Raw genomic sequence first — 54,056 nt, forward strand, 5'->3', positions numbered from 1 at the left:
GGACGACATCGCCAAGGCCGCGGGCGTGGGCCGCGGCACCCTCTACCGCCGCTACCCCGACCGCAACGCGATCGCCGTCGCCCTCCTCGACGAGCACGAACGCGCCCTCCAGGAACAGCTCCTGCGCGGCGCACCCCCGCTCGGCCCCGGCGCGCCCCCGGCCGATCGCCTGGCCGCCTTCTACGCGGCGATGGTCGAATTGCTCGCCGCCCACGCCCATCTGGTGCTCGGCGCGGAGACCGGCGGCGCCCGCTTCGCCACCGGCGCCTACGGGTTCTGGTCGGCGCACGTACGGTCGCTGCTGGTCGAAGCCGCTGTGCCACAGCCGGATTCGCTGGTCGATACGGTCCTCGCGCCACTCGCCGCCGAGGTCTACCTCCAGCAACGCGAACGCGGCTTGTCGCCCGAGCAGATCACCGCAGGTCTGTCCGCCCTCGCCCAGCGTCTCCTGCGTGCCTGACCGATGACCTCGAACCCCGCTCCGTGTCGGACCCGAGCAGTACCGTCCGGCAGGTGACGAGCACCCCCGAAGACATCGCCCGATTCTGGAATCTGATCGCGTCGGCCTGGACGGCCACCGGTACCGATCCGTCCACGGCCCTGCGGACGGCAGCAGGCGACCTCGACAGCCGACTCGACGCCTTTCTCGCCCAGTTGAACACCCTGTCAACAGATTTCAGCAGCGCGGAACTGACCGCGCTCGACCGCGTCGCCGAACGCGCGCTCTACGACATCGACCGCGCCGACCTCCAGGCGATCACCGACGGCTCCGACGACGGCTTCCTCTATGCCCGCGGATTCATCGTGGCCATGGGCCGCGACTACTACGACGCCGTCAGCTCCGACCCCGAGGCCGCGACCACCGACGCCGAATGCGAGCAGATGTGCTATTTCTTCGCCCACCTGCACAACGAGCGCTTCGGCGCCTTCCCCGACACGGGCTCGGGCATCTCCCGCGAAACGGCGTCCAACCCGGCCGGCTGGTCCTGACCTGACGCGCAGGTAGCGGCCGTCCGTGTCGGACTGCCGCTACCTGGTGCCGGGTTCGATGATCGCAGCGCGTCAGGTGAGATCGCGGCGGGTCATCAACCAGATGGTGCCACCGGCGAAAACCATCACATACCCGGCCAGCAGAGCGAAAGATTCACCGCGGGTGAGGATGTCGAGAACGCCGGGGTTGGCCGGCCCCTCCACGGTGCGCATCGCCCCGGCCAGCGAGCCCGCGGCCGTACCGGGGAGCACGTTGGTGACGGCTTCGATCGGGCCGAAGATCCCCGCCACACCGCGAAGCAGGTTCTCCACCACCAGGACCCAGACCAGGCCGAGGCCGACTGCGAGGGCGGGACCACGAGCGATGGCGCCGATGAGCGCTCCCGCGAGCATCCACATGCCGAGAATCGTGGTACCGGTGACGATTCCGATCAGTGAGTCGTCGAGCGACGGCATCGTCACCGGCTGGGATTCGCCGACTGCGATCACGGAGGCGATGCCGACATCGACGGCGAAGGCCACCAGGACAAGCGCGAGGACCACTACCAGCAGCGTCGACAGCAGTCCCCCCACGGCCGCGGGTCGGCTCGGGCCCTGGGTGAACACGGTTTTCCACGTGCCCCAGCCATATCCGCTGCCCACCGCGAGAGCGCCGAGGATCAGCACCAACGCGCCGCCGAACATCGACATGCCCTGTGTGAACACCTCGGGCACAGCGGCGGGCATGAGTTGGCCGAGCAGGACATCGCGAGGCAGGCCGTCCGACATCGCACCGCTCTCGCCCGAGGTGTAGGCGAGGTAGTTGAAGAGGTAGGCGAAGGTCAGGTTGAGCAGGATCCAGGTACCGAGGACGATCCAGAAGGCGGGCCAGCGGCCCAGCCGTAGCGCCTCCGCACGGATACTCGCGGTGAGATCCCTTGTCATGGCGTTCATTTCGCTACCTCCACAGCCGTCATCTCGAAGAACACTTCTTCCAGCGATTTCTCGTCCACCCGCAGTTCGAGCAGGTCCGCGCCTGCTGTCACGACGGCTCGCGCCACCTCAGGGGCCAGCGCGGCGCTCGTGTCGACCCTGATGCCGTCCGCGCCCGCTCGAGCGGGGGCATCGGTGACGGCGCGGACGGCGTCCAGAGCCACGTCCACGGGCTCGGCACGCACCAGCAGTGTCGCGGTGCCGCGCAATTCGGCCACGGTAGATTCCGCCAGCAGGCGACCACCGGAGATCACCCCGACGCGGTGGCAGATCTCCTGCACCTCGGCGAGCTGGTGGCTCGACAGCAGCACAGTGTGTCCGTCGGCCGCGAGATCGGTGATGAGCGTGCGCATTTCGGCCAGGCCCGCCGGGTCGAGGCCGTTGGTGGGTTCATCGAGGATGAGCAGGTCCGGGTCGCCGAGCATGGCCGCGCCGACGCCGAGACGCTGTTTCATTCCGAGCGAATAGGTCCGGAAGCGGTCTCCTGCCCGATCGGCCAGGCCGACGCGTTCCAATGCCTTCTCGACCTCGGCATTGCCGTGGCCGCGATAGCGGGCCAATACTCGCAGGTTGTCGCGGCCGGAGAGGTACGGGTAGAAGCCGGGGCCCTCGATGAGGACGCCGATTCGGCGCAGCACCGCCGGATCGCCCGGCGACAGGCCCTGCACGGTCGCGGTGCCCGCGCTGGGCCGGATGAGACCGGCCAGCATGCGCAACGTGGTGGTTTTGCCCGCGCCGTTGGGCCCCAGGAATCCGTAGATCTCCCCGGCCGCGACCCGCATGCTCACCGCGTCCACCGCGAGGTGCTCGCCATAGCGTTTGGTCAACTCGGTGGTGACCACGATCGATTCGTTCATGGGAATCAGAATCCGCGCTCGAGGGGTGCCCCGACATCCGTCGCGCGGCGTGCACGGCGCTACGCCGCGCGGCCTACGCGGCTTCCCGCGGGAAATACGTGCGCAGGCCGACGCGGTGGGTGGGCGCACACAATAGGGTTGGGCACGTGGGAGCGTCTGCGAAGTGGGAGCGTGGCTCAGTCGTTCAGGACTGGGGCCTGGCAGTGGTGGTCGCGGTGATCCAGCTGGCCGGTAGTTCCGGTGCGAATTCGCATCAAACCGGGGTGCGGTCGCTGGACGCGTTCGCGTATCTGCTGCTGCTCGCCGGGCCGGTGGCGCTCGGTTTCCGGCGGGCAGTGCCCGAAGCGGTGCTGGCGGTGGCGCTGATCGCCACGGTGACCTATGTCCTGCGCGACTACGGGTACGGGCCGATCTTCCTGTCGCTGGTGATCGCCTTCCTCTCGGCCGCCGTCACCGGATCGCGATGGCGCACCTACCCGGTGGTCGCGATCGGGTATCTGACGATGGTGTGGCCGCTACCCGCCCTGCTCGGGCGGCACTCCGACGCGTGGCAGATATTCGGCCTGCTGGCCTGGATGGGCGTGCTGGTCGCGATCGCGGAGGGCGTGCGGCAGCGGCGCGCGGTGGTGCTGGCGCGCGAGCAGCGGGCCGAGGCGGCACAACGCGACGAGCAAGCGCAGCAGGCCAGGGCGGCCTCCGAGGAGCGATTGGCGATCGCGCGGGAACTGCACGATGTACTGGCACACAGTCTTTCGCTGATCAACGTGCAGTCGTCGGTGGCGCTGGAGTTGTTCGATCGCAAGCCGCAGCAGGCGGCCGCGGCGCTGGCGACCATCAAGACGACCTCGAAAGAGGCACTGACCGAGGTACACACGCTGCTGCACGCGATTCGCAGTGGCGCGGCGGTGGTGCCGGAGTACCCGGAACATGCTCCCGTCGTGGATGATTCACCCCCTCCGCCGCGTCCCGCGCCGCGTGCGCCCGCACCGACCCTCGACGACCTCGACACCCTGCTCGAGCGCACCCGCGCGACCGGGCTCGACGTCGATACCAAGATCATCGGTACGCCGAAGAAGCTGCCGAGCGTGATCGATGTGGCCGCGGCCAGAATCGTGCAGGAATCGCTGACCAACGTGGTGCGCCACGCGCCCGGCGCGACAGCTCTGATCACCCTGCGATACACCCCGGAATCGGTCGACATCACCGTCGACAACTCCCGGCCGACCGGAACCGCTGTCCGAACCGGCATCGGCGGCAACGGGATCATCGGGATGCGCGAGCGGGCGCACGCGCTCGGCGGGGCGCTCACCGCGGGGCCGCGACCGTCCGGCGGGTTCCGGGTGGCGGCCCGATTGCCCGCTCGACCAGCGACTTCGACCGCGTCCGCGCGATCGTCGGATTCACCGGGCAGGCAGGCGGGCGCATGACCGAACTGCCGCCGACCGGTGCGGGGCCCACCAAGATCCGGCTTCTCGTCGCCGACGATCAAGCGCTGGTGCGCGGCGGTTTCGTCGCGCTGCTGGACGCCCAGGACGACATCGAAGTCATCGGCGAGGCCGAAAACGGCGAGCAAGCCGTTCGGATGACCCGAGCCCTCGTCCCCGACGTGGTGCTGATGGACATCCGCATGCCGATCCTCGACGGCCTCGCCGCCACCCGCATGATCGCCGACGACCCCCAGCTCGCGGCGGTCCGCGTCGTCGTCCTCACTACCTTCGAACTCGACGAATACGTCTTCGAGGCGATCCGCGCGGGCGCCGCGGGCTTCCTGGTCAAACACACCGAGCCCGCCGACCTGCTCCGCGCTGTCCGCGTCGTCGCCGCGGGCGACGCGCTCCTGTCCCCCGGCGTCACCCGCCGCCTCCTCGCCGAATTCTCCACCCACGCCAAGCAACCACCCCCCGCCGCCTTCGCCGAACTCACCGACCGCGAACGCGAGGTGATGACCCTGGTGGCCGAAGGCCTCACCAACGCCGAAATCGGCGCCCGCCTCTACATGTCCCCCGCCACCGCCCGCACCCACGTCAGCCGAATCCTCACCAAACTAGCCGCCCGAGACCGCACCCAACTCGTAGTCCTCGCCTACGAATCAGGCCTGGTCCGCCCAGGCTGGCAATAGCGCCCGATGGCTGCGCTCACTGACTACACGCGAGTACGGCCAGGTAGACGTGTATGTGGGCATGCTTGCCGAGCGTGCGACCACCCTGACCGAACCGTGGTCGCGCAATCTTGGCGATGGGGTACGTGAACTCCGCTTTCACCTTCACCCGCGAGAAATGCGAATCACCTACTGGCTCGCTCCGGGGCGTCGCATCGTGCTGCTGACAGTTTTCCGCAAGACTCGCATGCGGGAGACCGACGAGGTGGCGCGAGCCAAGGCACTACGCAAGGTATGCGAATCGGAACATGGTTGTGCCCACACAGATTTCGACAGGAGGTAACCGATCATGACTGAGCACCCATCGATGGACGACCTGCGCCGTGAACGGATGAGCAGCCCCGGGTTCGACGCGGGCGAGTACGAGGCCGGGCGGGCCGAGGCGATTCTGGCGATCGAGCTGGCCGAAGCCATTCGCGAACGGCGGCTCGAACTCGGGCTGACACAGACACAGCTGGCCGAACGGGCCGGGCTGCGTCAGCCCGAGGTCTCACGGATCGAATCCGGGGGCGGGACACCGACAATCGGCATGCTCGAACGTTTGGCGTATGCGCTCGAGGTTCGGTTCGTCGCTCGGTTCGAGAAGGTCGACGCGGCGTAGGACTACTCGCCCTGGTCGGCTTGTCGGCGTTCGGAGTCGGAGAAGCGGGCGCGGCGGGCGGCGCCCGCGGGGGCGGCTTGGGCTCGGGCGGAGTAGGCGGAGAGGGCGTCGAAGGCGCCTCGGACGCCGCCGGCGACCGGGGCGTAGGTGATGGCCGAGCCGGGGTCGAAGCCGAGGTTGGAGCCTACTTCGACGGCGTCCATGTTGGCGCCGAGGAAGACGAAGGTCCAGTTGTACACGTCTTGCTGCTGGGTGATGAGGGACTTCACGGCGGCGTGGGTCCATTCGCGGCTGGAATTCTCGTGGCCGTCGGTGAGAACGACGACGATCACGGTACCGGGACGCTCGTGTTCGGGGCGCTCGGCCAGCTCACTGCCCACGCTGGTGACGAGCTTGCCGAGCGCGTCGTAGAGCGCGGTTCCGCCACGCGGCTGCAAGCTCGGCGCAGGCACCTGAGCCAGCGGCACATTCGCGTAGACCACGTCATAGGTGGTGTCGAACTGCGCGAGCGTGACCTCGATCGTCTTCGGCACACTGCGCTGCTGTTCGAAATAGGCGGCCAACCCACCTTCGGTATCGGCCTTGATCGTCTGCATCGACCCCGAACGGTCGAGCAGAACGGCGATCAGCGTGCGGTCGGAATCAGTCATGTGTGCGAACACCCCCGTGTCGGTCGGATAAGCAATTCCCACCGTACGCCGCGAAACAGGACCGTCTGACCGGCGAAAAGAAGACCCCAAGGTATCGCCAAGGCGCGATTCCTACCTTCACCACGGTCCGACTACTCCGCCTGAAAGGCGCCTCCTTTCCGTGAGCATCATTTTCGTCTTCACCCGTATCACTCCCTCCGATGCCATCCGGGTCACTGCCGAGCCGGACGCCGCGTGGGACCTCATCGAAACGCCTCGATCCGCGGACGAACCGTCCGGCGACCTCGACCAGGCCTGGGACGGCCTGCGCTGCCTGTTCTCCGCCGCAGCAGTCGATTTCGACCTACTCGGCGGCGATGAGCCGAGCACCCGCCAGGACTGCCTGCGTGTGTGGTCGGCAACCGAGGTGTCCGCGGCGGCACGGGTCCTCTCCGCCACTCCCTTCGACCGACTGGCCGAGCATTTCTCCCCGGAGTTGATGGACGAAGAGGGCGCGGGCCCGGACATCTGGGACGGCGACGAAGCACTCGACTACCTGCGCGAGGCCTACGAGGATCTCCAGGCGTTCTTCACGCACGCGGCCGCGACGAATTCCGCGGCGATGGGCCAATTCGCGTAGCCTGCCCGAGGTCATTGCCCAGATCCGCCGATCACGCGGCCGATCCGGTGGCGCAGCAGCAGCGCAACGTTGGCGTTCAGGTCGATCGCCGTGGCGTTTGGGTCGCGTGACGGGGATATTCCGGCTGTTGCATCAGGCATGATCAAGACATTGACGACGAGCCCTGCGGCATCGGAAGTTTCGCGCCGCGCCACGTGGCCCGCCCTGCTCACCATGTTCCTCGGCAGCTTCACGCTGGTGACCGCGGAGTTCCTGCCGCCGGGCGTGCTCACCGCACTCGCGAATGATCTCGGAGTGCCCGAAGGGGTTGTCGGACTGTCGGTGAGCGCGACGGCGCTGACCGCGCTGGTGGCCGCGCTCGGATCGGGCGCGCTGTTTCCCCGCCTGGATCGGCGCACCCTGCTGATCTGGCTGACCGTCGGCGCGGCGGTGTCGAACGTGGTGGTCGCCCTCGCGCCGAACATCGTGCTGTTGCTGATCGCGCGCCTGCTGCTCGGCCTGGCTGTCGGCGGCTACTGGTCGATGGCGCTGGTGATCGCCGCGAAGCTCGTCCCGGCCGAACGGCTCGGCAAGGCGATGATGATCGTGAACGCGGGAACCACGGTCGCGACGGTGGCCGGAGTGCCGCTCGGCGTGCTGCTGAGCACCTACGCCGGGTGGCGGACGACCTTCCTGATCGTGGCCGCGCTGACCGCCGCCACCGCCGTCGCGGTGCGGCTGATGCTGCCGCCGATCGCGCCGAGCACGGGCATCGGGTTCGCCGCACTCGGCAACGCCCTTCGGTCCCCGGGCGTGACGCTCGGGCTGGTCAGCATGGTCGCCGTCGTCGGCGGGCACTTCGCCGGATACACCTATATCCGCCCGGCCCTGGCCGAACTGCTCGGTGCGGGCCCGGCGGTGATCCCGGTGCTGCTCGCCCTGTTCGGCGTCGGTGGTCTGCTCGGCAACTTCGTCCTCGGCACACTCGCCGACCGCCACCTCGGCGCCCTGCTGGTGGCGGTGCCGGCAGCCGTCGGCCTGTCACTGCTCGCGATCATCGCCTCCGCGGCGTTCGCCCCACTCGCCTACCTGGCCGTGGTGGTGTGGGGCGCCGCGTTCGGCGGCATTCTCAATCTCGTGCAGGTGTGGGTATCGCGGGTGCTGCCCGATCGCATGGAAGCGGGCAGCGGACTGATCGTCGCCGGTTTCCAGCTGGCGATCATCCTCGGCTCGGCGATCGGCGGCCGCGGCGTGGACAGCATCGGCCTGGCCCCGACCTACGCGCTCGGTGCCGTCGCCGCGGTCCTCGGCGGGGTCCTGATCCGGCACTCACTCACCCGAGCGGCGCACTGACCTCAGTCGATGCCCGGGCCGCCCGCCGCCACTGCGACGGCGTGCGGCCCGTCTGCCGCCGGAACGCCCGCCCGAACGCCGTCTCCGAGCGATAGCCGAGCCTGCGGGCCACCGTGCCGACCGGCACAGCGTGGTCGACCAACAGCAGTTGCGCCCGCTCGATCCGCAGTTTCGTCAGGTACCGGCCCGGCGTGAGGCCGGTCGCCGCCTGAAACCGGGCGGCGAACCCGGACCGCGAGGCCAGCGCGATCTTTGCCAGCCCTTCAACTGTCCACTCCTGCCCCGGGTCGGCATGCATCGCGGCCACGGCCTGCGCCACCCCGGGCTCGTTCACCTTCAGCAGCCACCGTGGTGGCGCGCAACCACGGGCATGCCAGGACTCGATCGCCATCGAAGTGAGCAAGGTGGCCACCCGGTCGCCCTGGACGCCGAACGGGTCAGGGCACTGTTGGACCAGGTGGCGAAACATGGTCGCGGCCAAAGGCGTGTGGTCGACGAAACCGGTCAGCAGCAGCCGTTGTGGCAGCGCGGTCATGGCACTGCCGGTCCCGACGGGTTCCAGACGCACCCGGAGCACCCGGCCCTCCGACAGCGCGTTGATCGCGAATCGTTCGGTGCCGGGCACGAACAGAAAATCCCCGCTCGCCAGGTCTTCTGCCGTGCTGAGCCCTTCGACCCGGACCAGCCCGTCCAGCACCACCAGCGCGCTCGGCTCGGTCATGAACTCCCACTGGCCCGCCGTGAGTGCGAACTCGTCGCGCCCGGCGAAGCGCCACTGCACACCGGCCAGCACATCGTCGAGGCTGTGCGCACCATCGGTCTGCGTCACGTGCACCCCTCCTGATGTAACTCCGATGCACTGCACGGTACCGGTCGACGGGTTGTACGCGCGGTGACGTACGCCGGATCGGGTCTCGCGGCCGATGTCGTCGGTCGTTCGGGCGAGCAGGGTTGAGACATGAACATTGTCGACAGCGCGACGACGCTGACCCTGCTGGCCGACCACTACGACGGAGGGTGGCATCCATGGCCGTTCTTCTGGATTTTCCCGGTGATCTTCTGGATCACCGTGATCGCACTGGTGTTCTTCGCCCGCCGACGGTGCGCGGGACGCGGTGGCGCGGTGGGCGCGCTGCGCGAAGGTTTCGCTCGCGGCGAGATCACCGAGGCCGAATACCGCGGCAGGCTCGCGGTATTGAGCGAACCGCGCGGGAAGAAGTAGCGATGCGATTCGGAATCGTGCTCATGCCGCGGTCCGGGGCGGAGTGGACACAGGCGGTGACCGGGGCGCAGGCACAGGGGTACCGCACGCTGATGCTGCCGGACACGCTGTACACGCCGTCCCCGCTCATCGCCCTGGCAGCAGCCGCCGCCGTGACGGAGAACCTGCGATTGCGGCCCAATGTCCTGGCCGCGCCCTTCCGCTCCGCCGCTACGACTGTTCGGGAAACGGCGGCACTGCAACTGCTTTCGGACGGCCGATTCGAACTCGGGATCGGCACCGGCCGACCGGACGCGCGAACGGAGGCCGAAAGACTCGGCATGCCATGGGGTTCGGCGGGTGAACGACGAAACCAGCTGATCGACACCATCACCTCGGTGCGCGCCCAGGTGGACCCGTCACCACCGGTGGTCATCGCGGCGAGCGGGCCTCGAATGCTCACCACCGCGGCGCGATACGCCGACCGCATTCTGCTGGCGGCGGCACCGGACGCGACCGAAGACGACCTCGCCGAGATGGTCGGCGTCGTCACCGCCCACACCGACCGCGAGATCCGATTCACCCTCCAACTGGTCGGCATCGGCGACCGGCTCCCCAGCTGGCTGAGCACCCGTCTCGGCCACACCCCCGAAAAACTCCGCGCCGCGGGGGCCGCCGGACTTCTCCCCAGCGATCCACAGGCCGCGGTGAAAATCCTCGAGTCCCGCAGCGAGCGTTACGGAATCGACGAGCTGATCGTCCCGGGCGAGCTGGCCACCGCCTTCGCCCCGGTTCTCGAACGCGCACGTCAGTAGACGATGCGCTGCTGATCCGCGACGCGAAAAGCCCGCCCTCTGGATACAGAGGGCGGGCCTTCGGTTCAGCTGGTTACTACTCGCCGGAGGCGGCGGCCTCGGGCGCGGTGCCCTCGGCTGCGCCGGTGAGAACCACCTCGGGCTTGTCGTCGGTCGCGGAGCCCTTGGTCAGCTTCGTCTTGCCTTCGAAGGTGAACTTGGCGTCCTCGCCGAGACCCTCGCCGTTCCAGCCTTCGACGTCGACCAGAATGGTCTGGCCCGCGCCGATCTCGCCGAAGAGGATCTTCTCCGAGAGCTGGTCCTCGATCTCGCGCTGGATCGTGCGACGCAGCGGACGAGCGCCGAGGACCGGATCGAAGCCGCGCTTGGCGAGCAGGCTCTTGGCCTGTTCGGTCAGCTCCATCGCCATGTCCTTGTTCTTCAGCTGCACCGAGACGCGGGCGATCATCAGGTCCACCATCTGCACGATCTGTTCGCTCGTGAGCTGGTGGAAGACGATCACGTCGTCGATGCGGTTGAGGAACTCGGGGCGGAAGTGCTTCTTCAGCTCGTCGTTGACCTTGAGCTTCATCCGCTCGTAGTTCGAGCCCTCGGCGTTGGACTGGGTGAAGCCGAGGCCGACAGCCTTGGAGATGTCGGAGGTGCCCAGGTTCGAGGTGAAGATCAGCACGGTGTTCTTGAAGTCGACCGTACGACCCTGACCGTCGGTGAGACGGCCGTCCTCGAGCACCTGCAGGAGCGTGTTGTAGATCTCCTGGTGCGCCTTCTCGATCTCGTCGAACAGCACCACCGAGAACGGCTTGCGACGCACCTTCTCGGTGAGCTGGCCGCCCTCCTCGTAGCCCACGTACCCGGGAGGGGCACCGAACAGACGAGAAGCGGTGAAGCGGTCGTGGAACTCGCCCATGTCGATCTGGATGAGCGCGTCGTCGTCGCCGAACAGGAAGTTCGCCAGCGACTTGGCGAGCTCGGTCTTACCGACACCCGAGGGGCCGGCGAAGATGAACGAGCCCGACGGACGCTTGGGGTCCTTCAGACCGGCGCGAGTGCGGCGGATCGCCTTGGAGACGGCCTTGACGGCATCCTCCTGGCCGATGATCCGCTTGTGCAGCTCGTCTTCCATCCGGAGCAGACGGGTGGTCTCCTCCTCGGTGAGCTTGAAGACGGGGATGCCGGTCCAGTTGGCCAGCACCTCCGCGATCTGCTCGTCGTCGACCTCGGCCACGACGTCCAGATCACCGGAACGCCACTGCTTCTCGCGCTCGGCACGCTTGGCGACGAGCTGCTTCTCCTTGTCGCGCAGACGCGCGGCCTTCTCGAAGTCCTGCGCGTCGATAGCGCTTTCCTTCTCCCGGCGCGCATCGGCGATCTTGTCGTCGAAGTCGCGCAGGTCCGGCGGAGCGGTCATCCGGCGGATGCGCATGCGCGCGCCCGCTTCGTCGATCAGGTCGATCGCCTTGTCCGGCAGGAACCGGTCGTTGATGTAGCGGTCGGCCAGGGTGGCGGCGGCGACGAGCGCGCTGTCGGTGATGGAGACCCGGTGGTGCGCCTCGTAGCGGTCGCGCAGACCCTTGAGGATGTTGATGGTGTGCTCGACGGTCGGCTCGCCCACCTGCACCGGCTGGAAACGGCGTTCCAGCGCGGCGTCCTTCTCGATGTACTTGCGGTACTCGTCGAGGGTGGTGGCACCGATGGTCTGCAGCTCGCCACGGGCCAGCTTCGGCTTCAGGATCGAGGCCGCGTCGATGGCGCCTTCGGCAGCACCCGCGCCGACGAGCGTGTGCAGCTCGTCGATGAACAGGATGATGTCGCCGCGGGTGTTGATCTCCTTGAGCACCTTCTTGAGGCGCTCTTCGAAGTCACCGCGGTAGCGGCTGCCCGCGACCAGGGAGCCCAGGTCGAGGGTGTAGAGCTGCTTGTCCTTGAGGGTCTCGGGGACCTCGCCGTTGACGATGGCCTGTGCCAGGCCCTCGACGACCGCGGTCTTACCGACACCGGGCTCGCCGATCAGCACCGGGTTGTTCTTGGTGCGGCGCGAGAGCACCTGCATCACGCGCTCGATTTCCTTCGAGCGCCCGATGACGGGATCGAGCTTGCCTTCCAGGGCCGCCTGAGTGAGGTTGCGACCGAACTGGTCGAGCACCAGCGACGTGGACGGGGTGCCCGCCTCGCCGCGCGGACCGGCGCCCTCGACGGGCTCCTTGCCCTGGTACCCGGACAGCAGCTGGATGACCTGCTGACGGACACGGTTGAGGTCGGCGCCGAGCTTGACCAGCACCTGGGCCGCGACGCCCTCGCCCTCGCGGATGAGGCCGAGCAGGATGTGCTCGGTACCGATGTAGTTGTGGCCGAGCTGCAGCGCTTCGCGCAGGCTCAGCTCCAGCACCTTCTTGGCACGCGGGGTGAAGGGGATGTGACCGGACGGCGCCTGCTGGCCCTGCCCGATGATCTCCTCGACCTGGCTGCGCACACCCTCCAGCGAGATGCCAAGGGACTCCAGCGACTTCGCCGCCACGCCCTCGCCCTCGTGGATCAACCCAAGCAGGATGTGCTCGGTGCCGATGTAGTTGTGGTTGAGCATCCGGGCCTCTTCTTGGGCCAGGACAACGACACGCCTCGCGCGGTCGGTGAACCTCTCGAACATCGCTCCCTCACTCTCCTGCTCCGACATTCTGGCAACAGACGCCGCAGTATGCTCGATACAACCTAGGGCGTCGGACCGACAACTTTCGCCGTCAGCCTGCCATGAAGCCCGGGGGTTGCGGCCCCCGCCATCCACTCTAGTTGGCAGGGGATTCCGCCGCCGCCGGTCCACCCTAATGGGGACCGGCGACAACATGGTCACTCACTGACAACGCGCACGTCGCAGCATTCGTTTCCACCTCAGTTTTGCCTACAGCGAAATCGCGCCGCGCGGCTCAACCGGTGAAGGGTGGGACGAATTCGCACGCGACCGGGGCCTGCCGGGCGGGATCGAGGGCGTTGAGGACATGGCCTGCCGCGCGCGGGCTGCCCGCGATGGCCAGGTGTTCGGAGTAGTCCTGCGCGCACCCGTCCTGCACCACGATCGAGGTGGCGTTCGGGCCGGGGACCAGGCCCGATGTATGCGGAACGACCAGTTCGTCGAAGGCGGAGACGATATTGGTGTAGGTGACCCGTGCGTCGTACACACCGTCGGCGTTGAGCGCGGTCATGAAGGGCGAGCCGGTGAACATCTGCCCGCAGGCCTGGCACAGCGACGAGCTGACCGCGTCGAAGGCCGGACCAGCGCCGAGCGCCCGGCTGAAGCGGGCGATGTCGGCCGCGCCGAACGCATTGGTACCGAGCCACGGCGGCGCGATCCCGACCAGCTTGCCGACCTTGTCTGCGCCGCCCAACCGCTTGAGGTAGTAGTTGCCGACGATATTGCCCTGCGAATGGGCGATCAGGTCGACGCGCTCGGCGCCGGTGCGGGCCAGCACGCTGTCGACGAAGGCCGAGACCTCGGCGGCGCTCTGCTCGATCGGACGCATGCCGCCGATCGCCGAGACGGGCCAGGGAAGGGCGTAGGCGCCGTAGGTGAGGGAAAAGACGCAGTAGCCCTCGTTGGCCAGCAGGGGGGCATATACACCCCAGTTCGTCTGCCCTCCGCCGCCGGTGCCGTGCAGCAGGACCACCGGGTCGGGATGCTCGGGCGAGGGGACGCAGCCCGGATCGTTCGCGCCGGGTAGCGAGCCGCCCGGGTTGGTGAGCTCCGGCGCAATGCCCGCGAAGAAGTTGTAGTCGACCGGAAGGGGCTGGGCCGACGCGGTGGCGGGCAGGCAGGCGAACAGGGCCGCGGCCAGCACCAGAAGCGAACAACGTCGCATGAACGACTCCTCACTAGAACGTGTTCCACTCATCATGGAACACGTTCTAGTGATCGCGTGGCACTACCGGCCGTAAACCATCGGCACCGGTGCCGCGGCCACGTCGGTGGCCGAACTGGACTTACCCTGCTGCACGCCCGCGGCGAACAGCGCGCCGCACAGCACCAGGAACGCGGCACTGTGCAGCACCGCGCGGACGATATTCCAGCGAACCCAGGTCGCCTCGAAATCCGCACGGACGGCGGCGGTGTCGGCGATCGACGCCGGATCACCCGCCGCGGCGAGCGCGTCGTTGAGCGGCACGTTCAAGCCGGCGGTGACCGCGAACGCGATCACGTTGAGCGCCAACGCGATTCCGATCCAGATCAGTGTCGAACGCTGTTCCCTACCGAGGTGCAGCGCGGCCGCCAGCGCCGTGAAACCGACCGTGCCCATGAAGCCGAACATGAACCAGGGGTTGATGATCACGACGTTGATCTTCTGCATCACGTCGATCAGCGTGCGGTCATCGGTGCGGGCCAGCGCCGGCATCACCGAGATCGCGTAAGCGTAGAACACGCCGGCGATGAGTCCGGTACTGAGCAGGGCCAGCACCATGGTGGCCATCCGAACTGCGAACATGTGATGTCTCCTGACTCGTGGTCCGGAGCTTCGATCTCGCGCTCCGGTGATACGAGTAAGTCAACCGCCCAGACCGGATCCGCGACATAGTTCAGACGCTCACCGACCTACGCGACCGTCGCACTCACAGATCGTGGTCGGAGATCAGGCCGCTCTGCATCGCCAGCGCGGCCAATCGGGTGCGCTTCTGGTTCTGCGGCAGATTTTCCACCCCGAACTTCGCGAACAAGGCGCGCAGGTGGGTTTTGATGGCATCGATCGAGAGGAACAATTCCTCGGCGATCTGCTGGTTCGAGGCGGGCGTCGCGAATCCGGTGCCGTGTTTGTACGGACGGCACAGCGCGACCAGCACCGCGCGCTGGGTCTCGGTCAGTGAGCGCATCGTGGGGATGGACCCGGACGCGGTATGCGTCGCGTCATCCACCACACCGCCGAAATCGAAGAAATGCACGAGCGTGGTCCCGACCCGAATCCGGTCGCCGGGACTCAGCCGGCGCCGCCCGACCAGCCGCTCGCCATTGACGAAGGTGCCGTTGCGCGACAGACCGTCGTCGATGATGGTCCAGTGCGCACCGAGATGTTCGACCGCGGCGTGCAGCCGGGAAACCTCGGCGTCCCACGCGAGCACCAGGTCGGCCTGCACATTGCGCCCGATGGTGACACGCTGCTGCCCGGCCTCCAGCGCCAGTTCATGCTGCTTACCGGTGTCGTCGGTATACCGCAGGAAGGAACTCACTGCGCGACACCGCCGGATACTCGAAACACCTTGTGCACGGCCATCAGTCTACGTCCCGAGACCCCACACCCGGGACAACCCGGGCCCCTTGTTCCCCGCACCCGGCACAACCCGGGCCCTTCGTTCCCTCGTTTTCCCCGCCAACGCAACCCCGCACGCCCCGACCTCGAGGAGGGGCAGGCAGGCGCAGCCTGCCGTTCGCGGCCGTCCCGCTGTTGAGGTGCCGTTGCGTACGCGACGAAGGAGCAAGCAACGGTGCCTCAACAGCGGGACCGGCGGGGCCACGAACCACGCGGCACCCGCGCCGCCGATATCTCAGCTCTTGCCGACCTCTTTGTTGTATGCCTCGGTGATTTCCGCCGAGATACGACCGCGGGCGGAGACCTTGTGACCCTTACGGCGTGCCCATTCGCGAATTGCGGCGCTCTGTTCGCGGTCCATGGAAACACGGCTCTTGCCCTGCGGCGCGGGTGCACCGGCAGCCTTCACCCGACGACGGCCACTCACACGGCGGGCGTTGGCGACCCACTCGTCCAGGCCTTCGCGCAGGCGCGCCGCATTTGCGTCCGACAGATCGATCTCGTACGACACCCCATCGATAGCGAACTCGATGGTCTCGTCCGCGATGGACTCACCGTCGACATCGTCGATCAGGCTAACGGTGACCTTCTTTGCCATGAGATGAACGTCCTCTCGAAATCGTCAAGCCTGCCTCCAGGCCGAATACCCGAGGCAAGAATACCCCGAAATGCGAAATTTCCAACACGGGGTCTTCACCCCGTGAATTCACTGGTCAGCGACTAGTGGGTCGCACAATCGGGAACAGGATCGTTTCCCGGATTCCCGAACCCGTGAGTGCCATCAACAACCGGTCGATTCCCATACCGGTTCCGGTGGTCGGCGGCATACCGTGTTCCATCGCGGCGAGGAAGTCTTCATCGAGCACCATGGCCTCGTCATCGCCCGCCGCGGCCAACCTGGCCTGGTCGACGAAGCGTTCCCGCTGGATCACCGGGTCTACCAGTTCCGAATAGCCCGTTGCCAACTCGAAGCCGCGAACATAGAGGTCCCACTTCTCGGTGACGCCGGGCTTGCTGCGATGCTGACGGGTCAGCGGTGAAGTCTCGACCGGGAAGTCGCGAACGAAAGTCGGCGCGTAGAGCTTGTCGCCATACGCGTGTTCCCATAGTTCTTCGACCAGTTTCCCGTGACCGTAGCCCTTGTCCGAAGGAATTTCCAGACCTACCCGATCGGCGAGCGCGAGCAATTCCTCGACAGTGGTTTCCGGAGTGACCTCGACACCGATCGACTCAGACAGCGAGGGATACATCTCGACGGTGGTCCACTCGCCTCCGAGATCATATTCAGTGCCGTCGGCAAGCGTCACCAGAAGGGTGCCGAATGCCTCGCGCGCGACTTCCTGGATCAATTCCCGGGTCATCGTCGCCGAGTCGTCATAGGTGCCGTAGGCCTCGTAGGTTTCGAGCATCGCGAACTCGGGCGAATGGGTGGAGTCGGCGCCTTCGTTGCGGAAGTTCCGGTTGATCTCGAAGACCTTCTCCAGCCCGCCGACCACGCACCGCTTGAGGAACAGCTCCGGCGCGATGCGCAGGAAGAGATCCATGTCCAGCGCATTGGAATGGGTGACGAAGGGGCGCGCTGCGGCGCCACCGTGGATGGTCTGCAGCATCGGGGTCTCGACCTCGAGGAAGCCGCGGCGCTCGAGCGCGTTGCGCAGCGCACGGACCACGTTCACGCGGGTACGGGCCATTTCCCTGGCCTCCGGGCGCACGATCAGGTCGACATAGCGCTGACGGACGCGCGACTCCTCGTTCATCTCCTTGTGCGCCACCGGCAGCGGGCGCAGCGACTTGGCCGCCATCGACCAGGAATCGGCCATCACGCTCAATTCGCCGGTACGCGAGGAGATGACCTCGCCGTGCACGAACACGAAGTCACCGAGGTCGACATCGGCCTTCCACGCCGCCAGCGCGTCGGCGCCGACACCGTTGAGGCTGATCATCGCCTGCAGCTTGGTGCCGTCGCCTTCCTGCAGCGTGGCGAAGCACAGCTTGCCGGTATTACGAACGAAAATGACGCGACCCGCGATACCGGCCTGCAGACCGGTCTGAGTGTCGGCTTCCAGATCCGGGTAGGCGGCACGGATTTCGGCCAGGGTGTGGGTGCGTGGCACCACCACCGGATAGGCCTCACCACCCTCGGTGAGCAGCCGTTCGCGCTTGTCCCGGCGAATCCGCATCTGCTCGGGAACATCGATGTCCACAGCGGAAGTGGCGGCGCGGCCGGGTGCGGCGGGGTTAGGAGTGCTCACGTTCGACAACATTAGCGGCACCCCGAAATGGATTTACTCCCGCCCACAAAGAACGAGAGGCACACCCCGGCCCACACCGACCATTCCCCCGCGAGATGCAATCAACGTCACATAACTGAAACACACACCGCCCGTGACGACCTCTGATTCGCCTCGTGGACAACCGAACTCGCGGACGTCGACCCCCTACAGCGAAGCCAGCGCGTCGACCTCACGGGCGAAATGCGGGACGCCGACGCCCACGGTCAACAACCCCGCCGACTTCAACGCCTGGTATCCACCGATCACATCGGTGGCCCGGTGCAACCCCAGCTCCTGCAACGCGGCCGCCGCCAAACTCGACGTGTACCCCTCCGAGCAGAAGACGACCCATTCCACGTCGTGATCAACGGCGAGGGACAACCGAGCCGACGAGGTCGGATCCAACCGCCATTCCAGGACATTTCGCTCGATCACCAGCGCGCCGGGCAGCGAACCTTCGCGCACCCGCTGGGCGGCCGGCCGGATGTCGACCAGAATCGCGCCACGCTCGAGCGCGGCGGCCACGTCGTACACATACACCCGGTGCAATCGCGCGCGAGCGTTCTCGAGCATCTGATCAATCGTCAAACGGCTCATCACAGATCACCTTCGGGCTGGTCGGTGAGGACGGTTTTGGTTCGGCGCAACGTTCCGTGGCCGGTCACTTCGTAATACGACATCGCCGACAGCGGCGGGGAATAGGCATGCACGCTCAAGGTGGGATCGAGCGGACCGACGGATTCGGCGGCGGCGGGCGCGCGCACCACGTCGTGCACCCAGCCGATCGGGAACGACGCCTGATCACCCGCGGCGAGCGTGCGCCTGCGTAACTCCGTGCCATTCCAGCGGTATTCCGAAAGGGCGCCACTCAGCACGGTCAGGGCGCCGAGCGAACCAGCGTGATCGTGCAAATCGGTGAATTTGCCCGGCGTCCAGCTGATCAGCCAGACATCGACCTCGTCGTCGTGCGAGAGGCGGGTCGCCCAGCGCTCGTCGGCCGGCCAGATACCGTCGGCGGGCAGGAGGTGGTCGTAGCGACCGGAGAGGACGTCTTCGGCGCCTTCGTCGGTGAGTCGCAGCAGGTCAGCGGGCCGCAACCGGGTCGGCAACGCCGAGGCGATCGCCCGGTCGAGCGGGGGCGTCGCGGAGTACTCGTCGCGTGCGGACGGAAGGGAAAGGACAGAAGAACGCATGAGCGCATCTCCAGGAGGTGAGAAAACGGTCGAGGGAAAACGTCAGCCTCGAACGGTCGAGGCAGATTAGCCTCGACAACACTCCTGGGTGCTCACACGGAAGATCACGAGCGCTAGTTTAGCAGACACTACTTTTTGTTGCGCTCGTAGACATGGCGCAGGCCGGTGAGCGTGAGATGCGGGACGTGCTGGTCGATGGTTTCCGACTCCGGCACGATCAGCGGTGCGCCCGCCCCCGTCGCGACGACGGTGACATCGGTGCCCGCGAACGCGTCGAATTCGTCGCGGATGCGGTCGACCAGCCCGTCGACCAGCCCGGCGAACCCGAAGATCGCGCCGGACTGAATGCATTCCATGCTGTTCTTGCCCACCACCGAACGCGGCCGTGCCAGCTCGACGCGCCGCATCGCACTGCGTTCCACCAGCGCCTCGGCCGAGATCTCCACCCCGGGCGCGATCACGCCGCCGAGGAATTCCCCCTTGGCCGAGACCAGGTCGACGCAGATCGCAGTGCCGAAATCGACGACGATCGCGGGCCCGCCGAAACTACGGAACGCGGCAAGGCAGTTGACGATGCGGTCGGCGCCGACTTCCTTCGGATTGTCGACCAGCAACGGAATGCCTGTTCGCACACCGGGTTCCACCAGCACATGCGGCACATGGGACCAATAGCGCGCCAGCATGGCGCGCAGTTCGCGCAGCACCGGCGGCACGGTCGACAACGCCGAGACACCGGCGATCTGATCGAGATCGTCGCCGACCAGACCGCGCACCTGCATGGCGAACTCGTCCGCGGTGATCAGCGGATTGGTGTGAATCCGCCAGTGCCGCACCAGTGTCGCGTGGTCGCCACTACCGGAGAACAGGCCGAGCTCGATTCCGGTGTTGCGGACGTCGATCGTCAGCAGCATGGTCCTGGGTCCCCCGCCCGGCTCAGACGAACGACAGCGAGCGCGGCGAGGTGAGGCCGGAGCCCTCCGGTGCGTGCGCGGGATCGCTGCCCAGCTCCACCGGACGGTTGTGGTCGTCGACGAAGACCACCTTCGGGTCGTACTCGCGGACCTCGGCCTCGTCCATCTGGCCGTAGGCGATGAGGATCACCAGGTCACCGGGGTGCACGAGGTGGGCGGCGGCACCGTTGATGCCGATCACGCCCGAACCGCGCTCGCCGGCGATCACATAGGTCTCGAGGCGGGCGCCGTTGTCGATGTCGACGATGCAGACCTGCTCACCCTCGAGCAGATCGGCGGCGTCGAGCAGATCCTGGTCGACGGTCACCGACCCGACATAGTGCAGGTCGGCATGGGTCACGGTGGCACGGTGGATCTTCGACTTCATCATGGTGCGCAACATCGTCGTCGCCTTTCAGTGCGCCTGCGAGGCAGGGAGGGAGTTCGCGTCGGGATGCCCGTCGATCTGGGCGCCGAGTACTACGGGAGCGTTGTCGATCAAGCGGGTGTCGCCGACTCTGGCGGCAACCAGCAGGCGGGCGTTGCCCGCGGTGGGCGCCGGACCCAGGTTGGCATCGCGCAGTTCGAGATAGTCGACATCGAGGCCGTCCACCGCGTCGAGAACCGAGCGAGCGGTCTGGACAACCGCCTCCGCGCCGAGGCCGGCGGCGTGACGGCCCGCGGCGAGCGCGGCCGACAGCGCCAGCGCCGACTCGCGCTGGGTGGCGTCGAGGAAGCGGTTGCGCGAGGACAGGGCGAGGCCGTCGGGCTCGCGAACCGTCGGATAGGCCACGATCTTCGCGTCCATGTTCAGGTCGCGCACCATCTGCCGGATCAGCGTGAGCTGCTGGTAGTCCTTCTCACCGAAATACGCCTCGGAGGCGTGGGTGATGTTGAGCAGCTTCGCGACGACGGTGAGCATGCCCGCGAAATGCGTCGGCCTGCTGCCGCCTTCGAGCTCGGCGCCGAGTGGACCCGGCTGGACCGTGGTACGCATGCCGTCCGGGTACATATCGGAAACCGTCGGCGCGAAAACCAGATCGACGCCCTCGGTGCGGAGCAGTTCGAGGTCGGCGTCGAGAGTGCGCGGGTAGGCGTCGAGGTCTTCGTTCGCGCCGAACTGCAGCGGGTTGACGAAGATCGAGACGATCACGACCTGGTTGTTGAGCTTGGCCTGACGGATCAGCGCGAGGTGCCCCTCGTGCAGCGCGCCCATCGTCGGCACGAAACCGACCGTGCGACCGGCGCCGCGCAGGGCCTTGGCGACCGTGTCGAGCACCTCGGGGTTGTGGTGCACGGTAAGCACGCCCGCCTTGAAAGCGCCGGTCGCGCGAGCGCCACCCTGGTGGTGATGCACTTCTCGGGGTTCCATCAGTGGCCTTCCTTGGCGAGGAGCTCCAGCAGTGCCGGATCGGTGTGGGCGAGTTGGGCCGTGCGCAACGAATTGGCTCGGTAGGCCTCGGCCAAGCGGTCGTCGACCTGCTCGAGCGCGGCGAGATGGGCGGCGACGGCGTCGACATCACCGCGGGCGACCGGACCGGTGAGTGCGGCCTGGCCGCGACGCAAGGCGTTGTCGAGTGCGGCCGAGGCGAGCGGGGCGAGCAGCCGTTCGGGAAGGCCGCCGGGCTGATCGTCGACCAGCGGCTGGCCGAGCAGACCGGGGCCGGAGAGGGATTCGCGCAGGGCCGCGACGGCGTCGACGATCACCGTGACCAGGTGATTGCTGCCGTGGGCGAGGGCCGCGTGATAGAGCGAACGCTGATCTTCCTCGACGCGAACCGGTTCGCCACCCATCTCGATCACCAGCGCCTGTGCGATGGCGTACCCGACCTCGTCGGCGGCGGTGACGCCGAAACAGGCATTGGCGAGCCGGGCGATGTCCTCGTCGTGGCCGGTGAAGGTCATGGCCGGGTGGATCGCGAGGCCGAGCGCACCCTGCTTCGTCAGCGGTTCGAGAATCGCGACGCCGTTCGCGCCGGAGGTGTGCACGACAATGGTGCCGGGGCGGACCACGTTCGCACCGGCGAGGCCGCGGACCAGCCCGGCCAGTTCGGCGTCGGGCACGGCGAGCAGGAGCAGTTCACTGCGCTGGGCGATCTGTTCGATCGGCAGCACCTGGGCTTCGGGCAGCCGGGTACGGGCGCGGTGCACCGAGGCGTCGGAGATCGCGGCGACACCGAAGACCACGTGGCCGGCTCGCTCGAGCGCTACGCCGAGTGCGGAACCCACTCGTCCCGCCGAGACGATTCCCACCGTCAGTCGTGCGGGCGCTGGATCCATTCGTGCGGGCACGGAGTCGCCACTCGTGTTTGCGCCATCAGGGTTGACACTTCTCGAGGTCAACGTTGTCCTCTCGATTTGCGTTCCAGTCCCGCGGTGCGGGTACCAGACGTTCGCTTCGAGAATAGAGGGAGTTACTCGAGGACCGCCACACGCCCCCACCGTGATCTAGCGCTCACCTGGTCCGCCACTCCGTGTATTCGGGCCAGACCCAGGTGCGTGGTGACAGGTGGACGCGGCCGAGGGTTTGCCGGTGGGCGAGCCGGCTGTTGTCGGTGTTGCGACCAGCTAGGTACGCGGAGAGGCGGAGCCGGTGGACTCCGATTCGAGGTTGGCCATGATGTCTGCCACCGACAGCCGGGCGGTGCCCTCGGTTTCGGCGCGGCGGCGCCGACGAGAGCTGGTGCCCACCGAGGGAGCCTTCTCGGGGCGGGTGGCCGGGGGCTGGGCGGGCTCCGGGGTGGGCTCGGCCGTCGCTACAGGTGCCGGGACAGGTTCGGCCGCGGCGACCGGTGCCGGAGTCGGTTCGGCCGCCGCCGGGGTGGGCTCGGGGGCAGCGGCCGAGTTGCCGTTGGTGGTGGGCTCGGCCGGCAGGACCGTCTCCGTCACCTGGCGGGTGTTCGGCGAGGACAGGCGCGGCGGCGGCGTCTTTCCCGATGACGTGGTCGGTGCGGCGGGCTGCGCGGGGGCGGTCGACTGCTGGGTTTCGGCGTACTCGTCGAGCTGCACCGCCGAGGTCTCGGCGGTGACCGGGTCGTCGTACGGGTCGGCGAAATTGGCCGAAACCGGTTGCATGAAGACAGGTTTCAGTGCGCTGGGCGGTTGCTGCCACGGGCCGAACCAGGCGGCGGTGGCATCCTCGGGGCTAACGTCGAAATCGTGGTCGGGCTCGTCGAAGGCATTGAAGCCACCGGCGGGCAACGCGTCGATCCGCACGGCATCGGCCTGCAGCGCGGGTTGCTCGTCGAGCAGGGCACCGTCGAAGAGAACCTGCAGATTCTGGCGCAGCAGGGTCAGCTCGGCGCGCAGCGCGGCGATTTCGGAGGAGTCGGCGCCGACTTCGGCGCGCACCCGCGCCTCGACACCCATCTCGTACTCACGGCGCGCGTTGATCTCACGCTCGAGCTGCAACTCGTACACCGTCTGCAGATCGCGCACCTTCGCCTTGTCGACGGCCGCGTCCTTGCGGTAGCGGGTAGCCGCGAGCGCGCCGATCACCGCGGCCCACAGGGCCGCTACCAGGCCGATCCGCACGTATTGGACGTTTTCGCTGAAGATCAGGAAAACACTGGCGGTCAGACCGAGCAGGATGAGGAAACCGACGAAGAATTTTCCCGCGTCGTCCCGCCGTCGTCGGGGCGCCGTGCTGCGGGAGGGTGAAACCATGAGGGCCAGGGTAGCCGGAATCGGCTGGTCGGCCCACCAAAGGCTACGGAGATTCCATTCGCAAGTTGCTATGTAGTAGCGGGGTCGTCGGTCGGGTCCTCGGGTGCCCGGCAGCAATACTCCAGCCACAAAGCCGCAGCAACCAGGGCCGAACCGGCCAGCAGGCCGACCACCGCACCCGGCGAATCCGTAGCGGCGGCGGTGACGGTTCCGCGCTGTGGGAAAACCCACAGCAGGAAACCCAGCCACACACCCGCGGCCAGCGAACCCACCTGCAACGACGCCTTCGCCAGCGCCACACCCCTGGCCACGTTGATCGGATGCATCTGGCCCGATCCGTCGCCGATCTGCTCATCGGCGATCTTGGCCTTGATCGCGAAGCCGAGCGCCGCCTCGATCGCGGCGACCGGCAGCAGCGAGGCGCCCGCGGCCACCGAGATCGACGGGAAGCTGGAATAGGCGAACCGGGTGGCGACCCAGGCGACCGCGGCGGCCACCACCACATTCAGCGCGAGGTCGAGTACCCGGGTGGGTTTCAGCACGAGCCGGCGCTTTCCTCGCATAGCACCAGGTCGGTACGGACCACGCCGTCTTTCTCGGACTGGTCGAGTCCGGCGAGCAGCTCGGCGATCGGGCGCGCGGCCCCGTCGACGACAAGGTGCGCGGACGGCTCGACAGCCAGCCACGGGATGAGGACGAAGGCCCGGTTGTGGGCCTGCGGGTGCGGCAGGATCAGCGTCGGATCGGTGTCGCGGACGATCGCCGTGCCGGTGCTGTCGGCGCACTGGACCACGTCGACATCGAGGGTGCGCGCACCCCAGCGAACCTCGCGCACGCGGCCCGCCGCCTGCTCGAGCTCCTGACCGAAACGCAGCCAGGCGTAATCGTCGAAGGCCGGATCTTCCGCTGTGACAACAGCATTGAGGTAATCGTCTTGGTCGACGCCACCCCACGGCGCGGTCGTGTAGACCGGCGACACCGCTACAACTCGCTCCCCCAGCGCGTCGAGCACGCTGCGCAGATGCGCGAGCCGATCGCCCAGATTCGAGCCGATCGAGAGCACCGCGCGAGTCATCGGCGCGGCTCCGGGGCGTGCGTGCGATACCGGGTGGCCACCACGCGCACGTCTTCGAAGGTGTGCGGGATCGGCGCCGACGGCTTGTGCACGACCACCTCCACCGCCTCGATCCGCGGGTCGGCCATCACGTCGTCGGCGATTTCGGAGACCACTGTTTCGATCAGATCGCGCGGCGGACCGGTCACGATGCGCACGGCACGCTCGGCGAGCGCGCCGTAGTCGACGGTGTCGGCGAGGTCGTCGGACGCGGCGGCCGCGGCGAAATCGACCCATACCGTCAGATCGACGACGAATTCCTGGCCGTCACGACGCTCGAAATCGAACACTCCGTGCCTGCCGAAAGCACGCAGGCCGCGCAGCTCGATCCGCGACGAGGCGGGCCTGCCCGCGGGCGGCGGCAGCAAGGGCAAGTTCATCGGACAGCTCCTCGGAGGGTGACTCGGACGCCTGCGGCAGTTCGGGTAGCGAGGACGTTCACGGCGTGCGCCCAGCGGCCGATCGAGCGTCGGCGGCTCGACGCCAGGCATCGACGACGGCGATGGCGTCCAGGGACGCCCGGACATCGTGGACCCGCACGCCCCAAGCGCCGTGGGTGGCCGCGAGGGCAGACAGGGTGGCGGTGGCGGTTTCGCGGCCGTCGGGCGGGCGTGGGCCGGCTTCGTCGGCCAGGAGGGCGCCGAGGAAACGCTTGCGTGAGGCGCCGATCAAGATCGGGAAACCACCTGCCACCAGTTCCGGGAGAGCGGCGAGGAGTTCCCAGTTGTGCTCGGCGTTCTTGGCGAAACCGAGGCCGGGGTCGAGGATCAGCCGGTCCGGGGTGACCCCCGCGGCGACAGCCAGGTCGACCTGGGCGCAGAGTTCGGCGTTCACCTCGGCGACCACGTCGTCGTAGTGATCGGCGGGGCCGGTATGGCGGTAGTCGGCGCCCGCCCGCCAGTGCATGAGGATCCACGGCACGCCCGCTTCGGCGACGACTTTCACCATGTTCGGGTCGGCACGGCCGCCGGAGACGTCGTTCACCACCGAGACGCCCGCCTCCAGCGCGGCCTCGGCGACCTCGGCGCGCATGGTGTCGACACTGGTCGGCACCCCGGCGGCGACCAGTCCGCGGATCACCGGAGCGACCCTGGCGGCCTCGGCGGCCGGGTCGACCCGGTCGGCGCCCGGCCTGGTGGATTCACCACCCACGTCGACGATGTCGGCACCCGCTTCGTACAGCTCCACACCGTGCGCGATCGCGAGTTCGGGATCGAGGTAGCGACCACCGTCGGAGAAAGAATCAGCGGTCACGTTGACCACACCCATGACCACGCAGGAGCGGTGGTCACGGGCGGTCACCAGTGGCTGGCTCATTTGCGCAGGATCAGGTCCAGCGCCTCGGCTCGCGAGGCGGAGTCGGTTTGCAGCTGGCCGCGCACCGCCGAGGTGGTGGTGCTGGCGCCGGGCTTACGGATTCCCCTCATGGCCATGCACAGGTGCTCGGCCTCGACCACCACGATCGCGCCGCGCGGATCCAGTCGGCGCATCACCGCGTCGGCGATCTGGCTGGTCAGCCGCTCCTGCACCTGGGGGCGCTTGGCGTAGAGATCGACCACGCGCGCCAGCTTCGACAGCCCCGTCACCCGGCCGTGCGAGCCGGGGATGTAGCCGACGTGCGCGACGCCGTGGAACGAGACCAGGTGATGCTCACAGGTGGAGAACATCGGGATGTCACGAACCAGCACGAGTTCCTGGTGACCCTCGTCGAAGGTGGTCGCGAGCACCGCGTCGGGCTCGGTGTAGAGCCCGGCGAACATCTCCCGGTAAGCACGCGCCACCCGCGCGGGCGTGTCGAGCAGGCCGGGACGGTCGGGATCCTCACCGACCGCGAGCAGCAGCTCGCGCACCGCGTTCTCGGCGCGCTCCTGATCGAACGGCAAACCGGTCGCCAGCGCCGTCAGCACCGACGGACTGGTCGCACCCAGCTCACCTGCCGGATCGAGTTCCTGCTTGTTGGCCGACAACTTCTCCGCACCTCCGTGATATTTGCGGCTGGCGCCGCGGGTTCTCGGCCCTGTTCTCCGCTCAGTCCAGAGGCGGGCGGGCCGAGAACGAGAGCCGAAAGCCGGCGACCACCCGACATTCGACGGCCGAGCGTGATCCGAGAACCAGTGCCGAATGCCGGTACTTGTTCGGCATTCGACCTCCGAGCGTAGTTGGCCCCCGGTCAGTGGCGGCCGTTCGGCCCTTCCCACTCCTTGTTCTCCGGATCGGCGTCACGCACCGGCGGCTGCGGCTGGGCACCCCACGGCTGGAAACCATCGCTGGCGTGCCGCGGCTGCTGCTGCTCGGGCCTGCCCCAGGCACTGCCCTGGTCCTGCGGCGGTTGGGGCTGCTGCTGCGGCTGTTGCTGCTGCGGCTGCTGCTGCTCCTCGCGCGGCGGCCAACCCGGAGCCGACCAGCCGGCCGGTGCGCCGTAATCGGGCCGCGAACCGTGCGTGCCCGACTGCCGGGGGAACGCCTGGGTCGGCGCGGCGGGCAACGGGTAACCGGCCGCGGGCGGTGCGGGCTGGCCGTAGGGCTGACCCGGGTAGCCGTTGGGCTCCACCGGCGGTGCACCGTTGGGCACCGGCACCGGCGCGGGCTGCACCGGCGGCCACGGCTCGCCGCGCTCGACGGCCAGCTCGCCCGGCGTCTTCACCGGCGGCTTGTCCGACGGGTGCCGGTCACCGAAATCGTTGAACGCGGTGATCCGCGGACGCTTCTCCACACCGGCCAGGATCGTCTCGAGATCCTTGCGGTGCAGCGTCTCGCGCTCGAGCAGCGCGGTGGCCAACGCGTCGAGCTGCTCGCGGTATTCGCTGAGGATCGACCATGCCTCGGTGTGTGCGGCCTCGATGAGGTTGCGCACCTCCTCGTCGATCTCGCGGGCGACCTCGTGCGAGTAGTCGGCCTGCACGCCCATCGAGCGGCCGAGGAACGGGTCGCCCTGCTCCTGGCCGTAGCGCACGGCGCCGAGGCGGGCACTCATGCCGTATTCGGTGACCATCCCGCGGGCGATCTTGGTGGCCTGGTCGATATCGGAGGACGCGCCGGTGGTCGGCTCGTGGAACACCAGTTCCTCGGCGGCGCGGCCACCCATCGCGAAGACCAGCCGGGAGATCATCTCCGAGCGGGTCATCAGGCCCTTGTCGTCCTCGGGCACCGTCATGGCGTGCCCGCCGGTGCGGCCGCGGGCCAGGATGGTGACCTTGTAGACGGGCTCGATATCGGGCATCGCCCACGCCGCCAGGGTGTGACCGCCCTCGTGGTAGGCGGTGATCTTCTTCTCGTGCTCGCTGATGATGCGGCTCTTGCGGCGCGGGCCACCGATCACGCGGTCGACCGATTCCTCGAGCGATTCGCCGGTGATGACCGAACCGTTCTCGCGGGCGGTGAGCAGCGCGGCCTCGTTGATCACGTTGGCCAGATCGGCGCCGGACATGCCGACGGTGCGCTTGGCCAGACCCTCGAGGTCGGCTTCCTGCGAGATCGGCTTGCCCGCCGAGTGCACCCGCAGGATCGCGCGGCGACCGGCCAGGTCGGGGTTGCCGACCGGGATCTGCCGGTCGAACCGGCCGGGGCGCAGCAGCGCGGGGTCGAGGATGTCGGGCCGGTTGGTGGCCGCGATCAGGATGATGTTGGAGCGATCACCGAAGCCGTCCATCTCGACCAGCAGCTGGTTGAGGGTCTGCTCGCGCTCGTCGTGACCGCCGCCGAGGCCCGCACCGCGCTGGCGGCCGACCGCGTCGATCTCGTCGACGAAGATGATGCACGGGCTGTTCTGCTTGGCCTGCTCGAACAGGTCACGCACGCGGGAGGCGCCGACACCGACGAACATCTCGACGAAGTCCGAACCGGAGATGGTGAAGAACGGCACCCCGGCCTCGCCCGCGACCGCGCGGGCCAGCAGCGTCTTACCGGTTCCCGGCGGCCCGTAGAGCAGCACGCCCTTGGGGATCTTCGCGCCGAGCGCCTGGTAGCGGGCCGGATTCTGGAGGAAGTCCTTGATCTCGTAGAGCTCTTCGACGGCCTCGTCGGCCCCGGCCACGTCCTGGAACGTGGTCTTGGGCATGTCCTTGGTCAGCAGTTTGGCCTTGGACTTACCGAAGCCCATCATTCCGCCACGGCCACCGCCCTGCATGCGCGACATCACGAAGATGAACAGGCCGACCAGCAGCACCATCGGCACGATGAACAGCAGCAGCTGCGACAGCCAGCTCTCCTGCTTGACCACGGTGTCGTACGGGGCGCCGGACTTCTGCACGGCGTCGAGGACCTGCGCGGAGTTCTCCCCACCACTGGGGTACTTGGCGACGATCTTGGCGTTGTTGCTCGTGGCTTCGTTGCCGTTGTTCAGTTCGATGCGGAGCTGCTGCTCCTTGTCATCGATCTGCACGTTCTTGACGTTCGCTTTGTCCTCGAGCTGGGCCAGCGCAACGGAAGTGTCGACACTCTCCCAACCGCGCGTGTCATCGCTGAGAAAGCTGAACAGCCAGATCATGAGCATGATGCCCGAGATGATCGCCAAGGTGCGAAACACTGTCTTGCGGTTCATAGAGCGTCGGCCGGACGGCCCAGTCCTTTCCGGTTATTACTCCGGGTGTGCTTGCGAAGCGTCGAGATCGGCGGGTTTCGGATGCGGACATGCCACGTTACCGCGTACGGTCTAGTTCGATACATCGCGCAGTTCGGCTGCTGGTGCAGTTGCACTGGTAAACGGCCGGAGAACGCAAGAGGTTCCCGAACGCTCCGACCGGGTTGTGGCAAGTGGCCACAATCATGTCATGCCCGCCTTATCGTGGGCGACGACACAACTACAGCGCAGGGGGTATAGACATCGTCGAGCTACGAACACCCACAGCGATTCTGCGCCACGGCGGTGGACGGCTCGTCGTCCTCCGGCCGGGTACCGACGGCGAACGTGTTCTCGACGTTCCCATTGCCGACCTGCTCAAGGTGCGCCTCAATCGGCGCGCCGACGAAGCGGTGGTGATCGAGATCTATCTGCGCTATCCCACGGCGGTCCTCACCGGCGTTCCCGCCGACCGCACTCCCCTTCCGGTGCTCATCGCCGAGCACGACGTGCCTGCCGCCCTCGGCATCGTCGACCGGATCAACGACCAGATCATGGTGACCCAGCGCATCGACGTGGCCGCGCCGGATCTCACCCCGCCCGCTCCCGAGTGGGGCAAGTCGGGTCCCACCCGCGCCGATGTCGAGCGCGCCGTGCGCCGGATGGCGCCGCGCAAGGACGCGCGTTCGGCCGTCACCGCGCTGAACCGGTATGTCACGCCCGACGAATACGTCTTGGAAACGGCCATCGCCGTTGCCGCCCCGCCTGCGGGATCGGGCATCGGCCTGCTCGCCGCGACCACTTCCCGCGTGCTGTTCATCTCCATCGGCAGCGGCGAGCGCTATGCCTTCGAATTGGCGGTGGCCGCGATTCTCGGCGCCCGCACCGTCGAAGGCGCGCGCTCGGCGCCCGGCGAGGTGGATACGCGCCACGGCGGATCGGGCATCGATATCAACGATGGCAATCGCACGCTGCATTTCGCGGGCGTGGATCGCGCCGACACCGAACGGGTCACCTGCGCGGTGAATTTCGCCATCCGCAGGCAGGCTGCCGACGGCGCCGCCGGTCCCGCCGACCCCGGTGTCAACCAGCTCTACGCGGAATGGGAATTACTGGTCGAGCGGCATTCGCTCGGCATGGTCGACGACACGCAATTCCAGCGCTACGGCCGCGGTATCCTGCGCAGCCTGTAGTGCCGGTGGCCGGACCGAATGCTCAATTCGGTTCGGCCGCTTCGGTTTCCGCCTTCTGCTCCGGTTCGTTGAGTTCGATCCGCCGCCACGGGCTGGTGGGCCGGGTCCATAGTCGCACCAGTTCCATCCGGCGGTCGACGCCGCCGTTCTTCAGTTCGGCGAGGTCCTCGGTGGCCTGCCAGTAGGTCCAGCCGGTGAGGTAGGCGTCGCCGAACTGGCGCCAGTTGCGGTAGCGGCGCTGCGCGGGGACCAGCGCGCGCATGCAATATTCCCACGCCACGTCGGCGTCGATGTAGCCCGCGGTGAACGCCATGCGGGCCACCGCGACGACGCGGGCCAGATCCCAGGCGTGGATGTCGTTGGGTAACGGGCGCGAGAGATGGTCGGTGAAGCCGATCTTGATGGCCTGGGCCCAGATGTCGTAGTCGCGCACCAGCGCCTCGGGATTGTCCATCCCCCGAAACGAACCGACCTGCCGCAGGAACGCGCGCTGCTTGTCGGCCCGCTCACCGAAACGGTCGCGCTCGCTGGCGTTGACCGAGGCCATCACCAGCGGATGCACCAGCGAATACAACGGCGCGTGCATGCCTTCGAGCAGCTGTTCCATCGAGGCGCGGGCTTCGGTGCCGTCGGTGATGCCCCAGGCGCCGGTGAGCGTGTCGATGGCGAGTTCGCGGCGGTCGCCGAGCGGGTGTTCACGCTCGGGGCCGAGCAACATCGCGTCGTGGAAGGCGTCCCAGCGGGTGGAGTAGAAGGCGCCGAGGGCGAGCGCGCGCAGTTCGTCGTCGCTCACCCCCGCACCCGACCAGTGATCTTCTTCGCGCTCGTCCAGTTCCGGGTAGGGAAAAGTGGTCAGCGCTGGTACTCCCCTGGCAGGCATGCGGCCGAGTCTAGTGCCGTGACCGCGATCACGGGTGGCGTGCGAATCTCACGTGCATCACGAGATTTTCAGATCCCCTTATTCTTCGCCTGTCGTGTCATGCCTCACAGGTCTATGGTTCTGACATGTGTAGAAATATCACCGTCTTGCGTGGTCTGGAGCCTGCCGCCACCGAGCAGGAGATCTACGCTGCCGCCTTGCAATATGTGCGCAAAGTCGGCGGCATCTCCGGCCTGAGTAGCGCCACGAAGCCTGCGGTCGACAAGGCTGTCGCGGCCATCGCCGCGGCTACCACGGCACTGCTGGCCGAACTCCCCGATCGCCGGGTCCCGCCGCCCACCGAGCCACCGCTGCGCCGGATCGCGGCGCGCGAGAACGAGGCCAGCGAAGCACCGTAGGAATCAGCTCGATCCAGAACTGCAACGTGTTCTAATTGTCTGAGCAGGCACGCCACTTCCTCTTGGCCGCGCCGCGATAGTCGGTGAACCGAATTCAGCAGACGCACGAGGAGAACGACCAGTGAGCGAACTCGACAAAGACGTCGCGGTGATCGAAGTACACAATCCGGCCACGGGCGACCTCGTCGGCACCGTACCGGTCACCACACCGGACGACGTGGCGGCCGCAGTCCGCGAACTGCGCCTCTACCAGCCAGAATGGGAAGCGATCGGGCCGTCCGGGCGCAAGCAGTGGCTGCTGAAGATGCAGGACTGGCTGATCGACAACACCGAGCACCTGGCCGCGGTGCTGCAATCCGAGACCGCCAAGCCGCGCGTCGACGCGATCATCGATCCGGCGTTCGCGGTCGACATTCTCGGCTACTACGCGCGCCGGGCGGGCAAGTTCCTCGCCGACGAGCACCCGTCGCCGCACAGCCCGCTCGCGCGGGTGAAGTCGCTGACTGTGGCCTACCGCCCCTATCCCGTGGTCGGAGTGATCACGCCGTGGAACTTCCCGCTCGCGATGCCCGCGATCGACGTGTTCCCCGCGCTGGCGGCCGGCGCCGCGGTGATCCTCAAGCCGTCGGAGGTGACGCCCCTGTCCGCGGTGGAGCTGGCCCGCGGCTGGGCCGAGATCGGTGCGCCGCCGGTGTTCAAGGTGGTCACCGGCGCGGGCGCGACCGGCGCGGCGGTGGTCGAGAACGCCGATTACATCCAGTTCACCGGTTCCACCGCGACCGGTCGCAAGATCGCGGCCACCTGCGCGGAGCGGATGGTGCCCTACAGCCTCGAGCTCGGCGGAAAGGACCCGGCGATCGTGCTCGCCGACGCGGACCTGGACCGCGCCGCGCACGGCATCGCCTTCGGCGGCATGTTCAACGCCGGGCAGGTGTGCATCTCGGTCGAGCGGGTCTACGTGGAAGCGCCTGCCTACGACGAGTTCGTCACCAAGCTCACCGCCGCGGTCGCCGCCCTGCGTCAGGGCGCCGACGATCGCGAGTCGAAGAACGACGTCGGTGCGCTCGCCAACGAGAATCAGGTGCTGATCGTGCAGCGCCACGTCGACGAGGCGGTGGCGGCGGGCGCCCGGGTGACCACCGGCGGCAAACGCACCGGCGTCGGCACCTTCTTCGAGCCGACGGTGCTCGTGGATGTGGACCATTCGATGTCGTGCGTCGCCGAGGAGACCTTCGGCCCGACGCTGCCGGTGATGAAGGTGGCCGACGAGGCCGAGGCCATCCGGATGGCCAACGACTCGATCTACGGGCTTTCGGCGTCGGTGTGGACCGGCGACAAGGCGCGCGGCGAACGCGTGGCCAGGCAGCTGAACACAGGCGCGGTGAACATCAACGACGTGTTCTCGAACCTGTTCAATCCCGCGATGCCGATGGGCGGCTGGGGTCTGTCCGGCGTCGGCGCACGCTGGGGCGGTGCGTCGGGGCTGCGGAAATACTGTCGCGCGCAGGCGATGACGAAGCCGAAGCTGCCGACCATGGGCAAGGAATTGTTCTGGTACCCCTACGACATGAACAAGCTGGTCGTCGCGGTCGCGGCGATGCGGGCGGCCGGTGCGCGCGGGATGCGCCGAATCGACCTGCCCGCGGTGCTGCGTCTCAAGAAGAGCAAGTAGTCGATTCCGGCTGCGACACCTGTTGGTGCGCAGCCGGATTCGCCGCTTCGAAACTTGTTTGTGACTAACATCACTTCGACGAAGTTGCTGGTCACGGTCGCCGTGGTCAGCGGCACCTTTCGGCGCGCACGACAGCGGCGCGGTGCGGCCCACATCGGAGCAGGTGATGTGAACAGCGACGCATTTTCGCTGGTCAGCCGCCCAGATATGACGTCGATCCACTCGGTGGCAGATCGCCACGAACAATAGACAATCCGATGGTGCAGCTCACCATGTCAGGCCATATGCTGTGCGATACCAACCTGGTGACTGTTTTGATCCACTTCCGCGAACTTCCTTGCCCGTTTTGGCTGGATTTTCCCGACCGATTCTGATAGCAAGGTGCTATGGACCCGCATTTGCGCGATCTGCGGTATTTCGTCGCCGTCGCTGAGGAACTGCATTTCACGAACGCCGCCCAGCGGCTGCATATCGCTCAGCCGACGTTGTCACGCCAGATCCGCCAGCTCGAACGCCAGCTCGACGTGGTCCTGTTCGACCGCAACCAGCGCAGTGTCGCCCTCACCGTCGCCGGTAAGGAACTGCTCGAAGGCGCACGCAAGATCCTCGAGCTGTGGGAGGTGACCAACGTGTCCCTCCAGGAAGCAGGCGAGGTGCTGCGCGTCGGAATCCAGTCCGCGCTCGGCCGGGGTCTGCTCAACGACCTCGAGAGCGCGAGCGGTCACCGCCTCGCCCTGCACGCCGCGTCGTGGAACGACCCCTCCAGTGGCCTGGCCGGTCGACAGGCCGACCTGTCGCTGGTCTGGCTGCCGCTGCCCGACCCCAACCGTTATCGCTGGCAGGTGCTGCGCACCGAGCCGCGCTGGGTGCTGCTGCCGGAGTCGCATCCGCTGGCCGAGCAGGACAGCATCGAATTCGCCGATCTGCTCGACGAGCCCTTCGTCGCCCTGCCCACCGAGGCGGGCGCGGTCCGCGACTTCTGGCTCGGCAACGATGCCCGTGGCGGCAAGGCGGCCAAGATCGGCGCCGAGGCGGCCACCCCCGAGGACAAGCTCGAGGCCGTGAGCCTCGGCCTCGGCGTGTGCCTGCTGGCCGAGAACAACGTGCCGATGTACCGCTGGCCCGGGCTCACCGCGCGTCCGGTCGCCGGTCTCACCCCGTGTGAGCTGGCGGTGGCATGGCGGGCCGACGACACGCGCCCGACCATTCTGGAATTCGCCGGTCGCGCCGTCGACGGTGGTTTCTCCGAGCCGACACCGCAGCCGCAGCCGATCGCGGTCTAGTTCGACAGTTCCAGTTGGGCGGCGAGACCGAGCAAGGTGGACTCGCTGCCCGGCGGACCGACCAGCTGCGCGGCCAACGGGGTGTGCGCTTCGGGATGGGTGCCCATCGGTAGTGACGCCGCGGGCCAGCCGAGCAGATTCCACAGTCCGGTGAACGGCGCGTAGCGCGCCGAGGACACGACATTCGCGGCCCACCCGCGCCCGCTCCACTGCCTGGCCTTGGGCGGTGGCGCGGCGAGCGTCGGGGTGATCACCACATCGAAGTCCTCGAAGAATTCGAGCAGCCTGGCTTCGGTCCGGTCGATCTGGCTGGGGCGGACCAGGCCGAGTCGCCGGATCACCCGGCCGATCGCCAGGTGACGTTTGGTGCGTTGCTGGAGCAGTTCGGGGTTCTCGAGTGTGTCGGCGTCGGCCAGGCCCGCGCTCGGCCAGCGCAGCAGCATCAACAGCGCCGTGTCGCCGTAGGGCAGTTCCACCGGTTGCACCTCGTGCCCGGCCACTGCCGCGCGCGCACCCGCGGTGCGCGCCGCCGCCGTCCAATGCCGATCCATCCGGACCAGACGCGACGGCGGAGCCACGGCCAGTCCGATGCGTAGTCGCTGCGGCTTGCGTAGTTCGGCCAGGTCGGAACGGCCTGCCAGCACCGACAGCGCCAGCGCCGCGTCCGACACCGTGGTCGCGAGGACGCCGTTCTCGGCCAGTCCCGCCCAGGAATCGGCGCCGATCTGCGCGGGCACCACGTGTCTACCCGGCTTGATCCCGAAGACCCCGCATGCCGCGGCGGGCACCCGGATCGAGCCGAGACCGTCGTTGCCGTGCGCGATGGGCACGAGTCCGGCGGCCACCGCCGCGGCAGCACCACCCGAGGATCCACCCGTCGACCGGCCGACATCACGCGGATTGCGGGTGACGCACCCCGCGGAGTCGGTACTGGCCCACAAACCGAGCTCGGGCATCGCGGTCAACCCCACAACGATCGCGCCTGCGGCGCGCAGCCTGGCCACGACCGGGTGATCGACGCTCGCCGGTTCGGCGGAGGTGGCCGCCGAACCGGCCCGGGTCGGTTCGCCCGCCACCGCGATGTTCTGCTTCACCGCCACCGGCACACCGGCCAGCGGCAGCTCGTCGAGGTCTTGCCGGGCGGCCAGTTCCCGCGCTTCGGCCCTGGCCCGCTCGGCTCGCACCACCGTGAAGGCGTTGATCTTGCGATTCTCCGAACCGATGCGGGCGAGCGCGTCGGCGGTGACGTCGGCGGGCGTGATGGTGCCCGCACGGACCCGGGCGGCCAGCGCCGCGGCGGGGCCGCCGATGGGGTATTCGTCGGCAGGAGGGCGAGACGAGTCCATCGTCACCTCAGCGTCCGTTACGCCGTCGTCGTCGACGGACTCCCATGCTACCGCTGTGAGGTCTTCGTTCATCTGCGGATTCGCCCCCGTCGCATGGTCGTCGAAATTCGGGTGATCAGCTCTAGAGGCGCAAGTTATCATTTCAAGTACAGCTCTCCGGCGATGGCGGTGGGTGTGGCGGAATGAATTTCGCACCGATCCGCGCGAACTCTTTAGGTCGGTTGATGAGCGATAACACCGGAAGCGGGGAACAACCCGACGCAACGGCCGGTCGGGCCACGAATGTGCGCGTCGACATGGTCGAGGCGTTCGCCGCCGCGTGGGGCGCGGTCGACGAACGCCCGCCCGACATCGCCGAGTTCCTCCCCGACGCGGCCACCCTGCGCGCGCAGGCGCTGCACGAGCTGATCCGGGTCGACCTGCGCCATCGCTGGCTGCACCACGCCGGCACCGGCATCGACCGCAAGCGGCTGGTCAACTACTGCGCCGAGTTCCCCGAACTCGACGTTGCCACGCTGCCCGCCGGGCTGGTGTTCGAGGAATTCGTCATCCGCAGGCACAGCGGCGAACGGGTCGACCCGCGCGAGTGCCTGCGCGAGTACCCGGAGCAGGCGGCCAGTCTGCGCGGCCTGCTCAACACTGAGGAACTCGACCAGAGCACCCACCGGACCGACGATCCCGACGCGACGATGAACCAAACGGCGGACTCGACTCGTAGTACCCAGATGACCCGCCCGCAGCTCGACCTCACCGCGACCGCCACCTCGGCCGCGACGTCGTCGACGGACGCACTCTCGAATCCCGGCGCGTTCGAGCCGCTCGACCGCATCGAGATCGGCCAGCGCATCGGCGATTTCGAGCTGCTCACCGGGCTCGGTTCCGGTGCTTTCGCGCGTGTCTTCCTGGCCAGGCAGACGTCGATGCAGCGTCTGGTCGCGGTGAAGATCTCCGCCGACCGCGGCACCGAGCCGCAGACGCTGGCCCAGCTCGACCACGACTACATCGTGCGCGTGTTCGACCAGCAACTGATGGACACCGACTCGGCGCCCTCGGGTTCGCGGCGCCTTCGCCTGCTCTACATGCAGTTCCTGCCCGGCGGGACCCTGCTCGGTCTGCTGCGCTGGGTCCGCGCGACCCCACCCGCCGAACGCAGCGGCAAACTGCTGCTCGACGCCGTGGACGCCGCCATGGAGGAGAAGGGCGAGATCCGCCCGACCGATTCGAGCGTGCGCGCCGAGATCGCCGCCCTGAGCTGGCCGGAAACAGTGGCCTGGCTGGGCAGGCGGCTGGCCGAGGCGCTCGACTACGCGTCCTCGCACGGTGTGCTGCACCGTGATGTGAAACCGGCGAATGTGCTGCTCACCGCCGAGGGCGTCCCGAAGCTCGCCGACTTCAACATCAGCTTCAGCCGCACCGTCGAGGGCACCAGCCCGGTGGCCTACTTCGGCGGTTCGCTGGCCTACATGTCGCCCGAACAGCTGGAGGCCTGTCACCCCGGCCTCAGCCGCACCGCCGCCGACCTCGACACCCGCAGCGATATCTACTCCCTCGGCGTGGTCCTGTGGGAACTGCTCACCGGTGCGAAGCCGTTCGACGACGACACCGCCGCGGCCGAGGGCCGGGGCGACGAAACCACCCTCGAGGCCATGCTCGAGCGACGGACCGGCGGCGTCGATCCCGCCGCGCTCGACCGGGTTCCGGCGAACTGCCCCGCTGCCCTGCGCCGGGTGCTGCTGACCTGCCTCGACCCGGACAGGTCGGGTCGCTGGGCCGAAGGCGCGGTGCTCGCCAAGCAGTTCGATCTGTGTCTGGACGCCCGGGCCCGCGACCTCGTCGACCCGCCGCCGAACAGCTGGCGGATGGTGTGGCGCAAGTGGCCGCTGCTGGTGATGATCTTGGCGATCGGCATCCCCAACGCCCTCGCCTCCTGGTACAACATCCAGCACAACCAGAATCTGGTGGTGAGTCGGCTCAGCGAGTCGGCCCAGCAATCGTTCGTCGTGATCACGGCGGGCGTGAACGTGGTCTTCTTCCCGCTGGGGGCCGCGGTGCTCATCTACCTCGCCCGTTTCGTGCTCTCCGTGCCGCGCGGCCTTCGCCATGGCCGCCGTTACGACCCACAGATTCTGCGCCGCACCAGACACGACACCTTGCGCATCGGCGACCGGGTGGTGATCGTGGTGTTCTCGCTGTGGGCGATCTCCGGACTCACCTTCCCGATCGCGCTGCAATTGGCCGCCGGCGATGTTCCCGGCCACGCCGTGGTCCATTTCCTCGCGTCCCTGCTGGTCTGCGGGGCGATCGCCGTCGCCTACCCGTTCTTCCTCGTGACGTTCTACCTGGTTCGCTGCATCTACCCGATCTTCCTTCGCCACGGCGAGATCAGCACCGACGACAGCACCTGGCTGCGCGAGCTGAGCCGCCGCTGCACCTGGTACCTCGCGGTGGCCGCCTCGGTCCCCCTCCTCGCCGTCGCGGGCGTCACCTTCCTCCCGCCCGGTGATATCCCGGCCGTGATCGTCGCCGTCCGGGTGCTCTGCGTCGGCGGCATCGTCGCCTTCATCGGCTCCTACCTGCTCTTCCGCGCGCTCGAAGCCGATCTGAAAGCCCTGGAACGCGTCGTCAGCTGACGATCTGCGGCACGGATGAACTTCCGTGCGGGTCCGCGCGTATGACCCGTCGTGAGCTCGACTGTCATCACCGAGGCGACCCGCCCCTCGCTCGACCGCACCGCCACCATGCACTCCACCGATCGCCGCGGGCTCGACCGGTTCGAGGTGGGCGACCGCGTCGGCGACTTCGAGCTGCTGACCGAGCTCGGCGTGGGCGCGTTCGCCCGGGTCTTCCTGGCCAGGCAACGGTCGATGCAACGTCTGGTCGCGGTGAAGATCTCCGCCGACAGCGGCACCGAGCCGCAAACCCTGGCCCAGCTCGACCACGACTACATCGTGCGCGTGTTCGATCAGCTCGTCCTCGATCCACCCGGCGACGGGTCGCCCCGGCTACGCCTGCTGTACATGCAATTCCTGCCCGGCGGGACTCTGCTCGGCCTGCTGCGCTGGGTCCGCGCGACCCCGCCCGCCGAACGCGACGGTCGGCTCCTGCTCGACGCGATCGACGCGGCGATGACGGAGAAGGGCGAGATCCGGCCGGCGGATTCGAGCGTGCGGCGCGAGATCACCCACCTCAGCTGGCCCGACACCGTGGCCTGGCTGGGTCGGCGCCTGGCCGCGGCACTGGATCACGCGGCCGATCGGGGTGTGCTGCACCGTGACGTGAAACCGGCGAATGTCCTGCTCACGGCCGAGGGCGTGCCGAAGCTCGCCGATTTCAACATCAGCTTCAGCGAGACCGCGGGCACCAGCCCGCTCTCGTATTTCGGCGGGTCGCTGGCGTACATGTCACCCGAGCAGCTCGAGGCCAGCCATCCCGGCTACGACCGCAGCGCCGCCGACCTCGAAGCACGCTCCGATCTCTTCTCGCTGGGTGTGCTGCTGTGGGAACTGCTCACCGGCACCAAGCCGTTCGACGACACCGGCGCCGACGACCCCGACTGCGGCGATCGAACCAGACTCGAAGCGATGCTCTCCGCACGCAGCGCGGGCGTCGGTAATTCCGCGCTGCAACAACTCCCGCCGGACTGTCCGCCCGCACTTCGCCGGGTGCTGCTGCGTTGCCTCGAGCCGGACCGAAACGACCGCTGGCCCGACGGCACCGTCCTCGCCGAACAGTTCGACCTCTGCCTGGACCCGCGCGGCAGAGACTTGGTCGACCCGCCTGCCCGTTCCTACCGAATTCGCTTGCGGCCCTTCATGGTTGCGCTGATGACGCTGGCGATCGCGGTACCCAACGCGCTCGCCGTGAAATACAAGACCTGGCAGAACTCCGGCCTGCTGGTGCAGCGGCTCGAGCCCGCCGCTCGCGAAGCGCTGCACATAGTCTCGGTGGTGACCAACGTGATAGCTTTCGCGCTCGGCGCGGTGATCCTGGTCTATTTGTCCCGCCACGCGATCCTGGTTCCACGCGCGTTACGGGCCGGGCGGCGCGTGGGTACCGCGACGTTGGGCCTGGCAAGCAGGCAATCGCTGTACCTGGGTGACCGGGCGGTTGTCGTCGCCGTGTTGTTCTGGGTCACCGCGGCGGCGATCCTGCCCGCCACGGTGAAGGTGAGCACCGGTGAGCTGGAGACGCGCACCACGGTGCAATTTCTGACGTCGAACGCCATCGGTTGCGCCGTGGCGGCGACCTACGCGTTCTTCCTCATCACCTTCTACATGGTCCGCTGCGCGTACCCGGCCTTCCTGCAGCAAGGCCACCGGTTCCACACCGATGCCGCGGCGCTGCGCGGACTCCTGCGGCGCTGCGGCTGGTATCTGGCGGTCGCCGCGTCCATCCCGCTGATCGCGATGGTCGCCATCACCTTGCTGCCCACCGAGGACCTGCTGCCGACCATGGTCTCGCTGCGTGTGGTCTACCTCGGCAGCGTCGTGGCCTTCCTCGGCTCGTACGCGCTGTTCCGCGCGATCGACGCCGATATCCGGGCACTGATCAGAGTCGTCGACCCCCAGCCCCGACCTCGAGGAGGGGCCGCCGACGCAGTCGGCGGTTCGCGCCCGTCCCGCCGATCAGGTGCCGTTGCGTAGGCGACGAAGGAGCAAGCAGCGGTACCTGATCGGCGGGACCGCCGGAGGCGCGAACTCGAGCGCGCCAGCGCTCCAAAATTACGAGTACACCGCCGGGTTGAGGGTGCCGATGTAGGGGAGGTCGCGGTAGCGCTCGGCGTAGTCGAGGCCGTAGCCGACGACGAATTCGTTGGGGATGTCGAAGCCCACGTGCGCGACGTCGACGGGGGTGCGCAGCGCGTCGGGCTTGCGGAGCAGGGTGACTACTTCCAGCGAGGCCGGGTTGCGGGTGGACAGGTTGCGCTTGAGCCAGGACAGGGTCAGGCCCGAGTCGATGATGTCCTCGACGATCAGGACGTTACGGCCCGCGATGTCCTTGTCCAGGTCCTTCATGATGCGCACCACGCCCGAGGACGAGGTGGACGAACCGTAGGACGACACGGCCATGAATTCGAGCTGAGTGGGGATCGACAGCGCCCTGGCGAAGTCGGTCATGAAGAAGATCGCGCCCTTGAGGACGCAGATCAGCAGGAGGTCACCTTCGGGGGAATCGGGCGGGTATCGCTTGGCGACGAGCTCGGCCAGTTCCTCGATCTTGGCTTTGATCTCGTCTTCGGTGATCAGCACCGATGCGATGTCGTCTCCGTACACGGAAGTGGGTGTCCCTTCGTGGCATCAAATGCGCGGCTGTGCTCGCACCGCCAGCGTGCCATGTTCGCGCGTCACGACCAACCTGTGGTCCCTCGAGCCGCCCGCCACCGCCACCCCGCCCTGTCCGTGCCAATTACTCACCAGCTCGTCGATCGCCTGTAAATGGGCGTTCATGAGCCCGCTCACGCCCTCGTCCGCAAGCCAGGCGCGCACCGCCCTGCGACGCAACGCGGGCGGGGCAGTGGCCAGGATCTCGATCGACAGCGTGGGTCGATCAGTGTCGTCGCGGCCACCGGACCCGGATCGATCATCGAGATCGGGACGGCGCGCCACGGCGCCATCGGGACGTGCGCTCGCGCGGTGCGAACGCGCATTCCGCAGCAACTCGGCCGCGTAGGCATCGAGCACCGCGCCGTCCGCACGCAACTGCTCGGCCGTGCGGACGAGTGCCTGCGCGACCCCACCGCCGAGGACGTCCTCGAGCAGTGGCAGTACTTCGTTGCGCACCCGCACGCGGGTGTACCTGAGGTCGACGTTGTGCGGATCGTCCCACGGTTCGATCCCCAGATCGGTGCACATCCGCACCGTCTGAGCCCGCCGCACACCCAGCAACGGCCGCCCCCACGGCGCATTCCACGCCACCATCCCCTGAATGGACCGCCCGCCCGAGCCGCGCGCCAACCCGAGCAGCACCGTTTCGGCCTGATCATCGAGCGTGTGTCCGAGCAACACCGGCCGCCCGTCCCGTACCGACTCCAACGCCGCGTACCGAGCCGCCCGAGCCGCCGCCTCCACACCCCCCGCACGCCCGACCTCGACGGGCACGACCATCGCCCCCGCACACCCGAGCCCCATCGCTTGCTCGACCGCCCGCTCGGCCACCGCCGCTGATCCCTCCTGCAACCGATGGTCGACGACCACCGCGGTCACCGCACCCGCCTCGACAACGGCGGCGGCCACCAAGGCCAGCGAATCCGCCCCGCCGGACAACCCCACAACCACCGGCCCCCGCCCACCGTGCGCGGCCACCCACTCGCGCACACCCCGTCGCACCGCGAGCACCGCCGCTGTCTCCGGCAGGCGCATCGGACGAGGCGATGTCATCGGCCACACCGAACAATCGCCTCGCGATCATCGGACGGCAGCCGCGATTCACGAGCAGGCTGCGCGGCCCTGCTCGGCGGTCGACCGTCCGCGTAAGTCACGTGTGCAGGTTACCGAGACCTATCCCAGCACCCGGCGAATCCACCGTTCCGGATCGTCGACCTCGTCCAGCAACGGCAGCGTGTCGGCGTTCGTCCACACCGTGTTGAATTCCGCGACCCCCACCCGCTCGACCACCGCGTCCACGAACTTCTTGCCCCGTACGTATTGCGCGACCTTCGCGTCCACGCCGAGCAGGGCCCGCAGCAGCCGCTGGATCGGATTGGACGGCTTCTGTCGACGTCGATCGAACGCGGCCCTGATATCGGCGACGGTCGGCACCACAGCGGGCCCGGCGGCGTCCATCACATGATCGGCATGCCCTTCGAGCAGCGTGCCGAGCATCAACAGTCGATCCAGTGCCTCGCGCTGCGGCGGCGCCTGGGCCGCACGCAACAGTCCGACCACCCCTCGACTGTTCGGATCGTCGGTGTTGTCGCCGTTGCGCCGCGACCGCACCTCGCTCAGTAATCGGGTGAGCATCTCGCTCATCGGTTCCTCGCCGACCTCGCTCAAGATGTCCACGTTGGTGCGCATGTACCCGGCCAGCCAGGGCGCCGACGAGAACTGCACCCGGTGTGTCACCTCGTGCAGGCACACCCAGAGCCGGAAGTCGCTCGGATCGACGCCGAGCGCACGCTCGACGCCGAGGATATTGGGCGCGACCAGCAGCAAGGTGCCGTCCTCGCCGGTGAACGGGTCGTACTGCCCGAGAATCGCGGTCGACAGGAACGCCAGCATGGTCCCCGCCTGGACACCCGCGGGTTTCCCGACGAACTTGCCCCCGTCGGCGGATTCGATGCCGGTGAGCACAGCCATCGAATCGGCGGCCGCGGAGATCCACCCCGGCCGGTCGACGATCCGCGCCTCGGGAACCGGCCGGTCGTCGAGCAGCCCACTGACCTCACGCACCGGCAGTTCGGCCAGTATCGAGGCAGACGCCAGCTCGGCGACGACCTGTTCGGCCGTCTGCCGGGACACGCGCGGCCCGGAGGGAGCGAGCACCGCCCCGGTTCGCGCGGCCAGCCGCCAGTCCACAGCTCCGCTGAACCCGGAACTCTTGCGCTCGGTCTTGTCGGTCATAGTCACCCGTTCTCTACGAGCATCCACAGTTGCGCAGGGCACCCGCCACCGCGTCGAGCGCCGGCCTGCTCTGCTCCGGCAATCGGTCGTTCGACATGAGTGCGAAGGTGAGTACCCGCCCGTCGCGGTCGAGTACATATCCGACCAACGCGCTGGCCACGCTCAGAGTTCCGGTCTTGGCGCGCACCCACCCCGCACCCTGCCGGTTCTGTGTGACGAAGCGCGGCGCGAGTGTGCCGGTGCCGCCCGCGACGGGCAGGTAGTCCAGCATCGGCGCGAGAGCCGCTGCGCGCGGGTCGTTTTCGGGCCTGGCCTGTGTTCCGGCCGGTACCAATGCGGCGTTGCCGGTCGGTTCCGCCGCGGTCGCGATGATCGAATCGAGCAGCTTCGGGGTCACCCGGTCGTCGACGGAGAGCCCACTGTTGTCGGCCAGATGCAGTCCGGCGATATCGAATCCGGCCGTCGACAGGGCGGCCGTGGTGGCGGCGACCGCACCGGCGAAGGATGCCGGCTGGCCCGACGCCACCGCCAGCTCACGTCCGATGGTCTCGGCCAGCACATTGTCGGAGTGAATCATCATGTCGTGCAAGCGAACCCGCAGCGGGGCCGATTCGACCTTCGCGATCTGGGCGCCGGTCTGCGCGGCCGGTCCCACTCGCACCGCGGCGGGATCGATACCCAGCTCGGCGGCGAGCGCTCGCCCGGCGTCCAGCGCGGGATTCGCGGTGCGCGGGGAATAGTCGGCCGAGGGGTCGAACCGGCCACCGTCGAGCATGATCGGCTCGATCGGGGCGATCGACCCTTCCGGGATGTCGATCGGGTCCCAGCCCGAGGCCATGGTCGGCCCCGAGTAGGCGGACGTGTCGACCACGATCGCGTTCACCTGGCGGCCCGCGGCCCGCACCTGCGCGGCCAGATCCGCGATCCGGGCGCCGTCGGTGTAGTAGCCGCCCGCTGCCCGTGTGGTGAGCGTGGGGTCCCCGCCCGCCACCAGCACCAGCTCGCCGGGCGCACCGGCGAGCACCTTGGTGGTCACCCGCTGATCATCGGGCAAGGTCAGCAATGCGGCCGCGACCAGCATGATCTTGGCCGTCGACGACGGGATCATCGCCTTGGCCGGCTCCTGACTCCACAGCACCGTCCCGCTGCCCGGATCGGTCACCTGACCCGCGAACGCACCGAGATCAGGGTTGCCGACCACCGCGGCGAGCGCCGCGGCGATGCCCGCCACTGTGGGCGCGGGCGCGTCCGATCGGGCCGGAGCCACCTCGGGAAACACCTGACCCGTGTCCGGCGGCGGCGCCACGGTGAGTCCGCCGTGGCGGAATTCCGGCGTCCACGGCTGCGCGATCGCCGCGAAACCGCCCGCGATCACCAGTAGCGCGACGACCACTGCCGACAACCAGATCCAGCGGGACCTCCGGCGCCCCTGCACCGGTGATCCCGGATTGCCGCCTGCATCGACCACGACAGTGTCTCCCTCAACGCCGACCGACACGCCTCGACTGCGCGACTACAGCCGCCTGCCGCACCGGTGTACCAGCACACCACACTATCCTCGTTGCGCAACGGTTCCCCAGAACGATCTGGCGATTCGGCACAGACCAGCACTCGAACGAGCAAGGAGATGGCGTGGAGTTCGACGTCACCATCGAGATTCCCAAGGGTTCTCGGAACAAGTACGAGGTCGATCACGAGAGCGGTCGGGTCAAGCTCGACCGGTACCTGTACACCTCCATGGGCTACCCGGCCGACTACGGCTTCATCGAGAACACCCTCGGCGAGGACGGCGACCCGCTCGACGCGCTGGTGCTGCTGCCCGAGTCGGTGTTCCCCGGCGTGATCGTCGAGGCCCGCCCGGTGGGCGTGTACCGCATGACCGACGAGGCCGGTGGCGACGACAAGGTGCTGTGTGTCCCCGCGGGCGACCCGCGCTGGGATCACATCCAGGACCTGGGCGACGTCTCGGAGTTCGAACTGTCGGCGATCAAGCACTTCTTCGAGCGCTACAAGGATCTCGAGCCGGGCAAGTACGTCGAGGGTTCGGAGTGGCTCGGCCGCGCCGAGGCCGAGAAGATCATCGACGAGTCCTTCACTCGGCTGAAGGAATCCGGCCACTGAGCCGATAGACCTACGAAAAACGGGAAGTCCGAAGAGTTTTCGGACTTCCCGTTTCGGTGTCAGTACCAGATGTAGAGATCCCAGCCGTCCCAGCTCTCCGTGCACTCCCAGTAATACCCGCCGGTGTACGGATCTTCCCCGGCCGCGCGGCACTGATAGAGCTCGTAGTAGGTGCCGTAATACGTTCCGTACGGCGCCGCGGCGGCACTGCCCGCACCGACCGCCGACACCCCGGCGACGGTCGCGACGGCCAGCAGGGCGGCGGCGACGGTGGATTTGATGCGCATATTGATTCTCCTGACGCGGACAACTTCGACTTCTCGAAGTTATTGCGGCGCAGAGGTTTGAACAGCCAACCCTAGGGGTAGGTTCGCTCTCCCCTTGGTCGATTCACCTACCCCACCCCAAGGTTGGTAGCGCAGGCACCACCTTCGATTCGGGTGTGCGCGGCATGGGCACGGCGCCCGCTCGTTCCTAGGCTCGAATCATGCAGCTCAACACCACTTTTTCGAGCAAGTCACTGCGTGCCTTCACGGCCGGAACCGGCCTGCTCGCACTACTCACCGTCACCGCGTGCGGCCCCGAGAACAGCGCCACGGCGGCGCAACCGGGTCGGCCGGAGATCCGGCAGGCGCTCGAATCGGTGGTGCAGGCCGGATTCCCCGGCGCCCAGGCTGTGATCACCACCGCGGCCGGCGAACAGACCGTCACCGCGGGGGTCGGTGATATCGAGACCGGCGCACCGATTCCCGACGGGGCATACGTCCGAATCGGCAGCAACACCAAGAGTTTCGTCGCGACCGTGGTCATGCAGTTGGTCGCCGAGGGGAAGGTCGAACTCGATGGTCCCGTCGAGCGGTACCTACCGGGCGTCGTGCAGGGCAGTGGCAACGATGGCAACCGCATCACCGTGCGCCAACTGCTCCAGCACACCAGCGGGCTACCGGACTATCTGGCCGGCGGCGATCCCAGCCTGCGTGCCGACCCCGGCACGCAGCAGATCGAGCCAGACCCGGAAGTCATCCGCCTGCGCCACTTTTCGCCCAGCGAGCTGGTCCGCATCGCGATGACGATGCCGCCGCGGCACGAACCCGGCGCCCGCTCGGTCTACACCAACACCAACTACATCCTGCTCGGCATGCTGATCGAGCAGGTCACCGGCCGCCCCGCCGCCACGGAGATCACCACCAGGATCATCGAGCCACTCGGCTTGCGCGACACCTACTTTCCCGCACCCGGCGACATCGGCCTGCGCACACCACACCCGCGCGGCTATCAGGAAATCGACAGCGCCCGTGTCGATTTCACCGACTTCGATCCCTCATGGGGCGATACCGCGGGTGCGATGATCGCCACCGGCTCGGATCTGAACCGCTTCTTCCTCGCACTGCTGGACGGTGAGTTGCTGCCCGCCGCACAGCTGGAACAGATGCGGCAGACGGTGCAGTTCGACCGAATGCCTTCGGCCGGTTACGGATTAGGCCTGGTCGTGCAGACCACCTCGTGCGGCAAGAAGACCGTCGCCCATGGTGGCAGCATCCCCGGTTTCGATACCCGCACCGGTGTCACAGCCGACGGCGTCGCGGTGACCATCACCGTGAACGAGCTGCCGCACAACAAGGACCAGGCAGAGGTTGTCGAGCGGGCCTTCGACACCGTGGTCTGCGCCTCATGAAACGCGCGATTCTGGCCGTCGCGGTCGCCGCGACGGCCGCCGGATTGCTGACCGCCACCACGGCATCGGCCGATGTCGACCCGCTCGATCGTTTTCGCCATCAGTCGCTGACCTGGCAGTCCTGCGATGATCCGCGTCTCGATCCGGCGGGAGCCCAGTGCGCGCAGGTGAGGGTGCCGGTGGATTACTCGGCGCCACAGGCGGAAACGATGACCGTGGCCATCTCGCGGCTGCCCGCTACGGACCCGGCGAAACGTCGCGGCGTGCTGCTGTCCAATCCGGGAGGCCCCGGCGCTCCCGGTCTCGACTTCATGATCGACGTGCGCGAGGCGATGAGCTCCGACGTCCGTGACCGCTACGACCTGATCGGCATGGATCCGCGCGGCATCGGCCGCTCCACCCCGGTGAACTGCCGCTGGCAGCACGGATTCGGGCTGGAATCCGCCGGTCTCGATGGCGTCGGTTTCGCCGAAAGCGTGGCCCAGCATGCCGAACTCGCCGCGCTGTGCGCGACGAACGAGGGACCTCGGCTGCACCACATCACCACACGCAACACCGCCCGCGATATGGACGTCATCCGTGCCGCCCTCGGCGAGGAACGAATCAGCTACTTCGGCACCTCCTACGGCACCTACCTCGGCGCGGTCTTCGCCCAGCTGTTCCCCGAGCGCAGCGACCGGTTCGTCCTCGACAGTGCCGTCGACCCCGAGCACTACGGATCGGTCGGGATGATCCGTGCCATGGGCCCGGTCAACGAGGCGGCATTCGACCGATGGGCCGATTGGGTGGCCGCCCACGACGGCGAGTTCCGTTTCGGCGCGGACCGTTCCGCGGTCAGGTCGACCGTGCAGACCATGGTCCGCCGCGCGAACGACCGGCCGATCCGGATCGGCGAGTTCACCGTCGACGAACACAGCCTGCCGATGGTGCTCTACCGCGGGCTCGACGACCCACGCAACTATCCGCTGCTGGCACGCCAGACCCGCCAACTCGCCGATGCCGCCGACGGCATCGAGGTGCGGCCCGAACCCGAGCTTGCCGCCTCGCTCGCCTTCATGCTCACCGCGCGGCCACGCGACTACTCACCGGCGTTGGCCGTCCTGTGCGGCGATGTGGAAGTACCGCGCGATCCAGCCTGGTACTGGCGCAATATCGAGGCGAGCCGCGCCGATCAACCGCTGTTCGGCGCGTTCGCGAACAACATCCCGCCGTGCGCGTTCTGGGCGCCCCCGGTCGAGCAGCCGACCGTGATCGGCAATGCGGTGCCGAGCCTGATCGTCCAGTCCACCGACGACACCCGCACCACCCACGCGGGCGCGCGGGTCATGCACCGGGCAATGACGGGGTCACGCCTGGTGACCTTGGAAGATGTCGCGGTGCACTGGATCTACGGCAACTACCCGAACACCTGCGTCGACACGACCGTCAACGCCTATCTTCGCGACGGCACGCTGCCCGACACCGACCCGGTCTGTCAGGACGATCCGGGGCGCGCGTTCAGGTAGGCCAGTACGGCGAGGACCCGGCGGTGGCCCGATTCGTCGGCGGCGAGGCCGAGCTTGGCGAAGATGCTGCGAATGTGTTTGAGCACAGCGCCTTCGGTGACGACCAGGCGTGCCGCGATGGCGGAGTTGTCCTGTCCTTCGGCCATCAGCGCGAGCACTTCGCGTTCGCGGGCGGTCAGCGTGGACAGCGGATCATCGACCTTGCGGCGCACCAGCAGTTGTGCGATCACTTCCGGGTCCATCGCGGTGCCACCGGCGGCGACGCGGTGCAGGGATTCGAGGAACCGGTCGACCTTGCCGACCCGTTCCTTGAGCAGGTACCCGACGCCACCGCCACCGTCACCGAGCAGTTCGGAGGCGTAACTGTCCTCCACATAGGACGACAGCACGAGCACCGGCAGCCCGGGGTGGACGGTCCTGGCGCGGACCGCGGCGCGCAGGCCGTCGTCGGTGAAGGTCGGCGGGAGCCGCACATCCACCACCACGGCGTCCGGCCGGTCGGCGGTGACGACGGCGAGGAAATCGTCGGCATTGTCGACGGCGGCCACCACGTCGATCCCGGCCGTCTTCAACAGCAGGACGAGGCCTTCCCGCAGGAGGGCGTCGTCCTCGGCGATCACGACCCGCACGGCAACTCCACCCGCACCACAGTAGGCCCACCGGCGGGGCTGCTCAGCGTCATCTGCCCGTCGAGCGCCTCGGCCCTGCGCCGGATGCCGGCCAGACCACCCCCGTCGGTCGCGCTCGCTCCACCCATACCGTCGTCGCGGATCTCGACGGTGAGCAGATCGGGCGGCCCACCCAGTTCGATCGACAGTGTGTCGGCACCGGAGTGTTTGGTCGCGTTGGTGATGGCCTCGGCGATCACGAAATAGGCGGCGGCTTCCACCGCCATCGGCCGCCGGGCGATGCCGTTGGATTCGAGCACGCACGGGATCGGACTGCGCGCGGCCAGCGCGGAGACGGCGCTGTTCAGGCCCCGATCCGAGAGCACCGGCGGGTAAACGCTGCGCACCACATCGCGCAGTTCGGCCAAGGCCGCCGAAGCCGTGTCCTGCGCTGTCCGCACCATCCGATCGGCGGCTTCGGGATCACGGTCGCGCCATTGCTCGGCCAGTCCGAGTTGCATGATCACCGCCGCGATTCTGGCTTGGGCGCCATCGTGCAGATCGCGTTCGATGCGGCGCAGTTCGGCACCGTGCGCGTCCAACGCGGCGGCCCTGGTCACGGTCAGCTCGGCGACCCGATCGGCCAGCACGGCGTTCTCGTCCGGCGCGAGCAACGCCCCTGCCACTCGGGCCTGCGCGTTCGCCGCCTCGGGCGCGCGCAGTGCGAGGGCACCGTAGACGATGCCGACCGCCACGCTCACCACGGCGGCGGTCCAAGAATCGATGACGATGCCGCCGCTGGACACCGTGCCGTCGGCCCGCGCACTCCAATAACTCGCGACGGCGAGATGCTGCGCCGCGCTCAGCGGCAGTGCCACCGCCAGCGCGGCCAGTGGCAATCCGATGATCGCGTGCAGCACCAGCCAGGCCAGATCACGCCGATTCGCCGGATCGGCGGCCAGCGTCGCGAGCTGATGACGCAGGTCGCCGGTCAACGGCCGGTAGGCGGACACGATCGGCGTGCCGAGCAACCTGCCCGCCCTGCGCCGTTCGAGCCCCAGCAGCGGCCGGATCAACTTGACCGCCTCCGGCAGCGCGGGAATCCCGATCCCGATCAGACTCGCGGCCGCCACGATCGCCAGCGCGACCACCGCGAACAGCGACGCCACCCCGGTCAGCCCGCCCACCAGCAGATAGCCGACAGCGGCGGGCAGACGACGTAACCGCCGCACTACACCACCGCTGCCGAATCGACTCACCCGATGATCATGCCGGGGGTGCACCCGCTCGGACTCGACCACCCTCGTCCCCGTCGCGCGGGTCCCCGGCTGACGCGGCGGACTGCGCGGCGGTGTCGACCAGCGCACCCACCCCTTCGGCGGCCTTGGCATCGCCGTCGGCTTGGATTCCCCCCGACATCCGCAGCGGAACTTCCTTCCAGAACAGCACCAGCAGCAGGGCGATCAACGCCACCGCGGAGGCGACGAGGAACACCGTCGACATCGAGTCGGCGAAGCCCACCTGGAAGGGCTTGGCGAGTTCGGGGTCGAGCTGCTGGATGATCGAGCTGTCCTGGAGGACCTTGCCCGCGGCCGACGTGTCGTGCGCCAGCAGGCCCTTGGCCAGCGCGGCATCCGCCGGGTTGGTGCTCTGCGCGCCCTCGATCACGGCCTGCTGGTAGGCGGGGTCCGCCGCCGACTGCTGCAATTCGGTGGTGATGTTCGGGGTGAGCAGCGAGAACAGGATCGACAGGAACACCGCGGCGCCGAGGGTGCCGCCGATCTGACGGAAGAACGTCGCCGACGCGGTCGAGACGCCCATGTCCTTGGGCGGCAGCGCGTTCTGCAAGGCCAGGGTCAGCGGCTGCATGAGATTGCCGAGGCCGAAGCCGGTGGCCGCCATGAACAGCATCGCCAGCCACAGCGGGCTGTCGGCGTCGAGCAGGTGCAGCAGGAACAATCCGAGCGTCAGCATGATCGCGCCGATTATCGGGAATGCCCGGTAGCGGCCGGTTTTCGAGATCAGCCGACCCGAGACGATCGAACCGGTCATCAGCCCGAGCACCATCGGCAGCATCTGCAGACCTGCCTCGGTCGGCCCGGCGCCGCGCACCACCTGCAGGTACTGCGGCAGCAGCAGCATGCCGCCGAACATCGCCGCACCGACGACGAAGGAGATCACCACGCCGAGCGCGAACGTCACATTGTCGAAGATCCGCAGCGGGATCAACGCCGCGTCCCCCATGAACTTCTCGACCACGACGAAGCCGGCCAGCCCGATCGCGCCGATCGCGTAACAGATCACCGAAGAGTTACTGCTCCAGCCCCATTCGCGACCCTGTTCGGCCACGATCAGCAGCGGAACCAATCCGACCGCGAGCACGATCGCACCCGCGAAGTCGATGCGGTGGGTGGCGTGCGGCTTGCGCGGCAGGTGCAGCACCCGGGTCACCACCACCAGGGCGAGCAGCCCCAGCGGCACGTTCACCAGGAACACCCAGCGCCAGCCGGTGATGCCGAGAATGGTGTCCTGCCCGGCCAGCAGCCCGCCGAGGACGGGCCCGAGCACACTCGAAATGCCGAACACCGCAAGGAAATAGCCCTGGTAGCGGGCGCGTTCACGGGGTCCGATGATGTCGCCCATGATGGCCAGCGCCAGCGACATGAGTCCGCCCGCGCCCAGACCCTGGAACGCGCGGAACGCGGCCAGCTGATACATCGACGTGGCCAGCGTGCACAGCAGCGAACCGACGATGAACAGACCGATCGCGGCCAGGAAGAACGGCTTGCGGCCGAACATGTCCGAGAGCTTGCCGTAGAGCGGGGTGCTGATCGTCGCGGTGATCAGGTAGGCGGTGGTGGCCCAAGCCTGCAGCGAGTAGCCGTCGAGGTCGTCGGCGATGGTGCGGATGGACGTCGACACGATCGTCTGATCGAGCGAGGCCAGCAGCATGCCGAGCATCAGCCCGGACAGGATGGTCAGGATTTGGCGATGGGTGAAGCCTGCCGGTGATTCCACCGGGGCCGCGGTTGTCGTCACGAAACGTTCTCCGTAGTGCTCAGTGCGGGCGGCTGGGCCAGCAGGACCGGGCGGGCCGCGTCGTAGTCCTCGACGAACCGCGTCAGCAGCCCGGCGAAGAGCGCGCGATCGTCGGTGGACCAGTTCTCGGTGACGATCGCGATGGAATTCCGGCGCCGCGCCCGGATCCGGTCGGCGGTCTCGCGCCCGTAGTCGGTGGCCTCCAGCACGGTGGCTCGCCCGTCGTCGGGGTCGGCGGCGCGCACCACCAGGCCACGCTCCACCAGCTGCGCGACCTGCCTGCTCACCGTCGACGCGTCCGAATGCACCGCGTCGGCGAGCGCGCCCGAGCGCATCGGCCCGTCACACACCAACCGGAACAGCACCATGAACCCCGCCGGGTCGATCCCCGAGTGGTCCTTGATCTGGGCCATCGCCCGATCGCGCAGCCGGTGCAGCCGCACGAGCTGGATCGCGATCGCGTCGATCGCGGGCTCACTCTCACTCACACGTTTACCTTTACTTGCATCAATCAATTAGTTGTGTGATGCAAGTATGTAGGCAGAACGGTCGCCGTGGCAACCGTTTGAACTGCCTTTACTCGCCCTTGAACTCCGGCGCGCGCTTCTCGAAGACCGCCGCGATCGCCTCGGGCAGGTCCTTCGACGGCAGGAACGCCGCGTTCCACGTCGACACGTAACGCAGACCGTCGGCGATCGCCGGGCTGGTCCGCTGCTCGAGCACGTCCTTGATGCCCTGCACCACCAGCGGCGGGTTGCCCGCGATCTCGCGCGCCATCGCGTGCGCGGCGGCCAGCACGGCCTCCTGATCGGCGAACACCTCGTTCACCAGGCCCATCCGCTCGGCACGGGCCGCGTCGATGTCCTTGGCGGTGAAGGCCAGCTCCCGCAGATTGCCCTCGCCGATGATGCCGGGCAGGCGCTGCAGCGAACCGATGTCGGCGACGATCGCCACCTTCGCCTCACGCAGGCTGAACTTGGCATCCGCGCTGGCCAGACGAATATCGGCAGCGGCGATCAGGTCGAGACCACCGCCGATGCACCACCCGGACACCGCCGCGATCACCGGCTTGGTGCACTCGGCCAGCGCCGTCACCGAGGCCTGCATCCGGCGGACCTCCTTGAGGAACTCCGTGCGCGGCCCCGCCTTCGCGTCGTCGGCCAGCACCGGAGCCAGCGTGCCCGCGGTCGCGGCCAGGTCGAGACCGAACGAGAAGTGCTTGCCCGCCCCGGTCACCACCACCGCCCGTACCTGCGGATCCGCGTCGAGCTCGGCGAAGACCTCGGGCAGCTCGCGCCAGAAGTCGGGTCCCATCGCATTGCCCTTGCCCGGTCCGATCAACGTGGCCTGGGCAACGTTGTCGGCGATCTCGACGGTAAAGGCCTTCCATTCACTCATGCCCTGATTATTGCCACCGCGCCAACATGCCGCCCACCCAGCCCCGCCCCCGCCCCCGACCCTTAGGGAGGGGCCGGACGCGCAGCGGCCGGGTTCGCGGCCGTCCCCGGGGGAACCGGGGCGGTGGGGGGGGGCCGATGGGGCA

At 68.0% G+C, this 54,056-nt stretch carries 55 protein-coding genes (1 of these 55 only partly in view); 19 read left to right on the forward strand and 36 right to left on the reverse strand.

Annotated features, from left to right (window positions below):
* Positions 1 to 460, forward strand: partial view of a TetR/AcrR family transcriptional regulator gene (locus ACFQ9R_RS13515; RefSeq protein ID WP_378990735.1) — the 3' portion only. It extends 146 nt beyond the left edge of the window; the window shows 460 of its 606 coding nt (coding positions 147-606); its start codon lies beyond the left edge, outside the window; it ends in the stop codon at positions 458 to 460.
* Between the two features lie 53 nt (positions 461 to 513).
* Positions 514 to 990 (forward strand): DUF4240 domain-containing protein, encoded by a 477-nt coding sequence (locus ACFQ9R_RS13520; RefSeq protein ID WP_378990736.1) that lies wholly within the window; start codon positions 514 to 516, stop codon positions 988 to 990.
* Positions 991 to 1,062: 72 nt separating this feature from the next.
* Here ACFQ9R_RS13520 and ACFQ9R_RS13525 read toward each other — a convergent pair whose 3' ends face one another.
* Both ACFQ9R_RS13525 and ACFQ9R_RS13530 read right to left on the reverse strand, forming a co-directional pair.
* Positions 1,063 to 1,923 carry an ABC transporter permease gene (locus ACFQ9R_RS13525; protein WP_378990738.1) on the reverse strand — a complete coding sequence of 287 codons (861 nt, stop codon included), beginning with the start codon at positions 1,921 to 1,923 and terminating at the stop codon, positions 1,063 to 1,065.
* A complete protein-coding gene (locus tag ACFQ9R_RS13530) occupies positions 1,920 to 2,819 on the reverse strand; it encodes an ABC transporter ATP-binding protein (RefSeq protein WP_378990740.1) in 900 nt (299 codons plus the stop codon). The genes ACFQ9R_RS13525 and ACFQ9R_RS13530 overlap by 4 nt, the downstream gene beginning before the upstream one ends.
* 146 nt (positions 2,820 to 2,965) lie before the next feature.
* Between ACFQ9R_RS13530 and ACFQ9R_RS13535 the strand changes: the two genes are divergently transcribed.
* The 4 genes from ACFQ9R_RS13535 to ACFQ9R_RS13550 are packed head-to-tail and all read left to right on the forward strand — an operon-like array spanning position 2,966 to position 5,578.
* On the forward strand, positions 2,966 to 4,246 hold the full coding sequence (locus ACFQ9R_RS13535) for a sensor histidine kinase (RefSeq protein WP_378990741.1): 1,281 nt from the start codon (positions 2,966 to 2,968) through the stop codon (positions 4,244 to 4,246).
* Positions 4,243 to 4,938 carry a response regulator gene (locus ACFQ9R_RS13540; protein WP_378990742.1) on the forward strand — a complete coding sequence of 232 codons (696 nt, stop codon included), beginning with the start codon at positions 4,243 to 4,245 and terminating at the stop codon, positions 4,936 to 4,938. The genes ACFQ9R_RS13535 and ACFQ9R_RS13540 overlap by 4 nt, the downstream gene beginning before the upstream one ends.
* 10 nt (positions 4,939 to 4,948) lie before the next feature.
* Complete coding sequence (locus tag ACFQ9R_RS13545; protein ID WP_378990809.1) at positions 4,949 to 5,260, forward strand: type II toxin-antitoxin system RelE/ParE family toxin; 312 nt, start codon at positions 4,949 to 4,951, stop codon at positions 5,258 to 5,260.
* Between the two features lie 6 nt (positions 5,261 to 5,266).
* Positions 5,267 to 5,578: a helix-turn-helix domain-containing protein gene (locus ACFQ9R_RS13550; RefSeq protein WP_378631540.1), complete on the forward strand. Its 312-nt coding sequence runs from the start codon at positions 5,267 to 5,269 to the stop codon at positions 5,576 to 5,578.
* Between the two features lie 2 nt (positions 5,579 to 5,580).
* Here ACFQ9R_RS13550 and ACFQ9R_RS13555 read toward each other — a convergent pair whose 3' ends face one another.
* Positions 5,581 to 6,228, reverse strand: a complete 648-nt coding sequence (locus tag ACFQ9R_RS13555; RefSeq protein ID WP_378990743.1) for a VWA domain-containing protein — start codon at positions 6,226 to 6,228, stop codon at positions 5,581 to 5,583.
* 160 nt (positions 6,229 to 6,388) lie between these two features.
* Between ACFQ9R_RS13555 and ACFQ9R_RS13560 the strand changes: the two genes are divergently transcribed.
* On the forward strand, positions 6,389 to 6,847 hold the full coding sequence (locus ACFQ9R_RS13560) for a YfbM family protein (protein ID WP_378990744.1): 459 nt from the start codon (positions 6,389 to 6,391) through the stop codon (positions 6,845 to 6,847).
* Between the two features lie 11 nt (positions 6,848 to 6,858).
* Here ACFQ9R_RS13560 and ACFQ9R_RS13565 read toward each other — a convergent pair whose 3' ends face one another.
* A complete protein-coding gene (locus tag ACFQ9R_RS13565) occupies positions 6,859 to 6,987 on the reverse strand; it encodes a hypothetical protein (protein ID WP_378990745.1) in 129 nt (42 codons plus the stop codon).
* Positions 6,988 to 6,997: 10 nt separating this feature from the next.
* On the opposite strand from ACFQ9R_RS13565, the gene ACFQ9R_RS13570 reads away from it, so the two are divergent.
* Entirely contained in the window at positions 6,998 to 8,179 is a 1,182-nt protein-coding gene (locus tag ACFQ9R_RS13570; protein ID WP_378990746.1) for an MFS transporter, read from the forward strand.
* Here the strand turns inward: ACFQ9R_RS13570 and ACFQ9R_RS13575 are convergent.
* On the reverse strand, positions 8,160 to 9,008 hold the full coding sequence (locus ACFQ9R_RS13575; RefSeq protein ID WP_378990747.1) for a helix-turn-helix domain-containing protein: 849 nt from the start codon (positions 9,006 to 9,008) through the stop codon (positions 8,160 to 8,162). The genes ACFQ9R_RS13570 and ACFQ9R_RS13575 overlap by 20 nt on opposite strands.
* 129 nt (positions 9,009 to 9,137) lie before the next feature.
* Between ACFQ9R_RS13575 and ACFQ9R_RS13580 the strand changes: the two genes are divergently transcribed.
* Together ACFQ9R_RS13580 and ACFQ9R_RS13585 are read left to right on the forward strand one after the other, a co-directional pair.
* Entirely contained in the window at positions 9,138 to 9,401 is a 264-nt protein-coding gene (locus tag ACFQ9R_RS13580) for an SHOCT domain-containing protein (protein ID WP_378990748.1), read from the forward strand.
* Between the two features lie 2 nt (positions 9,402 to 9,403).
* The gene (locus ACFQ9R_RS13585) at positions 9,404 to 10,195 is read left to right on the forward strand and encodes an LLM class flavin-dependent oxidoreductase (protein ID WP_378990749.1); all 792 of its coding nucleotides are present in this window, start codon (positions 9,404 to 9,406) and stop codon (positions 10,193 to 10,195) included.
* A 76-nt stretch (positions 10,196 to 10,271) separates the two neighbouring features.
* Here the strand turns inward: ACFQ9R_RS13585 and ACFQ9R_RS13590 are convergent, their stop codons facing one another.
* The 19 genes from ACFQ9R_RS13590 to ftsH all read right to left on the reverse strand — a co-directional run bounded on the left by ACFQ9R_RS13590 (position 10,272) and on the right by ftsH (position 29,216).
* The gene (locus ACFQ9R_RS13590; RefSeq protein ID WP_378990750.1) at positions 10,272 to 12,839 is read right to left on the reverse strand and encodes an ATP-dependent Clp protease ATP-binding subunit; all 2,568 of its coding nucleotides are present in this window, start codon (positions 12,837 to 12,839) and stop codon (positions 10,272 to 10,274) included.
* Positions 12,840 to 13,113: 274 nt separating this feature from the next.
* Entirely contained in the window at positions 13,114 to 14,043 is a 930-nt protein-coding gene (locus ACFQ9R_RS13595; protein WP_378990751.1) for a lipase family alpha/beta hydrolase, read from the reverse strand.
* A 63-nt stretch (positions 14,044 to 14,106) separates the two neighbouring features.
* On the reverse strand, positions 14,107 to 14,664 hold the full coding sequence (locus tag ACFQ9R_RS13600; protein ID WP_378990752.1) for a DUF1772 domain-containing protein: 558 nt from the start codon (positions 14,662 to 14,664) through the stop codon (positions 14,107 to 14,109).
* Between the two features lie 124 nt (positions 14,665 to 14,788).
* Positions 14,789 to 15,400 carry an FHA domain-containing protein gene (locus ACFQ9R_RS13605; protein ID WP_101464728.1) on the reverse strand — a complete coding sequence of 204 codons (612 nt, stop codon included), beginning with the start codon at positions 15,398 to 15,400 and terminating at the stop codon, positions 14,789 to 14,791.
* A 315-nt stretch (positions 15,401 to 15,715) separates the two neighbouring features.
* Positions 15,716 to 16,078, reverse strand: a complete 363-nt coding sequence (locus tag ACFQ9R_RS13610) for an Lsr2 family protein (protein WP_067454241.1) — start codon at positions 16,076 to 16,078, stop codon at positions 15,716 to 15,718.
* Between the two features lie 115 nt (positions 16,079 to 16,193).
* A complete protein-coding gene (gene lysS / locus ACFQ9R_RS13615; protein ID WP_378990810.1) occupies positions 16,194 to 17,660 on the reverse strand; it encodes a lysine--tRNA ligase in 1,467 nt (488 codons plus the stop codon).
* Between the two features lie 258 nt (positions 17,661 to 17,918).
* Positions 17,919 to 18,350 carry a rhodanese-like domain-containing protein gene (locus tag ACFQ9R_RS13620; RefSeq protein ID WP_378990753.1) on the reverse strand — a complete coding sequence of 144 codons (432 nt, stop codon included), beginning with the start codon at positions 18,348 to 18,350 and terminating at the stop codon, positions 17,919 to 17,921.
* Entirely contained in the window at positions 18,350 to 18,946 is a 597-nt protein-coding gene (locus ACFQ9R_RS13625) for a cysteine dioxygenase family protein (RefSeq protein WP_364584063.1), read from the reverse strand. Before ACFQ9R_RS13625 ends, ACFQ9R_RS13620 begins: the two co-directional genes overlap by 1 nt.
* Positions 18,947 to 19,074: 128 nt before the next feature.
* Positions 19,075 to 19,857, reverse strand: a complete 783-nt coding sequence (locus ACFQ9R_RS13630; RefSeq protein ID WP_378990754.1) for a type III pantothenate kinase — start codon at positions 19,855 to 19,857, stop codon at positions 19,075 to 19,077.
* Between the two features lie 22 nt (positions 19,858 to 19,879).
* Positions 19,880 to 20,299 carry an aspartate 1-decarboxylase gene (gene panD, locus ACFQ9R_RS13635; RefSeq protein WP_357370408.1) on the reverse strand — a complete coding sequence of 140 codons (420 nt, stop codon included), beginning with the start codon at positions 20,297 to 20,299 and terminating at the stop codon, positions 19,880 to 19,882.
* A 12-nt stretch (positions 20,300 to 20,311) separates the two neighbouring features.
* Positions 20,312 to 21,268, reverse strand: a complete 957-nt coding sequence (gene panC, locus ACFQ9R_RS13640) for a pantoate--beta-alanine ligase (RefSeq protein WP_378990755.1) — start codon at positions 21,266 to 21,268, stop codon at positions 20,312 to 20,314.
* The gene (locus ACFQ9R_RS13645) at positions 21,268 to 22,176 is read right to left on the reverse strand and encodes a Rossmann-like and DUF2520 domain-containing protein (protein ID WP_378990813.1); all 909 of its coding nucleotides are present in this window, start codon (positions 22,174 to 22,176) and stop codon (positions 21,268 to 21,270) included. Before ACFQ9R_RS13645 ends, panC begins: the two co-directional genes overlap by 1 nt.
* A 288-nt stretch (positions 22,177 to 22,464) precedes the next feature.
* Positions 22,465 to 23,562 carry a DUF6779 domain-containing protein gene (locus ACFQ9R_RS13650; protein ID WP_378990756.1) on the reverse strand — a complete coding sequence of 366 codons (1,098 nt, stop codon included), beginning with the start codon at positions 23,560 to 23,562 and terminating at the stop codon, positions 22,465 to 22,467.
* A gap of 68 nt (positions 23,563 to 23,630) precedes the next feature.
* Complete coding sequence (locus ACFQ9R_RS13655; protein WP_378990757.1) at positions 23,631 to 24,104, reverse strand: DUF3180 domain-containing protein; 474 nt, start codon at positions 24,102 to 24,104, stop codon at positions 23,631 to 23,633.
* The gene (gene folK, locus ACFQ9R_RS13660) at positions 24,098 to 24,637 is read right to left on the reverse strand and encodes a 2-amino-4-hydroxy-6-hydroxymethyldihydropteridine diphosphokinase (RefSeq protein WP_378990758.1); all 540 of its coding nucleotides are present in this window, start codon (positions 24,635 to 24,637) and stop codon (positions 24,098 to 24,100) included. The genes ACFQ9R_RS13655 and folK overlap by 7 nt, the downstream gene beginning before the upstream one ends.
* Complete coding sequence (folB, locus tag ACFQ9R_RS13665) at positions 24,634 to 25,056, reverse strand: dihydroneopterin aldolase (protein ID WP_378990759.1); 423 nt, start codon at positions 25,054 to 25,056, stop codon at positions 24,634 to 24,636. The genes folK and folB overlap by 4 nt, the downstream gene beginning before the upstream one ends.
* A gap of 58 nt (positions 25,057 to 25,114) precedes the next feature.
* On the reverse strand, positions 25,115 to 25,993 hold the full coding sequence (gene folP, locus ACFQ9R_RS13670) for a dihydropteroate synthase (RefSeq protein ID WP_378990760.1): 879 nt from the start codon (positions 25,991 to 25,993) through the stop codon (positions 25,115 to 25,117).
* Positions 25,990 to 26,604: a GTP cyclohydrolase I FolE gene (gene folE / locus ACFQ9R_RS13675; RefSeq protein ID WP_378990814.1), complete on the reverse strand. Its 615-nt coding sequence runs from the start codon at positions 26,602 to 26,604 to the stop codon at positions 25,990 to 25,992. Before folE ends, folP begins: the two co-directional genes overlap by 4 nt.
* 242 nt (positions 26,605 to 26,846) lie before the next feature.
* A complete protein-coding gene (ftsH, locus tag ACFQ9R_RS13680) occupies positions 26,847 to 29,216 on the reverse strand; it encodes an ATP-dependent zinc metalloprotease FtsH (RefSeq protein WP_378990761.1) in 2,370 nt (789 codons plus the stop codon).
* Positions 29,217 to 29,440: 224 nt separating this feature from the next.
* Here ftsH and ACFQ9R_RS13685 point away from each other — a divergent pair, with 224 nt between their 5' ends.
* Complete coding sequence (locus ACFQ9R_RS13685; RefSeq protein WP_378990762.1) at positions 29,441 to 30,427, forward strand: hypothetical protein; 987 nt, start codon at positions 29,441 to 29,443, stop codon at positions 30,425 to 30,427.
* Positions 30,428 to 30,449: 22 nt separating this feature from the next.
* Here ACFQ9R_RS13685 and ACFQ9R_RS13690 read toward each other — a convergent pair whose 3' ends face one another.
* On the reverse strand, positions 30,450 to 31,307 hold the full coding sequence (locus ACFQ9R_RS13690; protein ID WP_062991379.1) for a DUF1266 domain-containing protein: 858 nt from the start codon (positions 31,305 to 31,307) through the stop codon (positions 30,450 to 30,452).
* Positions 31,308 to 31,432: 125 nt separating this feature from the next.
* On the opposite strand from ACFQ9R_RS13690, the gene ACFQ9R_RS13695 reads away from it, so the two are divergent.
* From ACFQ9R_RS13695 to ACFQ9R_RS13705, 3 genes are all read left to right on the forward strand, one after another.
* A complete protein-coding gene (locus ACFQ9R_RS13695) occupies positions 31,433 to 31,705 on the forward strand; it encodes a DUF2277 domain-containing protein (RefSeq protein WP_378990763.1) in 273 nt (90 codons plus the stop codon).
* 121 nt (positions 31,706 to 31,826) lie between these two features.
* The gene (locus ACFQ9R_RS13700) at positions 31,827 to 33,377 is read left to right on the forward strand and encodes an aldehyde dehydrogenase family protein (protein WP_378990764.1); all 1,551 of its coding nucleotides are present in this window, start codon (positions 31,827 to 31,829) and stop codon (positions 33,375 to 33,377) included.
* Positions 33,378 to 33,763: 386 nt separating this feature from the next.
* Positions 33,764 to 34,660, forward strand: coding sequence for a LysR family transcriptional regulator (locus ACFQ9R_RS13705; protein ID WP_378631508.1), 897 nt, complete (start codon positions 33,764 to 33,766; stop codon positions 34,658 to 34,660).
* Here the strand turns inward: ACFQ9R_RS13705 and ACFQ9R_RS13710 are convergent.
* Positions 34,657 to 36,006, reverse strand: coding sequence for an amidase (locus ACFQ9R_RS13710; protein WP_378990765.1), 1,350 nt, complete (start codon positions 36,004 to 36,006; stop codon positions 34,657 to 34,659). The two genes, ACFQ9R_RS13705 and ACFQ9R_RS13710, sit on opposite strands and share 4 nt — an antisense overlap.
* A 224-nt stretch (positions 36,007 to 36,230) precedes the next feature.
* Between ACFQ9R_RS13710 and ACFQ9R_RS13715 the strand changes: the two genes are divergently transcribed.
* A complete protein-coding gene (locus tag ACFQ9R_RS13715; RefSeq protein WP_378990766.1) occupies positions 36,231 to 38,636 on the forward strand; it encodes a protein kinase in 2,406 nt (801 codons plus the stop codon).
* A gap of 51 nt (positions 38,637 to 38,687) precedes the next feature.
* Complete coding sequence (locus ACFQ9R_RS13720; protein WP_378990768.1) at positions 38,688 to 40,649, forward strand: protein kinase; 1,962 nt, start codon at positions 38,688 to 38,690, stop codon at positions 40,647 to 40,649.
* Positions 40,650 to 40,727: 78 nt separating this feature from the next.
* On the opposite strand, the gene hpt is transcribed toward ACFQ9R_RS13720, so the two are convergent.
* From hpt to dacB, 4 genes are all read right to left on the reverse strand, one after another.
* Positions 40,728 to 41,279: a hypoxanthine phosphoribosyltransferase gene (hpt, locus tag ACFQ9R_RS13725; protein WP_056819061.1), complete on the reverse strand. Its 552-nt coding sequence runs from the start codon at positions 41,277 to 41,279 to the stop codon at positions 40,728 to 40,730.
* A gap of 24 nt (positions 41,280 to 41,303) precedes the next feature.
* Positions 41,304 to 42,365 (reverse strand): tRNA lysidine(34) synthetase TilS, encoded by a 1,062-nt coding sequence (tilS, locus tag ACFQ9R_RS13730; protein WP_378990815.1) that lies wholly within the window; start codon positions 42,363 to 42,365, stop codon positions 41,304 to 41,306.
* A gap of 138 nt (positions 42,366 to 42,503) precedes the next feature.
* Positions 42,504 to 43,565: a zinc-dependent metalloprotease gene (locus ACFQ9R_RS13735; RefSeq protein WP_378990770.1), complete on the reverse strand. Its 1,062-nt coding sequence runs from the start codon at positions 43,563 to 43,565 to the stop codon at positions 42,504 to 42,506.
* Between the two features lie 13 nt (positions 43,566 to 43,578).
* Positions 43,579 to 45,033 carry a D-alanyl-D-alanine carboxypeptidase/D-alanyl-D-alanine-endopeptidase gene (dacB, locus tag ACFQ9R_RS13740; RefSeq protein ID WP_378990772.1) on the reverse strand — a complete coding sequence of 485 codons (1,455 nt, stop codon included), beginning with the start codon at positions 45,031 to 45,033 and terminating at the stop codon, positions 43,579 to 43,581.
* Positions 45,034 to 45,197: 164 nt separating this feature from the next.
* On the opposite strand from dacB, the gene ACFQ9R_RS13745 reads away from it, so the two are divergent.
* Positions 45,198 to 45,686 (forward strand): inorganic diphosphatase, encoded by a 489-nt coding sequence (locus tag ACFQ9R_RS13745; protein ID WP_062991391.1) that lies wholly within the window; start codon positions 45,198 to 45,200, stop codon positions 45,684 to 45,686.
* Between the two features lie 59 nt (positions 45,687 to 45,745).
* On the opposite strand, the gene ACFQ9R_RS13750 is transcribed toward ACFQ9R_RS13745, so the two are convergent.
* Positions 45,746 to 45,973, reverse strand: coding sequence for a hypothetical protein (locus ACFQ9R_RS13750; RefSeq protein ID WP_378990774.1), 228 nt, complete (start codon positions 45,971 to 45,973; stop codon positions 45,746 to 45,748).
* A gap of 200 nt (positions 45,974 to 46,173) precedes the next feature.
* On the opposite strand from ACFQ9R_RS13750, the gene ACFQ9R_RS13755 reads away from it, so the two are divergent.
* Together ACFQ9R_RS13755 and ACFQ9R_RS13760 are read left to right on the forward strand one after the other, a co-directional pair.
* Positions 46,174 to 47,361: a serine hydrolase domain-containing protein gene (locus ACFQ9R_RS13755; protein WP_378990775.1), complete on the forward strand. Its 1,188-nt coding sequence runs from the start codon at positions 46,174 to 46,176 to the stop codon at positions 47,359 to 47,361.
* The gene (locus ACFQ9R_RS13760; protein ID WP_378990778.1) at positions 47,358 to 48,866 is read left to right on the forward strand and encodes an alpha/beta hydrolase; all 1,509 of its coding nucleotides are present in this window, start codon (positions 47,358 to 47,360) and stop codon (positions 48,864 to 48,866) included. Before ACFQ9R_RS13755 ends, ACFQ9R_RS13760 begins: the two co-directional genes overlap by 4 nt.
* Here ACFQ9R_RS13760 and ACFQ9R_RS13765 read toward each other — a convergent pair.
* From ACFQ9R_RS13765 to ACFQ9R_RS13785, 5 genes are all read right to left on the reverse strand, one after another.
* A complete protein-coding gene (locus ACFQ9R_RS13765) occupies positions 48,836 to 49,495 on the reverse strand; it encodes a response regulator transcription factor (protein ID WP_378990780.1) in 660 nt (219 codons plus the stop codon). The two genes, ACFQ9R_RS13760 and ACFQ9R_RS13765, sit on opposite strands and share 31 nt — an antisense overlap.
* On the reverse strand, positions 49,483 to 50,733 hold the full coding sequence (locus ACFQ9R_RS13770) for a sensor histidine kinase (RefSeq protein WP_378990781.1): 1,251 nt from the start codon (positions 50,731 to 50,733) through the stop codon (positions 49,483 to 49,485). The genes ACFQ9R_RS13765 and ACFQ9R_RS13770 overlap by 13 nt, the downstream gene beginning before the upstream one ends.
* Positions 50,734 to 50,740: 7 nt before the next feature.
* Positions 50,741 to 52,513 (reverse strand): MDR family MFS transporter, encoded by a 1,773-nt coding sequence (locus tag ACFQ9R_RS13775; protein WP_378990783.1) that lies wholly within the window; start codon positions 52,511 to 52,513, stop codon positions 50,741 to 50,743.
* Positions 52,510 to 53,001 carry a MarR family winged helix-turn-helix transcriptional regulator gene (locus ACFQ9R_RS13780; protein WP_378990785.1) on the reverse strand — a complete coding sequence of 164 codons (492 nt, stop codon included), beginning with the start codon at positions 52,999 to 53,001 and terminating at the stop codon, positions 52,510 to 52,512. The genes ACFQ9R_RS13775 and ACFQ9R_RS13780 overlap by 4 nt, the downstream gene beginning before the upstream one ends.
* Before the next feature lie 88 nt (positions 53,002 to 53,089).
* Positions 53,090 to 53,911: a crotonase/enoyl-CoA hydratase family protein gene (locus tag ACFQ9R_RS13785; protein WP_378990787.1), complete on the reverse strand. Its 822-nt coding sequence runs from the start codon at positions 53,909 to 53,911 to the stop codon at positions 53,090 to 53,092.
* Positions 53,912 to 54,056 lie beyond the last annotated feature (145 nt).

Source organism: Nocardia sp. NPDC056541 (assembly GCF_042794235.1).
Taxonomy (GTDB): Bacteria; Actinomycetota; Actinomycetes; order Mycobacteriales; family Mycobacteriaceae; genus Nocardia.

Coding starts and splice junctions, on each gene's coding strand:
- ACFQ9R_RS13525 (WP_378990738.1), bottom strand. CDS start 1,923: ATGAACGCCATGACAAGGGATCTCACCGCGAGTATCCGTGCGGAGGCG.
- ACFQ9R_RS13530 (WP_378990740.1), bottom strand. CDS start 2,819: ATGAACGAATCGATCGTGGTCACCACCGAGTTGACCAAACGCTATGGC.
- ACFQ9R_RS13540 (WP_378990742.1), top strand. CDS start 4,243: ATGACCGAACTGCCGCCGACCGGTGCGGGGCCCACCAAGATCCGGCTT.
- ACFQ9R_RS13550 (WP_378631540.1), top strand. CDS start 5,267: ATGACTGAGCACCCATCGATGGACGACCTGCGCCGTGAACGGATGAGC.
- ACFQ9R_RS13555 (WP_378990743.1), bottom strand. CDS start 6,228: ATGACTGATTCCGACCGCACGCTGATCGCCGTTCTGCTCGACCGTTCG.
- ACFQ9R_RS13565 (WP_378990745.1), bottom strand. CDS start 6,987: ATGCCTGATGCAACAGCCGGAATATCCCCGTCACGCGACCCAAACGCC.
- ACFQ9R_RS13580 (WP_378990748.1), top strand. CDS start 9,138: ATGAACATTGTCGACAGCGCGACGACGCTGACCCTGCTGGCCGACCAC.
- ACFQ9R_RS13585 (WP_378990749.1), top strand. CDS start 9,404: ATGCGATTCGGAATCGTGCTCATGCCGCGGTCCGGGGCGGAGTGGACA.
- ACFQ9R_RS13590 (WP_378990750.1), bottom strand. CDS start 12,839: ATGTTCGAGAGGTTCACCGACCGCGCGAGGCGTGTCGTTGTCCTGGCC.
- ACFQ9R_RS13595 (WP_378990751.1), bottom strand. CDS start 14,043: ATGCGACGTTGTTCGCTTCTGGTGCTGGCCGCGGCCCTGTTCGCCTGC.
- ACFQ9R_RS13600 (WP_378990752.1), bottom strand. CDS start 14,664: ATGTTCGCAGTTCGGATGGCCACCATGGTGCTGGCCCTGCTCAGTACC.
- ACFQ9R_RS13610 (WP_067454241.1), bottom strand. CDS start 16,078: ATGGCAAAGAAGGTCACCGTTAGCCTGATCGACGATGTCGACGGTGAG.
- lysS (WP_378990810.1), bottom strand. CDS start 17,660: ATGCGGATTCGCCGGGACAAGCGCGAACGGCTGCTCACCGAGGGTGGT.
- ACFQ9R_RS13620 (WP_378990753.1), bottom strand. CDS start 18,350: ATGAGCCGTTTGACGATTGATCAGATGCTCGAGAACGCTCGCGCGCGA.
- ACFQ9R_RS13625 (WP_364584063.1), bottom strand. CDS start 18,946: ATGCGTTCTTCTGTCCTTTCCCTTCCGTCCGCACGCGACGAGTACTCC.
- ACFQ9R_RS13630 (WP_378990754.1), bottom strand. CDS start 19,857: ATGCTGCTGACGATCGACGTCCGCAACACCGGAATCGAGCTCGGCCTG.
- panD (WP_357370408.1), bottom strand. CDS start 20,299: ATGTTGCGCACCATGATGAAGTCGAAGATCCACCGTGCCACCGTGACC.
- panC (WP_378990755.1), bottom strand. CDS start 21,268: ATGGAACCCCGAGAAGTGCATCACCACCAGGGTGGCGCTCGCGCGACC.
- ACFQ9R_RS13645 (WP_378990813.1), bottom strand. CDS start 22,176: ATGGATCCAGCGCCCGCACGACTGACGGTGGGAATCGTCTCGGCGGGA.
- ACFQ9R_RS13650 (WP_378990756.1), bottom strand. CDS start 23,562: ATGGTTTCACCCTCCCGCAGCACGGCGCCCCGACGACGGCGGGACGAC.
- folK (WP_378990758.1), bottom strand. CDS start 24,637: ATGACTCGCGCGGTGCTCTCGATCGGCTCGAATCTGGGCGATCGGCTC.
- folB (WP_378990759.1), bottom strand. CDS start 25,056: ATGAACTTGCCCTTGCTGCCGCCGCCCGCGGGCAGGCCCGCCTCGTCG.
- folP (WP_378990760.1), bottom strand. CDS start 25,993: ATGAGCCAGCCACTGGTGACCGCCCGTGACCACCGCTCCTGCGTGGTC.
- ftsH (WP_378990761.1), bottom strand. CDS start 29,216: ATGAACCGCAAGACAGTGTTTCGCACCTTGGCGATCATCTCGGGCATC.
- ACFQ9R_RS13685 (WP_378990762.1), top strand. CDS start 29,441: ATGTCATGCCCGCCTTATCGTGGGCGACGACACAACTACAGCGCAGGG.
- ACFQ9R_RS13690 (WP_062991379.1), bottom strand. CDS start 31,307: ATGCCTGCCAGGGGAGTACCAGCGCTGACCACTTTTCCCTACCCGGAA.
- ACFQ9R_RS13695 (WP_378990763.1), top strand. CDS start 31,433: ATGTGTAGAAATATCACCGTCTTGCGTGGTCTGGAGCCTGCCGCCACC.
- ACFQ9R_RS13705 (WP_378631508.1), top strand. CDS start 33,764: ATGGACCCGCATTTGCGCGATCTGCGGTATTTCGTCGCCGTCGCTGAG.
- ACFQ9R_RS13710 (WP_378990765.1), bottom strand. CDS start 36,006: ATGGACTCGTCTCGCCCTCCTGCCGACGAATACCCCATCGGCGGCCCC.
- ACFQ9R_RS13715 (WP_378990766.1), top strand. CDS start 36,231: ATGAGCGATAACACCGGAAGCGGGGAACAACCCGACGCAACGGCCGGT.
- tilS (WP_378990815.1), bottom strand. CDS start 42,365: ATGCGCCTGCCGGAGACAGCGGCGGTGCTCGCGGTGCGACGGGGTGTG.
- ACFQ9R_RS13735 (WP_378990770.1), bottom strand. CDS start 43,565: ATGACCGACAAGACCGAGCGCAAGAGTTCCGGGTTCAGCGGAGCTGTG.
- ACFQ9R_RS13750 (WP_378990774.1), bottom strand. CDS start 45,973: ATGCGCATCAAATCCACCGTCGCCGCCGCCCTGCTGGCCGTCGCGACC.
- ACFQ9R_RS13755 (WP_378990775.1), top strand. CDS start 46,174: ATGCAGCTCAACACCACTTTTTCGAGCAAGTCACTGCGTGCCTTCACG.
- ACFQ9R_RS13760 (WP_378990778.1), top strand. CDS start 47,358: ATGAAACGCGCGATTCTGGCCGTCGCGGTCGCCGCGACGGCCGCCGGA.
- ACFQ9R_RS13785 (WP_378990787.1), bottom strand. CDS start 53,911: ATGAGTGAATGGAAGGCCTTTACCGTCGAGATCGCCGACAACGTTGCC.